At 65.9% G+C, this 57,671-nt stretch carries 39 protein-coding genes and 1 tRNA gene (1 of these 40 only partly in view); 14 read left to right on the plus strand and 26 right to left on the minus strand.

Translation table 11 applies throughout. From position 1 onward, the window contains the following. The 3 genes from Pla123a_RS03665 to Pla123a_RS03675 all read right to left on the minus strand — a co-directional run. On the minus strand, window positions 1–1,947 hold the 5' portion of the coding sequence (locus Pla123a_RS03665) for a cadherin-like domain-containing protein (RefSeq protein WP_197527644.1). 6,066 nt of this gene lie to the left of the window's left edge; 1,947 of the gene's 8,013 nt are visible here — the first part of the coding sequence; it begins with the start codon at window positions 1,945–1,947; its stop codon lies off the left edge, out of view. 531 nt (window positions 1,948–2,478) lie between these two features. Further along, window positions 2,479–2,778: a helix-turn-helix domain-containing protein gene (locus Pla123a_RS03670; protein ID WP_146584159.1), complete on the minus strand. Its 300-nt coding sequence runs from the start codon at window positions 2,776–2,778 to the stop codon at window positions 2,479–2,481. Window positions 2,779–3,413: 635 nt separating this feature from the next. Beyond that, window positions 3,414–5,792, minus strand: a complete 2,379-nt coding sequence (locus tag Pla123a_RS03675; RefSeq protein WP_197527645.1) for a glycoside hydrolase family 2 TIM barrel-domain containing protein — start codon at window positions 5,790–5,792, stop codon at window positions 3,414–3,416. Between the two features lie 1,078 nt (window positions 5,793–6,870). Between Pla123a_RS03675 and Pla123a_RS03680 the strand changes: the two genes are divergently transcribed. Next, window positions 6,871–7,137, plus strand: coding sequence for a hypothetical protein (locus tag Pla123a_RS03680; RefSeq protein WP_146584161.1), 267 nt, complete (start codon window positions 6,871–6,873; stop codon window positions 7,135–7,137). A gap of 287 nt (window positions 7,138–7,424) precedes the next feature. On the opposite strand, the gene Pla123a_RS03685 is transcribed toward Pla123a_RS03680, so the two are convergent. The 6 genes from Pla123a_RS03685 to Pla123a_RS03710 all read right to left on the minus strand — a co-directional run bounded on the left by Pla123a_RS03685 (window position 7,425) and on the right by Pla123a_RS03710 (window position 20,443). Next, entirely contained in the window at window positions 7,425–8,159 is a 735-nt protein-coding gene (locus Pla123a_RS03685; RefSeq protein WP_146584162.1) for a PEP-CTERM sorting domain-containing protein, read from the minus strand. A 109-nt stretch (window positions 8,160–8,268) separates the two neighbouring features. Further along, on the minus strand, window positions 8,269–8,856 hold the full coding sequence (locus Pla123a_RS03690) for a hypothetical protein (protein WP_146584163.1): 588 nt from the start codon (window positions 8,854–8,856) through the stop codon (window positions 8,269–8,271). A 240-nt stretch (window positions 8,857–9,096) separates the two neighbouring features. Continuing rightward, window positions 9,097–15,366, minus strand: coding sequence for a cohesin domain-containing protein (locus Pla123a_RS03695; protein WP_146584164.1), 6,270 nt, complete (start codon window positions 15,364–15,366; stop codon window positions 9,097–9,099). A gap of 984 nt (window positions 15,367–16,350) precedes the next feature. After that, window positions 16,351–18,075: an FAD-dependent oxidoreductase gene (locus Pla123a_RS03700; RefSeq protein WP_146584165.1), complete on the minus strand. Its 1,725-nt coding sequence runs from the start codon at window positions 18,073–18,075 to the stop codon at window positions 16,351–16,353. Between the two features lie 146 nt (window positions 18,076–18,221). After that, window positions 18,222–19,847, minus strand: a complete 1,626-nt coding sequence (locus Pla123a_RS03705) for a CBM96 family carbohydrate-binding protein (protein WP_146584166.1) — start codon at window positions 19,845–19,847, stop codon at window positions 18,222–18,224. Continuing rightward, on the minus strand, window positions 19,847–20,443 hold the full coding sequence (locus tag Pla123a_RS03710; protein WP_146584167.1) for a sigma-70 family RNA polymerase sigma factor: 597 nt from the start codon (window positions 20,441–20,443) through the stop codon (window positions 19,847–19,849). Before Pla123a_RS03710 ends, Pla123a_RS03705 begins: the two co-directional genes overlap by 1 nt. A 392-nt stretch (window positions 20,444–20,835) precedes the next feature. Here Pla123a_RS03710 and Pla123a_RS03715 point away from each other — a divergent pair, with 392 nt between their 5' ends. From Pla123a_RS03715 to Pla123a_RS03750, 8 genes are all read left to right on the plus strand, one after another. Further along, window positions 20,836–21,801: a DUF1559 family PulG-like putative transporter gene (locus tag Pla123a_RS03715; RefSeq protein ID WP_146584168.1), complete on the plus strand. Its 966-nt coding sequence runs from the start codon at window positions 20,836–20,838 to the stop codon at window positions 21,799–21,801. Window positions 21,802–21,813: 12 nt separating this feature from the next. Continuing rightward, window positions 21,814–22,245: a hypothetical protein gene (locus Pla123a_RS03720; RefSeq protein WP_146584169.1), complete on the plus strand. Its 432-nt coding sequence runs from the start codon at window positions 21,814–21,816 to the stop codon at window positions 22,243–22,245. A gap of 78 nt (window positions 22,246–22,323) precedes the next feature. Next, window positions 22,324–22,596, plus strand: a complete 273-nt coding sequence (locus Pla123a_RS03725; protein WP_146584170.1) for a hypothetical protein — start codon at window positions 22,324–22,326, stop codon at window positions 22,594–22,596. A 102-nt stretch (window positions 22,597–22,698) separates the two neighbouring features. Beyond that, a complete protein-coding gene (locus Pla123a_RS03730; RefSeq protein WP_146584171.1) occupies window positions 22,699–23,745 on the plus strand; it encodes a hypothetical protein in 1,047 nt (348 codons plus the stop codon). Between the two features lie 57 nt (window positions 23,746–23,802). Further along, window positions 23,803–24,798 carry a hypothetical protein gene (locus Pla123a_RS03735; protein ID WP_146584172.1) on the plus strand — a complete coding sequence of 332 codons (996 nt, stop codon included), beginning with the start codon at window positions 23,803–23,805 and terminating at the stop codon, window positions 24,796–24,798. Window positions 24,799–24,859: 61 nt separating this feature from the next. Next, window positions 24,860–26,680, plus strand: a complete 1,821-nt coding sequence (locus Pla123a_RS03740) for a hypothetical protein (protein ID WP_146584173.1) — start codon at window positions 24,860–24,862, stop codon at window positions 26,678–26,680. Window positions 26,681–26,772: 92 nt separating this feature from the next. Beyond that, window positions 26,773–29,472, plus strand: a complete 2,700-nt coding sequence (locus tag Pla123a_RS24455) for an FAD-dependent oxidoreductase (RefSeq protein WP_197527647.1) — start codon at window positions 26,773–26,775, stop codon at window positions 29,470–29,472. Further along, a complete protein-coding gene (locus tag Pla123a_RS03750) occupies window positions 29,465–30,826 on the plus strand; it encodes a GDSL-type esterase/lipase family protein (protein ID WP_197527648.1) in 1,362 nt (453 codons plus the stop codon). The genes Pla123a_RS24455 and Pla123a_RS03750 overlap by 8 nt, the downstream gene beginning before the upstream one ends. Window positions 30,827–31,203: 377 nt before the next feature. On the opposite strand, the gene Pla123a_RS03755 is transcribed toward Pla123a_RS03750, so the two are convergent. Together Pla123a_RS03755 and Pla123a_RS03760 are read right to left on the minus strand one after the other, a co-directional pair. Further along, window positions 31,204–31,277 (minus strand) — tRNA-His (locus tag Pla123a_RS03755). 319 nt (window positions 31,278–31,596) lie between these two features. Continuing rightward, window positions 31,597–32,916, minus strand: coding sequence for a hypothetical protein (locus tag Pla123a_RS03760; RefSeq protein ID WP_146584175.1), 1,320 nt, complete (start codon window positions 32,914–32,916; stop codon window positions 31,597–31,599). Between the two features lie 83 nt (window positions 32,917–32,999). On the opposite strand from Pla123a_RS03760, the gene Pla123a_RS03765 reads away from it, so the two are divergent. Beyond that, window positions 33,000–33,239 carry a hypothetical protein gene (locus Pla123a_RS03765; protein ID WP_146584176.1) on the plus strand — a complete coding sequence of 80 codons (240 nt, stop codon included), beginning with the start codon at window positions 33,000–33,002 and terminating at the stop codon, window positions 33,237–33,239. A 273-nt stretch (window positions 33,240–33,512) separates the two neighbouring features. On the opposite strand, the gene Pla123a_RS03770 is transcribed toward Pla123a_RS03765, so the two are convergent. Next, window positions 33,513–34,514 (minus strand): sugar phosphate isomerase/epimerase family protein, encoded by a 1,002-nt coding sequence (locus Pla123a_RS03770; protein WP_146584177.1) that lies wholly within the window; start codon window positions 34,512–34,514, stop codon window positions 33,513–33,515. 560 nt (window positions 34,515–35,074) lie between these two features. Then, window positions 35,075–36,568 carry a sulfatase family protein gene (locus Pla123a_RS03775; RefSeq protein ID WP_231956313.1) on the minus strand — a complete coding sequence of 498 codons (1,494 nt, stop codon included), beginning with the start codon at window positions 36,566–36,568 and terminating at the stop codon, window positions 35,075–35,077. A gap of 316 nt (window positions 36,569–36,884) precedes the next feature. On the opposite strand from Pla123a_RS03775, the gene Pla123a_RS03780 reads away from it, so the two are divergent. Together Pla123a_RS03780 and Pla123a_RS03785 are read left to right on the plus strand one after the other, a co-directional pair. After that, window positions 36,885–38,396 carry a glycoside hydrolase family 76 protein gene (locus Pla123a_RS03780; RefSeq protein ID WP_146584178.1) on the plus strand — a complete coding sequence of 504 codons (1,512 nt, stop codon included), beginning with the start codon at window positions 36,885–36,887 and terminating at the stop codon, window positions 38,394–38,396. A 216-nt stretch (window positions 38,397–38,612) separates the two neighbouring features. Beyond that, window positions 38,613–39,098: a PA2169 family four-helix-bundle protein gene (locus Pla123a_RS03785; RefSeq protein ID WP_146584179.1), complete on the plus strand. Its 486-nt coding sequence runs from the start codon at window positions 38,613–38,615 to the stop codon at window positions 39,096–39,098. Between the two features lie 75 nt (window positions 39,099–39,173). On the opposite strand, the gene Pla123a_RS03790 is transcribed toward Pla123a_RS03785, so the two are convergent. The 9 genes from Pla123a_RS03790 to Pla123a_RS03830 form a co-directional block, all read right to left on the minus strand. Then, complete coding sequence (locus tag Pla123a_RS03790) at window positions 39,174–39,662, minus strand: TspO/MBR family protein (RefSeq protein ID WP_197527649.1); 489 nt, start codon at window positions 39,660–39,662, stop codon at window positions 39,174–39,176. Between the two features lie 30 nt (window positions 39,663–39,692). Then, entirely contained in the window at window positions 39,693–41,087 is a 1,395-nt protein-coding gene (locus Pla123a_RS03795) for a sulfatase (RefSeq protein ID WP_146584181.1), read from the minus strand. Window positions 41,088–41,206: 119 nt separating this feature from the next. After that, window positions 41,207–42,418, minus strand: coding sequence for a hypothetical protein (locus Pla123a_RS03800; protein ID WP_146584182.1), 1,212 nt, complete (start codon window positions 42,416–42,418; stop codon window positions 41,207–41,209). Then, entirely contained in the window at window positions 42,409–43,821 is a 1,413-nt protein-coding gene (locus Pla123a_RS03805; RefSeq protein ID WP_146584183.1) for a hypothetical protein, read from the minus strand. Before Pla123a_RS03805 ends, Pla123a_RS03800 begins: the two co-directional genes overlap by 10 nt. A gap of 147 nt (window positions 43,822–43,968) precedes the next feature. Then, window positions 43,969–45,771, minus strand: a complete 1,803-nt coding sequence (gene pepF, locus Pla123a_RS03810; protein WP_146584184.1) for an oligoendopeptidase F — start codon at window positions 45,769–45,771, stop codon at window positions 43,969–43,971. Window positions 45,772–45,930: 159 nt separating this feature from the next. Continuing rightward, on the minus strand, window positions 45,931–46,947 hold the full coding sequence (locus Pla123a_RS03815; RefSeq protein WP_197527650.1) for a beta-ketoacyl-ACP synthase III: 1,017 nt from the start codon (window positions 46,945–46,947) through the stop codon (window positions 45,931–45,933). A 140-nt stretch (window positions 46,948–47,087) separates the two neighbouring features. Continuing rightward, complete coding sequence (locus Pla123a_RS03820) at window positions 47,088–47,771, minus strand: hypothetical protein (protein ID WP_146584185.1); 684 nt, start codon at window positions 47,769–47,771, stop codon at window positions 47,088–47,090. A gap of 108 nt (window positions 47,772–47,879) precedes the next feature. Next, a complete protein-coding gene (gene pyrE, locus Pla123a_RS03825) occupies window positions 47,880–48,434 on the minus strand; it encodes an orotate phosphoribosyltransferase (RefSeq protein WP_146584186.1) in 555 nt (184 codons plus the stop codon). Window positions 48,435–48,617: 183 nt separating this feature from the next. Further along, window positions 48,618–49,982 (minus strand): LysM peptidoglycan-binding domain-containing protein, encoded by a 1,365-nt coding sequence (locus Pla123a_RS03830; RefSeq protein ID WP_146584187.1) that lies wholly within the window; start codon window positions 49,980–49,982, stop codon window positions 48,618–48,620. Window positions 49,983–50,142: 160 nt separating this feature from the next. On the opposite strand from Pla123a_RS03830, the gene Pla123a_RS03835 reads away from it, so the two are divergent. Then, complete coding sequence (locus tag Pla123a_RS03835; RefSeq protein ID WP_146584188.1) at window positions 50,143–50,367, plus strand: hypothetical protein; 225 nt, start codon at window positions 50,143–50,145, stop codon at window positions 50,365–50,367. Window positions 50,368–51,099: 732 nt separating this feature from the next. On the opposite strand, the gene Pla123a_RS03840 is transcribed toward Pla123a_RS03835, so the two are convergent. From Pla123a_RS03840 to Pla123a_RS03855, 4 genes are all read right to left on the minus strand, one after another. Beyond that, a complete protein-coding gene (locus Pla123a_RS03840) occupies window positions 51,100–52,452 on the minus strand; it encodes a replication-associated recombination protein A (RefSeq protein WP_146584189.1) in 1,353 nt (450 codons plus the stop codon). A gap of 172 nt (window positions 52,453–52,624) precedes the next feature. Continuing rightward, on the minus strand, window positions 52,625–53,674 hold the full coding sequence (locus Pla123a_RS03845; RefSeq protein ID WP_146584190.1) for a hypothetical protein: 1,050 nt from the start codon (window positions 53,672–53,674) through the stop codon (window positions 52,625–52,627). Window positions 53,675–53,858: 184 nt separating this feature from the next. Then, window positions 53,859–55,004 (minus strand): alpha-L-fucosidase, encoded by a 1,146-nt coding sequence (locus Pla123a_RS03850; RefSeq protein WP_146584191.1) that lies wholly within the window; start codon window positions 55,002–55,004, stop codon window positions 53,859–53,861. A gap of 274 nt (window positions 55,005–55,278) precedes the next feature. Further along, on the minus strand, window positions 55,279–57,183 hold the full coding sequence (locus Pla123a_RS03855; RefSeq protein WP_146584192.1) for a mucoidy inhibitor MuiA family protein: 1,905 nt from the start codon (window positions 57,181–57,183) through the stop codon (window positions 55,279–55,281). Between the two features lie 223 nt (window positions 57,184–57,406). Between Pla123a_RS03855 and Pla123a_RS03860 the strand changes: the two genes are divergently transcribed. Then, window positions 57,407–57,661, plus strand: coding sequence for a hypothetical protein (locus Pla123a_RS03860; protein ID WP_146584193.1), 255 nt, complete (start codon window positions 57,407–57,409; stop codon window positions 57,659–57,661). Window positions 57,662–57,671: the final 10 nt, after the last annotated feature.

Genomic DNA, 57,671 nt, shown 5'->3' on the forward strand with positions numbered 1-57,671 from the left:
GGCCAGGGTGCCGGCCAGCGAGACGTCGGCGTCTGCTTCGGTGACGGTGAGCTCGTCGTTGGTGGCGACCGTCGGGGCGTCGTTGTCCGGGTTGACGTTCAGCAAGAACTCGCCCGGAGTCGCCGTGCTAGCGGTGGCGCTTTCGGCGCCGGCGTCGTCACGAACCTTGAAGGTAAAGCCCGCGGTGGTCGTTTCGGAGCCGTCGTGATCGAAGCGCACGCGGGTCGAGTTGTCGCCGGTGGCGAGGTTCAGGTCGTCCTGGGTGAAGGTGTCATTGACGCCAAGGATTTGGCCATCGCCGTAGCTGTTGCCCCCGATGCGGAGGTAGCCGTTGGTTAGGCTGACAATCTCGTAGATGATCGCGGTGTCGGCATCGTCGGGGTCGGAGAACACGAGGTCGGAAGAGCCTACGACGTTGCCGTCGTTGTTGCGACCGTGAATCAGGGTTGAGGCGCCTTCAAGCACGCTATCCGTGCCGATCTTCTCCTCGACAGGACCATCGTTAACGGCTGCGACGTTCACCGTGGCCAATGCAACCGCTGAATCCTCATCGCCGTCGTTTACCTTGAATTCGATGGCGCGGGCCGGGGCGACCGAGGTCGGGTTGTCGCCGATGTTCTCGAATTCGACCGACTGCAGCAGGGTCTGGTACTCACCAACGGTGGCCGCGCCCGAGAGGGTCAGTACGCCGGCGGCGTAGCTGGCCGTCACACCGGCCGGCAAGGAAGCGGTCACAGACAGCAGGTCGTTGGCGTCGTAACCACTCGCAATCGTCACAGTGGCCGACTCGATCAGGGTGTCGTCTACGTCAGCGACGGTTACGCCACTGTCGACGACAACAGCGGAGCCACCCTCGGAGAAGGTCGGGGCGCCGCCCCCACCGGCAGTGACGACCGGGGCGTCGTTCACTGGGTTGATGGTGACATTGACGGTGCCGGCGAGGCCGTCGGCGGTCGTGAAGTTGAAGGTTGCGGTGGTCGGCCCCTCGGTCGTGTTGACTGGCGTGTAGGTGATTTCGGCGCCAGCGGCAGAAACGCTGCCCTTGGTGTCGCCAGCGAGGAGGCTGGTGATCGCTGAGCCGTCGATGGTGATGTCGAACGATGTGGGTGCGCCCACGTTGCTCTCGTCGACGACGATCTGGTAGTCCGTGGCGGTCACGGCGAGCGGCGTGGCGGTGCTTCCGTCGGCGAAGAAAGTTGAGCCGGTAGCGGTCGCCTTCAGGTTGAAACCGCTGATCGAAACGCCCTCGGCGTCCGTGTCAACCAGCGTGCCACTTGCCGAAAGGGTCGTGCTCGAGGCGCCGTCGCCGATTAGCTCCAAGCCGTCCAGCTCGCCAGCGCCCGCGGGCACCGAGAGATTCTCGGCGAACTCGCCGCCGGCAACAAAGATCCGGTCGTTCGAAAGTGCGTTGTTGTTTACGGTGTCCGCGGCCGCTGTGCTGATGGCGGCGCCGATAGTCGTAAACGCCTCGACGTTAAATTCGGCGGTCGCCGGCGCGTTTGAGTCCGTGTGAGTGAAGTTGACGATGTCGCCGGTGGTGAGGTCGCCCGACATGTCGGTATCGGTTGCGACATCAGCGAAAGTGAAGCTGCCAACGACAAGGTCGGCTGCGAGCAGGGCTCGCTCTTCCAGCGGCTGGAAGAAACGTTGCCGATTCCCCCGCGCCCTCACACCGGCGGACGCCCGACGCCGGTGCGTTGGCGGGGTGAAAAGCTCGCTGATCATCCCCAGCATTGCTGCCCACAGCGCCGAGAAGCGAGAGAGGTTCATCGGCACGAAACGCTGCGGGAACGCCTTGCGCCAACGCTCAAGCCGCGACTCACGCCGACGCTGCATCGCGTAGAAGCGTTGCTGCGAACGCTGGCTCGAACGCTCGGCCTTCAGGCGGGCGTGGGCGGCGCGACGGGTGGGACGGCTGGCGGACGGAGTGTGGTGGCGACGATTCATGGCGATAACGATCCCTGGTGTGGGCTTAAATGAATGCAACGGCTGGTTGTCTAGGCGTCGTTCACTTGCTGGGTCGACGTCCGCTGCGGGCGGCGTCGGCGAAGTGAAGGGAGACGGAGGTCGTGGGTTCGACGCCGGTTGGCGGCGCCGCGTCGGTGCGGCCCACGCCGAGGCTCGCTCGTGCGATACAGAAGGCTTTGCTCGATGGGAAGGGTGGTAGCTCGTTCCTTGCGGTGGCTGATCGGGTTGCTGGGACGAGGGGGTTCCGCCGGAAACTACCCGAATGCAGAGCCGCAGTTCGAGGTTAAACCGCATCCATCGGGTAAGCAATTATCATTTTGTTTACCGCGAGTACCTGGCGAGCAGTGCGGGATCGGGAGAGCCTTGAGCGGTAATCGGTCGGCGTCGGAGACCGAGAGAAGTGTCGATTGCATCGTCGGTAGAAGAGAGCGTTAGACGCTATTGTCTGCGCAGCGCTGACGACGGCGACCAAACGCGACCGTTAGGGAAGCTCCGACGAAGCGCAAGTTGCTAGCGGTCGAATGACCGCAGAACGCGGAACACGAGTACCAATAGCGATACACGGTCGTTCACCTCGAGCGTCTCGAAGACCCGGTGCAGGTGAGCACGCACCGTCGCGCAGGAGATTCCCAGCGAATTGGCGATCGCTCGATCGCCCTGCCCGCAAATCACACGGACCACGACCTCGGCCTGGCGGCTGCTCAGTTCAAGCCGGTCACAGATGGCGCGCCATTCTCGGTCGTTGAAGAGGTCGCAATCTTCCGGCACCAATCGCTCGGCGGTCCCGCTCGCTGCTCCGAAGTTCGCCATCGTGTTTTGCCCCGTGTCATGCGTCAGACGATCAACCGCCCGGCCGGTCCGGCGTGTCGAAACCGAGATTGTCAGGCTTCGGTCGGGGCTCCGTGTTTCGCTGGAACGCGCCGGCAAGCTACGAGCGCAAAGACGCTCTTGCTGGGCGCTGCAGGCAATCGCTGCGACCCGCTGCCGGTCCGCGTGATCACGCGGGGTCCCAGCAAAGGTGCTAGCGGTGTAAAAACTGGAGGAGCCTCGGAAACGTTCCGTCTGCGCTTCAGTGGTGTCGTGGTTGGGTAGGTATCGGCGAACGGCGCGAGTGCGTGCGGCCTGCCGCCTGGGGCGATCCTACTCCCTTGTGCGGCGTTACGCAATCTTCGGCATTCGGATTTTGTCGAGATATTTAGCTTTGAGAGCCCACCCCTTGGGGGGATGGACTTCCGCCGACTGCACTCTGCAAATAGCCCGGGCTGCGACCAAACCGCAAGCCGTCCTCTAACGAATGGTGATTGGCCTGGGTCGCTGCTCTGATGGGGTCGGATTGCTGAGAGCGGTCAAGTCTTGTCCGTTTAAGGCGGGGACATCCGGCGCTGAATGCGCCTTAGGAGTCGACAGGTGTCGATTGCGTCCTGACGGCACATGCGTTGGAGTTGCTAGCGGACGGTGATCGTGAGGTCTGCCGGCGCCAGGCCGGGGCCGGAGGCGCGCACCCGGATCGACCCCGATTCTTCGGCGCTCTTTACATGCACGAGCAGCCGGCCGTCGACCGCTCGCTTTGTCGGCGACTGCAGCGGCGTCGGGTCGTCTTGGTCGCCGTTGTCGACGCCCAACAGCCGGCCCGCGCCGGTTACTTCGACAGAGATCGGACCGCGCCAATCGGGGACCAGCGTCCCGTCTGCGTCGACGACGCGGACCTCGATCGCTGCTGTGCCAGTGCGGCTGGTTGACAGGCCGGGCCGGTCGGCGGCCAGGGTGAATGTGGACGCAGGGCCCGGCGTTCGGATCGCATCGTGGGCGACTTCGCGGCCGCCGTTTAGTCCTGTGACGGCCAGCTTACCCGGTTCGTACGCCAGCTGGGCGACGCGTTCCGCGCCCCCGCGTGACACGCGAGTTGCGATGTCGGCGTCGTTAAGTCGCAGTCGGACCTCTTCGCAGTTCGTGACAAGCAGCACGCGTCGATCGGAGCCAGCCTCCCCTTGCCAGAGTCGGGGGTAGCGGGCCAGTCGCTGCCACCGTCGGCCGCCGCCCGACTCTTCCTCGCTCTCGGTCACCAGGAGTCGGACGAACGGCTCTTCGTTCCACTCGGCTCGTCGCCACCAGTGGTAGGGTTTCACGAAACCGCGGGTGTCGAACACCCCAGAGCGGCTGCCGTGGTTCGGCCACCGGCCTGCCTCGCCGAGGAAGTCGAACCCCGACCATAGGAACTGGCCAGAGATGAACGGCTTGCCGACCACCGCCCGCCAGCTGCGGGGTCCTTGACCGGTCTCGCTGCCGTAGATGACACGACCGGGGAACTCGGCGTGGTCGCGGTCGTAGAACTGCTCCTGGTAGTTGTAGCCGCACACGTCGAGCATCGCGGCGAGGCCGACGTTGTTCGCGGCCGGCGTGTTGGAGAGGGCCATCGTGACCGGTCGTGTTGGGTCCTCGCGCTTGACCGCGGCGATGAGTTTGGGAGCGACGACCGCCAGCCGCGTGGCGCTCGGCGATCCCTCGTCGACGGGGGGCGCCGCGGGGTCGAAGAACTCGGGGTGGTCGTAGGGGTCGCCTGGGTAGTCGATCTCGTTGCCGATGCTCCACAAGATGATCGACGGGTGGTTGCGGGACCGACGGACCATGTCCGCGGCGTCCCGTTCCCCCCACTCCTCGAAGTCCTCGTTGTAGCCGGCGCGTTTTGCCCGGCCGACGTTGCGCCCTTTAACCCACTTGCGTTTGCCTAGCTCCCACTCGTCGAAGGCCTCGTCCATAACCAGCAGCCCGAGGCGGTCGCACATAGCGTATAGTTCGGCGGCCATCGGGTTGTGGCTGCAACGCACGGCGTTCGCCCCAAAATCTTTAACAATCTTCAGCCGTCGGTAGAGCACGTCGTCTGGCACGGCGGCGCCCACCACGCCGGCGTCGTGGTGCAGGCAGAGGCCCTTGATAAGCGTCGGCTCGCCGTTGAGGAAGAATCCTTCGTCCGGGTCGAACCGGAACGAGCGGACGCCGAAGTCGGTGCTTGTCTCGTCGAAAAGTTGGTCGCCAAGGTAGACGCGGGTCACAACAGAGTAGAGGCTTGGGCTCTGGAGCGACCACCGCGATGGCGACTTGATAACGTGCCAGTTGGCGGCGGTCTCAGTCGACTGGGCGGCGATCTGGATCTCGCTCGATTGACGCGAGAGCTCTTGGCCGCCGGGGGTGACGACCGTGGTCTCGACACGCACCGCCGCCGTTTCGGACGTCAGGTTGCGGATGGTGTTGGCGACCGTCACGTCACTGCGCTCGTCGGTCACGCGGGGCGTCGTGACGAATGTCCCCCAGCGGGCGACTGAGATAGGCCCCGTCACGTCGAGCCACACGTGGCGGTAAATGCCCGAGCCGGTGTACCAGCGCGAGTCGGCCACTGCTTCGTGTTCCACCCGCACCGCGACCACGTTGCGGTCGCCGTGTTTCAGATGAGGAGTCAGCCGAACGCTGAATGGGATGTACCCGTAAGGCCGGCCGCCGACCGGCTCGCCGTTGACCCAGACCTCGCTGTTGCGGTAGACGCCGTCGAAGTGCAGCTCGACCTCGCGACCCAGCCACGACTCGGGGGCGTCGAAGGCCTTGCGGTACCAGCCAACTCCCCCGGGCAGGTAGCCAGTTCCGCTCGCGGCGTCGGGGTCGAACGGTTGCTCAACCGACCAGTCGTGCGGCAGGTCGACCGTCCTCCACTCGGCGTCGTCGAGGTCGACAGCCTCGCCGCCTTCGACGTCACCGAGTCGAAACTTCCAATGCGAGTCGAACGAGTCACGCGACCTCACGCCCTCGGCCATGGTGGGGACGGAGATGAGCAAACAGAGCGTCGCTGCCCACGAGCAGATCGCCGCATCAACGCAGCGAGGTTGGCGTGCGGTTCGGTGCGTTGTCTCTACCAGGGGGCTATTCATGGGAACCGTTCGGTCTCAAGTCATGAAGGATCGAGGACTGCGATGAATTGTCGCAAATCGGCGACTGATTCGCCACCAGTGCGGGCCTAGCCTTTCACGTGCTGCGGCTCTGCCTGCTTAGTGTGTCGCTCGATGTCCTTGAGCCGCCGCGTAGTGGGAGGTTCATCCCGAGACTGCGAAGAAGCGTCGCAATTGCACCGAAATGATCGAGCACCAATGTGTCCGGAATTGGGTTATGGCAGTAAGCATGGTTTCATGCCGACGACGGGCCAACCTCAACCGGCGAACACTAGGTGAGCTGTGCGGTGTCGTCGTTGTTGGTTCGGTCGATTGTTTTTGCTGCGCCGATGAATCGCGTCCGAATCTCGCAAGGCGACAAACTGGTGAGCTACCTCGTAATTTCTTAGACCGACTTCATGGGGCATCGAGTCGCCGACAAGGTGCTGAGATTGATGTTGGCGAGTAGAACGATGATCGCTGCAGCCCGAAGCGTTGTGTGCCGGCGCCGCAGCCGGGAGCGGACGGCCTCGCGGGACGCAGCCGGTGCTAGCCTCTCGGATCCGTCAGCTGACTACGGCCGTCCCGATGCGGTGCTCTTCCGACTTGTAGGGCGAGTGCTCGACGAGCGCTACGTCCGGCCATTGAACACCCGGGACGACACACCCTGGCCTGCGCTGCACTGGTCCATCGCCTATGTCGTCGACGCGCAAGTGGCGGTGGACAGCCCGTCGGGGAATCAGGTGGCTGCCATCGGCTGGCTCTGCTGCAACTACCCGACCGCTGGCAAGCGGTTGATCGAGGTTGTCGCCGAGGCCTATGACCTGGCGGTGGCCCCGGGCCGACACGGGCACGGTGGCCAGTTCCCCCCGATAATCGCCCAGTCTCGGGTGAACCGAAACTACGTCCCTGAGTTGGCGGCGAGTCTCAGACGGTCGGAAGCCCTATCGAGCGCGAGAAGCGCTTCTGCCAGCGGGGACAGGAGTCTATGTTCCGCCTGGTCGCGCTTGCCCACTACGAAGGAACAGTCGCCCAGTGGCAGAATGTCAACGGGGAGAATTCGTCGGTCACCCGCGTTTTGAGAGACGAGCTCTCCGCCCCGATTGGCCGGTATGAGGCAGCTCGCGGCGGCGGCGGCGCGATCAGCTACGCCTTCAGGAAGCGTGAAGCCGAAGGACGGTCGTTTGTCGGTACCTATCTTCGGGTCGCCTTTTGCGGCGCGGGGCTGTTAGCGCGAGCGAGCACAAACAATTGATACGCGGGCACCCTGGGGCATACGCTGCACGCCCTAGCGCTCTAGGAACGATGCACCGCCGGAGTCGCATTGCACACGGCTCGCCCAGACTACTGCGCTGAGTTCGCCGGACGACCTCCGCAGTCGCTAGCTGGAACGAGGTGTGCCTGATCAGGTGAGTTTAGGCTGTGGATTGCACCTGCCGTTCGCACGGGGCAACCTTTCAGCATAGCGAACAATAATCGCTGCCAGAACAGCAAAACCTGAGCAACCACGCCGCCATATCCGGGGGAAGCAGCGGAAGCTTCTTACCGTTTACACCTCAGGGAAACACCGCACAGTGCGACGCTCATCAGCAAGCCAATTGATACTGGCTCGGGCACCTCACGGAACGGCTCGAGGCTGTCCGTGGGGCTCGGCACAAGTGGGCTTGGGTTGGGACCGGCGATCCCGGAGGTCAGCTGGAGGGTGTCGTAGGCCGGCACGGTGGGGCTGGTGATCACCAAAATAGAGCTGAGGCCTCCAACGCCGACAGGGTTGCCGAAGCTCCAGAACGCCGACGTGCCGCCCTGGTTGGAGTCGGCCGTGGGGGAGACCTCTCCCGCGACGCCGGTAGCGACCGAAGTAATCAGGGAAACGATGTCTGAGGCGTCGATACCGACGGACAGCGAACCGATACCCGGCACCGCAGCCGACACTGAGCTGATCTGGTAGGCGTAAACGGCATCGCCATTGGACGGATCGACGCCCGCGTAGCCGTTGTCGTCCAGGTACTGCTGAAACCGGGGGCCCGGTGGGAAGACGGCGAAGTCGACAACGGCGTCAACTTCGTCATTGGTGAACGAGGTGGCGGACACGGTGACGCTGCCGCGCCATATGCCGCCATCGGGACCCGCCCCGTCATTGTAAGCCAGGGAAGTCGTAGCCAGGGTTCCGGCGAAGGCGGATCCAGCCGCAGTCACGAGGAGGGCTGCCGCTACTACAAGCTGCTTACGCAGCAATTGAGCCAGCAGAAGGGAAGAAATCCTGTTGCAAGTCGTCATTAGCTCAGCTCCCTCTTTTCAACTAATTGCGAACTGCTGCTTGTGGTGATCAGTCCGTAATTCGGCCTGGTGCTGCAGTTCGATTGGGTAGGTTAAACAGAACAGACCGCTACGACTGCTTAGCGACGCGGCTACGCCGAGTGCTGACCGCAACGCCGCCGGCGAGGGCCAGCAGGCAAGCGGCCGCCGGCTCGGGGACCGTGCCTGGCGAGGGTAGGGCGATCTGAATGGCTCCACCACCATCCGAGATGATGCCGCCCAGCTGAATCGGGAGCGTCGGCGCCGAGAAGGCCAACCCGTAGCTGGACTGGCCAGTCGCGACCGCCGGGCTCAAGAACTGGAACTCGGCGTTACCGGAACCATCAAACAGCGAGGACGAGGTGTCGACGTCGCCGATGTTGAAGGTGCCGATCGTGTTCGCCGGATTGGTGATGCCGACGGTCAGTTGCGAGAAGTTATCGGAGCCGGCATTGTTGGTCTGGTAGGTGTAGACATACGCGTCGCCCGGCACATAACCCATTCCGCCGAAGTTGGCGTTGAAATCGGCGGCCGTGAAGACGGCGAAATCAATCGAGCCCGAAAGGTTGTTGCCGTTGTCGTAAGGCACGGTTCCGGTCCAGCCAGGAAGCGCGGCGCCGTTGCCGCTCAGCACGCCGGCCTGTCCCGTCTGCACTACCATCAGACCAGCGATCAGCATCGCAGCTACAGCGAAAGAATGGCGCTTCATCATTGGGTGTTTCCTCAAGTCGCCCGTGTTGCGTCGAGCTGGGGGCGAACAGAATTGGGTGCGGAAGGTGCGGATAAGAGCAGTGAGTGTATTCAAGCAGACGCGTCATGGCAAAGCAAGCGATCTACTCACCAAATTCAAAGAATGTTTCGTGGCTTCGGTTCCAGCCGGGCGGCGACGCTGCAAACTGGCAGTTGGGCGATCAGCGTATCAGACCTGAGGGGCAAACCAGCTCCCGAGCTCTTCAAAATACGCGTCGGCCAGATGGCCGTCGTTGACTGGGTTGTGGAGCCTGTCTCGGTCGGCGTAAGTGCTTTGGTGCCAGAAGCTTTCGATGAGTGTTCTCTTCGTGTGGAGCATCAATGCGTTGTTTACATTGATCTGGGGGGCGTCTTGGGCCGTCGCAGGATTGGGTTTTAACCGCGATGCTGAAGCTGGCTGCGGCGGCGCCAGCAAGTTAAACGGAGGATCCACTAGGGCGGCTTCCAGACTTTGCGAGCTCGACGAGGTTTCGGACGCGGCGGCGGAAGGGGGCTCTAGCTCCGCCGAGTCGGAGTCGATTGGCGCGCTCGCGGCAATGGGGGCTTCCAACGCAGGGGCAAGCGCAGGGATGGGTGCCGGCAATGTGGCGCCGTAGTTCTGCCGCCACACCGCCCGGTCGGCGTTGTCCACCATGCCGTCGCCGTTCCCGTCGGCCGAAGTAAAGGCCGGTACTGCGGCGCCTTGGGAACCACGCCAAAGGCTGTAGTCGGCCGCGTCGACGCGGCCGTCGCTGTTGTAGTCGCCGGCCAGTCTCGAGAGGTCGATCGATCCGTCGACTGCCGTCCACAGCAGCGCCGCGTCGGCGGCATCGGCCGGCTCGAGGTCCAGCGGCGTGGTCGCTTCCGCGCTCCCCAGCACTTCGAACGCCAGGCGGCTGATCTCACCGGCGCCGGTCGGAAGCGGCGCGGCGGTACCGTACAGCGAAACCACTAACACACCGGGGGCCGACTCGTAGTAGTCGATGTTCCAGCCATCGGCGCTGGCGGTCGCGGCGCCAAGCTGGGCCTCCTCAAAGCTGAGTGCGGTCGCATCGTACTGCAGCGTGTAGGTCGCCGCGATCACCCCGCCTTCTTCTATCGGCATGACATCGATGCCCACGGGGACGACGACACCATCGCCGTTGATCAGGACGCCGGCTGGCACGCTCAGCTGCGGGTCGATGAGGCCCGGTGCGTGCGTGACGCCGCCTGCCGGGACTGGTGGGATCTCTGGCACCTGCAGCGGGTCGCCATTCCGATTGAGGGCCTCGCGGTTCACCAGTGACGAGTCGAGCCCCGAGATGGTGCCGTCCTGCGTGACGTCCGCGATGATCAGCGGGTCGGTGTCGTCGTAGGCCTCGAAGCCGGAGTCGATTCCAACCAGCACCCGCGAGATCAGCGACGCGTCGTAGCCGGTGTAGTTGCCGCTGCCGCTGGCGTCGCCGACAAAGACGACTTTGTGCAGCGCCTCGTCGGCGACGGAATCGATCAATCCCTCGTTGATGCTGAGGTTCTCGATACGGATTCGGTGCATGGCGCCGTACGCGGCGGTCGGCAGCACGGACGCCGCCAGGTCAACGATTGGCAGGTTCGCCCCCGTGAGCGAATGGGTGCCGGTGACCGACACCCGCAGCCTGCCCGGCGCGATGAAGTTGCCCACCGCGTTCCAGCCGGACGGAACGGTTGGACCGAGCGGGACGTTGTTGTTGGGCACGCTGACCGACAGCACGGCCGGGTCGTACACGAGGTCGAAGTCGACCGCGTAGATGCCGTTGGCGTCGCTGAGCGTGATTGGCAGCTCGAGCGTGCCGGGGCCCGTGGTCGTCGGGCTCAGATCAATCGCCTGTCCGGGCCCGCGTGCAAAGTCGGGGAGGCCCAGCGTCCGTGGCGATGGCTCCACGACGAAAGTGGTTGTAAAGTCGTCTCCAGCGATCGTATCGCCGTTGCCGTCTAGATCGGCGCCAGCAGTATCCTGGAAGGCGATGCTACCCCCAACGGCTGGCGTGTGGGCCCCGCTGAACAGGGTCAGCGTGTAGGTGTCCGCCTCAAAGACGCCACCGGTCTTGAGGAAGCTCAGCGTCTTGCTCGACGCGTCCCACAGCAGGGACCCACGGACGGGCCCCACGTTCTGACCCACGAGCAGCAGGTCGGCCGCGTCGGGTGTGGAGTCGGCAAACCCGTCGTAGAGGTTCAGCACCGAGAGGTCGATCGCGCGATTGAAACGCACGTCGACGCCGCTAGGGTTGACGGCCACGTTGACCACCTGCAGCGTGTCCTCGACGATCGTGAGGTCAAACGTGTCAGCGTCGACTCCGCCGTCGTTGTCGTCGATCTGCACTGTTACCGTGAACGTCTGGCCGAGCTTGCCAGCGCCGTAGGTGTAGCCGCTGAGGTCCTTGAGGTTAAACACCCGGGACGAGACGGTGAACACTTCGTCGAAACCCGCCACCCCGTCCCAGTCGACGCTTACCGTCCAGTCCTGGTCGGCTCCGGGGTCGGTGAACGAGACCACGTGATCGACCGGGGCGCCGACGAACGCCGCGTCGTTGGCGCCGGCTTCGACTACCGGCTCAACGTTCACGATGCCGATCGTTAGCTGGTACTCGGTGAAGCCGCCGTCCTTGTCGATGACGCGTCCCCGGATGGCCCGCGGGCCGTCATCGTCGTCGGCCAGGAACTGTGCAGGGACTACTGCGTAAGGGGTGGCGGTAGACCCGGCGTACGCGCCGTCGCCGAGCTCGCCTGCTTCGCCGAACACACCATTTCCGTTAAAGTCGTACGCGAAGTGTAGCGGGGCGTCCTGAGCGCCCGGGTCGGCGTAAGGCTCCGCGAAAAAAACCGTCGTGGTGGACCCTTCGTTGACCACGCTGTCGAAGGGCAGGAAGCTTGTCGCCGTGGGCGCGACGTTGTTGACCGAGATCGCGAGCGTGCCGGCGGCGTGCCACGTGCCGTCTTCGTCGAGGACGTCGACCGTGATCATCCGCTCCGGCGAGGCCAGCCCGTCCGTGTAGAGGTGCGTCTGGGCAGCGGTAGCAAGCAGGGCGTCCCCGGTGACAAACTGCAGCGGCGTGCCGTCGCCCCAGTCGATCTGGTAGGCGCTGATCGCGTCGTCGCCCGGGTCGATCACCGGCCCCAGCAGCAGGTTGAACTGCTGCCCTTCGTCGATCTGGTTGTCCCCGTCCGCGTCCGCCAGCGGGACCGAGGGCGCCACGTTGCCGACGTCCACGCTCAGGCTGGCGTCCGCTGTCGACTCGAGTCCCAAGACTTCTTCAACCAGCACTGTGATTGCGAACGAGGCCAGCTGGTTGGGTCCGTCGGGGTCGTCGGAGTAGGCCCCCGCGGGCGACTCGGCCGTGAACGAAAATTCTCCCTCGGCCAGAGCAATCACTGTGTCGAGGCCGCCACTGCCCCAACTGATCGTGACGACGTGGGCCTGCGGCGTGTTGGCAAACTCGCCGCGCACCGCGATGGCGCCCCCCTCGTCTATCGCCAAGCTGGTCGTGATCGTTGGCAGATCGTCCAGGCTCACTACCAAGTCTTGCGGGCCCGTGAAGTCGACGAACCCAAGCGTTGGGTCATCGACGTCGTGGTAGATGACCGTGTCGGCGTCGGCCTGGGAGGAAAACGTCGTGCTGAATAGGTTGCCGTGGGCCGTGACGTCGAAGAAGCTCGGGCCGCCGATTCCCTGCGGTCCACCGGACAAGTAGTCGCCGCCCGTGTTGAGGTTCACCACCGCGCCCACTAGCTCCGACGCCGGGGCCGTGTAGAGCGAGAAGTCGTTCCCTCCGCTGCTGACCCCCAGGCCGGTGAAGTCGACGCCAGACGGCGACTGGCCGAGGTCCGCGCGTCCGTCACTGCGTACCCGGACACCGATTGTGTTGCCATTCAGGTCGTAGCCCTGGACTAACGCGGCGCCGCCGTCCAAGTCGACGCCAATCTCCCCACCTGTGATTGCCGCGCTGGAGCCGGTCAGGCTGGCCGCGGCGCCGGCGCCGATCAGCACCCCGGTGGTGTTCCCGGAGAACTGGGCGCCGTCCACAGTGATCAACCCGCCAGTGGCGACCAGGCCTGTTGTGTTGCCCGACAGGGTTCCGCCGACGAGGTTGATATCACCCGTATTGATGCGGACGCCGGCGTCGTGCCCCGCCAGGTTGTTGGACGCGTCGATGGCTACCTGCAGGGGCTCGGCTCCGTAGCCGAGCAGGACGCCATTGGCGAAACCCTGGCCGGCCGCCCCGTCAGCGCCTGTGATGATGTTGCCTGTCAGGGTGACGTCGACGATTGGGTCGCCCGTAAAGTTGCGGACCGAGATCCCTGAGCCGCCCCAGGCGTGCAGGGTCTCGACGCTCGGTGTGATGGTGTTGCCGCTAATGGACGCGTTGCTCCGCTCGACCTCGATTGCCCGCCAGATGTTCCCGACGAAGGTGTTGTCGGCGATCGAGATCGCGTCCACGACCGGGTCCGCCTGCGGGTTGACGAACAGACCATAGTAGCCCTTGCCGCCGCCGTCGAAGGCGTTGTCGTGGATCGACAGACCGTCGACGTTGCTCGCCTTTCCGGAGTTCGATCCTGACCAGGTCTGGATGGCGACGTTGGTCAGGCTGTCGTTCGTGCCCACTGGGGCGGCGTCGTTCTGACGGGAGACAAACTCGTTGTTGTAGATCTCCACGTTGGGGCTGTCGACCAAGAGCCCGCTGGCGTATTCCCCCCCCGGGACATCGGGCGAGCGGATGGTGAAGTCGTGAATCGAAACGCCGCCCGCCAAGACATTGATGTTGGGCGAGGCGAGCGGGAAGCTCGCCTGCGGGGTGGTGGCGACCCCCTCAAGGATGCTCACCCCAGCGCCGGCGCCCGCCAGCTCGACGCCGGCGGTCGTGATCGAGAGGTCGCCTACGTAGAGACCAGCCTCGACGCGGATGGCGTCGCCAGGGTCGGCCGCGTCGATTGCTGCCTGGATAGACTCGTCAGAGGCGCCCGTACCCGGTGTGGTGACGAATAACTGACCGGCCGCGACACGCACCAAGCCGCTGGCCCCGTCGTCGGGGGCGTGGAACAGCCGGTCCTCGATGCGGAAGTTGTCGGTCTGGTCGAACAGCGTCGCCGGCGCGCCGCTTAGGTCGAGTGCCAGCCCGGCGAGGTTCTCGATATAGTAGTCGGCCGCGCTGAGGGTATTGCTGCCAGCAACGCCGAGGCTGCTGGCGGTTGGGTCGATACGGATATCTACCGAATTGACAAGGGTTCCGCCGAAGGTGTTGGCAGTGAGGATGGCCCCACCGGCCACCGCAACCCCGGTGTTCAGGCCGTCCAGGGCGACACGCTCGATCGTCGCCACCGACCCAGCGATGATCTCGACCCCCACCCCCCCGGATCCCGCAACACTGCTGTCCTCAAGCAGTAGGTTCCCCGCGACCTCGAAGCCCGTGTCAACGAACCCCGAGAGGTGGAATCCGGCCACGCTCGCCACGACACCGCTCGCCACTGCCACCCCGGTCGCCGCGCCGCCCGCATCAAGGGACGCACCCCCGAGCGTGTCGGCCAGCAGCGTGACCTCGCGATCGAGGTTGAGGGCCTCGGTGTACGTGCCGTCGAAGACGTAAACCGTGCCGCCGACGGCGACCGCGGCGAGCGCGTCGGTGATGTTGTCGAACGCGTCGACGCCGAACTTTGTGGCAGGGCCTGAGCCGTCGGGGTCGATGCCCGTGGTTGATCCGGCCCAGTCGTCGTCGACGTAGACGTCGGTGATGGCCGGAACCGCCAGAACCACGTCGTTGCCGTCGCCGCCGTCATAGAAGACTAGAAAGTCCTGGCCGTTGACGCTCACCGTTGCGCCGTTGGCGAGCCCGGCGAATGTGCCGACGACCGCATCCGAGGCGTCGTTGTCGATTAAGACGACCGAGTCGCCCGGCGCTGCGGCGATGGAACCGAAGGCGTCGAGCGTGGCGCCACCCAGGTCGACCTCGCCGGTCACGACAAACTGGTTGTGGCCCACGCCCGGCGTCAGGCCGTTGATCTTGGCGGTGAGGAACGTCCCGCTCGTGAGCGCGAGGTCGCCGCTGGCAATGGTGGCGGTTCCCGCTCCGTCGCCTAGCACCGCGCCGCCTGCGGAAAGCGTCAGCGTGCCATCGAGGCTAAATCCGCCTCCGACTGTGATCGCCCGGTTGACGTCGACATTCTCGACATACGCTCCGTCGTTGATTCGAAGAAACCCACTAGGGTCCGTCGCATTGACGCCCTCCTGCACCGTTGCAAACGCATCGACGCCAAACTCGGTGGCGGGCCCTGCGCCGTCGGGATCGGCGCCCGGGGTCGTGCCAATCCAGTCGTCTTCGACGTAAACGTCGCTGGCCAGCAGCAGGCGGCCTTCCAGCCGCTCAAGGCCGAGCTTCCTATCTCTGGCAGCGTTAGCCGCCGCCCCTCGGACTGGGGTGGCGCGGCGATTGGGTGTGCGGTGGCGGGTCATAAAAGCGGTGGGGCGTGAAGGGACCGGCGGCGCCAGGTCGGGCGATCAGCAAGGGCTAGCAGAAGGGCTTCGTCCGACACGACGCCCCCCCGAAACGCCTGCGCCGCCCCCGGGGATGGTCGCCACACGGGGTCTTAGCTGTTCCGGCGGGCGCGTCCCGTTCCAACAGGACACAGTCTTCCAGATTAGCCGCCGATGAGGCTTCCCGCAAACGTTTGGTGCGAGAGTGAATGCTGGTCATTGAGCGACCACATCGCCCCTTCGAGCCTCCTGGCCAGCGTTCGCAGCGAGTCACGCGTTCAGCAAGCATCGATGTCTGCCAAACCAAAACAACAAGCGCAGCCTCGCAAGCATCGTTTAGGCTTGTCGGCCGAACGGGGATCGAGCTTGCAGCTGCCGAATTATACGCGATCGCGCAGCGGCGATTGAGCGTCGGCGACCGTTCTGCCACGCTGCTTCGGCTACTCACTTCTACTTAATGGTCGGGCGGGAATCAGCTAACGAAACTGGATCCCTCCGAACTGGCGGATTGCCCGGATGCTAATCGTGGGGCAGTCGCTCGCCACAAAGACGCGTGAGAAGAGGTGGGGCAGCCGCACAGAACACGGACATCAAAGACGGCGCTGGTGGGGTTCAAGCCCGGCCGCGAAGTTGGCCCAAGGATGCGAGGCAGAACTAGACCGCTCCAATCCGCGCCGCCGGGGGTCGCGACCACTAGAATGAACCCAACGCGACCAGCGGGGCCGCCGCATTGGGTTCTCAGTCGTTGCCAGAGCAGCAACTTAGGGAACTCGCCGCGAGCGCTTGCTTGCGGTGGAGAAATGGGACCCGCAGTGACCCTAGTTTTTTTCCACACCACCCGGTCATCGCTCGGCTCTGGCAGGCTGAGTCTCGTCTGGGAAGCGGCCTCACAGCGAGGTCACTAGCGGTTTGTCCCAACCGAAAACCGAACGCGCAGCAGATGGGAAACACTTTAGACCGCCGCTACAGCCTCTCGGTCGCCTTGCGCACGGCTCCGCGCGGTGGCTTGGCGCCGGTCGCGTCGGAGTTGTCGGCGGCGACGTTCACCGGCAGGCTGAGAAACTGGCCGTCGCGTTCGAGTCGCTCGCGCAAACGCTGATAGGGCACCTGCTGCACGGCGATATTGTCACTGACGGCGATGGCGGCGGCGGTCGCCGCTGATTGCCCGAGGACCATGAACACCGGCTCCATGCGGATGGACCCGAACGCGATGTGCGACGCAGAGAGCGCCCAGGGGACCAGCAGGTTGTCGCACTCCGGCTCTCGGGGGATGATTGCCTGATACGGGATGGAGTAGGGCCGCTGGATGCGCTTCTGTATGTCGCCCTCGTTCTTCACCATTCCGTCATGGACATAGCGCTGAACGTTGTGCGAATCGAGCGTGTAGGCGCCCATTCCGATCGAGTGGGCCACGGGCTCCAGCCCGCAGCAGTGTCGCTCGGTCATCACAAAGTCAGAGACCATCCGCCTTGCCTCGCGGATGTAGATTACGTAGGGCCAATTCTGGTTGTCGACGAACTCGTCCTTGGCCAGGCCCCACTTTGAGCACCGCTCGCGGACGCTGCTCGGAACCCGAGGGTGGTGCTGCAGCGTCCACAGCATCCCGAGCTGCCAGTCGCGGTGGCGGCTGGCGAGCTCCTCACGCTGGGCGTAGTTGAGGGTGGCCCAGTTCCAGTCGTCGCCGTAGTTGGCGCCGATGTAGTCGGTTGAGATGCCACTCGCGTTGTTCGAGTCGGTCTTGCGGTTGGGCATCCAGTCGTTCTTGAAGAACCGGCTGGTCTGGCCTGCTTCAATGCAGCGGAACAGGAGTTCGTAGTCAGCCGCGTCGTAGCCAGCGGGCTTGGCGATCGGCGCGCGATTGCCCGGCGCATCAGTCAGCACCATCCGGTAGCAGTAGGCCTGGATCCGGTGGTCGCCGCTGCCGATCGGCCCGCCGCGCGACGGGTTGACGCCGGGCAGCAAGCCGCTGGTGGGGTCGCCCGGCGCCAGGTAGGGGTCGACTCCCTCGACCAGCTGATTGCCGTACTCGAGCCCTGTAATACCGTTGCTCGTTTCACCGTAGGCAGAGTTTGGTTCTCTGCCGGTGGCGAATGACACGCCGGCGGCTTCGAGCAGGTCGCCCTCGTACGAGGCGTCGATGTAGACCCGGCCCCTAACAGTGCGGCCGTCCTCAAGGTGGAGAGCCGTGATACGGGCGCCCCGTTTATCGACGCCCCGCCGCAGGTCGAGCCGCCCAAACACCAGCCGCACGCCTGCATCGGCAACGAGCTTGTCGAACACCGCCTCGGCGACCTTCGGCTCGAAGACCGACGCCAGCTCGGTCCGGTCGTTGAGTGCGGGAACGCCCTGGCCGCGGTTCGCGAACCTCGCCCGGGGCTGGATATTCCAAGCTTCGTCTTGCTGATAGTGCAGGTAGACCTGGTGGTAGAACTCGCGGCAGACGCCGCCCAGGATCGACTCGTTTCCGATGTCCGACCAGCCGAGTCCGCTGCTGGTCATCCCGCCTAGGTGGTCGTACTCCGAGACGAGCACCACCTGGCGCCCCATCCGCGCGGCCTGCACAGCGGCAGAGACGCCGCCCGACGCGCCGCCGTAGACGACGATTTCTGCCTGGATCGATTGCTCCTGGCTCTTGGAGGTAGCGGCGTTCGCCTGGTGGCCTAATCCTAGGCAGAAGATCGATGCCATTGCCACGGCGCGGGCTGCTGATCGAGGTAGTCGCTTCGCGAGGTGTTTTGGCATTCGATTGATTGGCGTTCGTCAGCGCTAGGTCGTGGATCGAGGTTGGCGAGGATTGCCCAGTCCGGGGGGCAGCCGTTTGAACGAAGGGGGCGCTAGGGCGACGCGGCCGTCTTCCCCCACAGCTCGAGGGTTGGCGGAGCCAAGTCGGGGTGCTCTCGGCTAGCAAAGCCGTGAACGATAACGTCTTGGCCTGCGCCCAGGAAGCTGGGCGTGCGACGCGAGACGACCAGGGTCACCTTGCCGTCGCTGTCGTTGCGGAGGAACTCTAGGAGCCTGGCTCCGACGACCACGATCTCGTCACCCCGTTGGCCGCTCCCCCTGATCGAAAAGGTCCCCAGCGACACCGGCGCATGGGGACCCGTCAGTCGGCCCGAGGCTTCGTTCGGGGCGTTACCAGGCGCGTTCATCCAGGTAATTTGATCTTCCTGCCAGTCGTCGTAGAACTCGTCCCACAGGCCGGCGACCTCAAACTGCCAGGCGGTGTCCGACTCGGTGTACGGTTGATTCTTCGACTGTCGGTACTCCTCCGCCAGGTGGTTCGGCAGCACCGACAAGCGGAGGCGCGCCCCGATCAGGTCCTCGCAGGCGATGCCGCTGAGGTCAAACCCCAGCCAGACGCGACGCGTCGCCGGGAACTCCGCCACCTCGTACTTGATCAGCAGCTCGGAGTCGGAGCCGAAGTTCCGCAGCTCGTTGTGCTCGCGCAGCTCACGGTTGCGGACGTACGAGTCCTTGTAGGCCGGCAGGCGGACGCACGGCCGCTTGAGCGACATGTCCTTCAGGCCCGCCAGATGGGGCACGTCGGTGAGTGCTTCGGGGCCGTTGGCAGGGCCGAACCGCACCGCCTCGCCCGCGACAAGTTTCGTCGGCGGCTCCTTGCTCTTCTCGGACTGGTACTCAACCTCGCCCTCGAATACCGACACCTGCGACTGCTGCCCGTCCGACACGCTCACGCCGAACGCGGTGCCCAAGTCGGTCACCTGGCCATCCGGGGTGACGACCTGAAACCCGTCGACGCCCTCGTCCATCCGGACCGTGAGCCGCCCGAAGCCGAGCTTCACCTTCAAGGGCCCCTCGATTGTCATGCGGGCCGGGCCGGCGAGCAGGGCGTTGGCGCCGCTGTGAAAGCGGAGTTCCGTCAATCCCGACTCGAGCTCCAGGACTTCACCCGCGGCGATCTCGCGGCCGCGGAACTCCGGCACGAGCTCCGCCATCTCGGAGCTGACGGCGTCAACCACCCTCGCCACCAGCATGCGTTCTGCCTCGGCGGGAGGCGCCGCCCCCCCGGCCGTGCGACCGGTCTGCCAGGCCTGGCCAATCCAAACGCCAACGGCGACCGCCGCCGCAGCGGCCGACAGGCCCGCCAGCCAGTGGGTTGGGCGGTACCGGCGGCGCGGCGGCTGAGCGGCAGGACCGGCGGTGGGATCGCCGGCTAGGGAAGCCAGTGAGCTTCTCTTGGCGCCGATCGCCGGTGTGCCGACCACCGGTGAATAGTCCAGCGCCGCGACGTCCCACCGCTTGCAGAGGTCGACCAGCGTTTCCTGAGAGAGCTTGGCCTCGAGGTACTCCTGACGCAGCCCTGGGTGGCTCTGCAGCAGTTCCCCCAGCTCGACAGCGTCCTGAGCGGTGAGCTCGTTGTCCCACATCTTCGCCAACAGTGTGTGGAGCTGCCGACGCGGTTCATCACCAGCAGGGTTTCTCGACTCGTTCGATTCCATCAGGAATACTCCTCGCGATTCAGCGTGAGCCTGACGCAGTTTGATAGCTTAACGCGTATCCGCGCGACGGTCTGGTAGGCGGTCACCTGCTTGCGTCCCAGGTAATCAGCGATCGCCGGAATGGACTGGCCGAGGCCGAACCGCAGACGCACAATCTCCCGCTCCTGAGGTGAGAGCTTCTTGACGCACTCGCCAAGGGCCTGCCGCCGCTCCTCAAAGTAACTCGCCTGTTCGAGCTGCAGCGTCGCGAGCTCTTCTACGAGAGAATCGTCGAACGGGACCACGACGTTCTTCGACGCACGCTTCTTCCGCTCGCACAACACCTGGAACTTTGCGATGGTGCAGAGCCAACTCACGAAGGGCTCGTCGGGCGACTGACCCTTGTAGGTAAAGCTTCGAAACTTCTGCCAGGCGACGACGCTCACCTCCTGAAGCAGGTCGTCCACTTCGGCGTCGAGCGGGAGGAGCGTCTTGATGAACGCGCTGACGCGCCGCTCGTACCGGACGATCAGCGAGATGAATAGCTCTTCATCGAGCCCCCGCGTCTGAAGAGCGGACCCCTCACCATCCGCCCCGCCTGATTGGTCTTCCTTCATTGGTCTGCATGCATAGCCGCGGTACGATTCACAGAAGTACTGTCACGACAGTACATCGCTTGTTGGGCAATAGCCTCGGGGCGGGCGTTTTATGGGTTAATTTCTCGATCCTCGGCGGTTTGTCAGTCTACCCGCCCTGGGCGAACGGAAAAGGCCGCCGCGTTCCGATTTCGTGTGAGCAATTCTTCATCGAATTTTTCATAACTCTGCCCTGAACGACTATTGCCTGTCAGAAGGCGATTACTTCTCAACTGAAATCTATCTTCGCATCCGGGCGGTGTGAGGCGTAGCGGTCGCTATGCCGCGATCTTGTTTCGCGCACTCCTGGGCGGTCATTCGCGTGCCGCCGTCTGCCCGCAGCGAGGCAAGCGATCGAATTCGAAAGGGCGGGTATGTCAGCCGCACTGCTCCCAGGTTGGAAGCGGCGTTATTGTTGTGTAAGCTCGCGCGGCGTCGTCGAGTGGCGGCGTAGGGGCTTCACGCTCGTGGAGTTGCTGGTCGTCATCGCGATTATTGGCGTGCTTGTGGCGCTGCTGCTGCCGGCCGTGCAGGCGGCCCGTGAAGCAGCGCGCCGCTCGACGTGCACCAACAAGCTGAAACAGCTGGCGCTGGCGACTCAGAACTACGCCACTACCCGTTCCGGCGAGTTGCCGCCCGGCACGCCAGGGCAGGGCAAGCACGGCGTCTTTACCTACCTGCTTCCGTACATCGAGCAGGAGAGTCTCTTCGACCAGATCGACCTCGAAACCACGACCTACAGCGCCCGCAACGACCCGATGCGGTTCGAGGTCGTCGACGACTACGTCTGCCCCAGCTACCCCGAGTCGCCGCTCATCCGCGACGACCCGTCAGCCAGCAAGAACGGCGCGCTCACGACCTACCAGGGCAACGGCGGGGCGTTCGTCGAAGTCCGCCAGGAACGAGACCCATCGCCAAACTACGGCGCGCTGGCCCGGAACGGGGTGTTTCGTTGGGGCGAGAAAAACCGCAAGCTGCGCGAAGTAACCGACGGCCTGAGCAACACCTACCTGTTTGGCGAGTTCGTGCACACGGACCGCCTGCCGGGGCTCTACTCGGAGCTGCCAGGGAACATCCGCCCCTGGATGGGCTCGCCACTCCTGTCTGGCGACAACCGGGTTTCGTACGAATCGAAGGTTGCCGCCCTCACGCCGAACACGCCCATCGACCGCGAGGCCGATCAGTGGCCGTTCAACCACCTGCCGTTTGGCAGCTTCCACCCGGGCGGAACCCTGTTTTCTCGACTCGACGGGAGCGTCGACTTCCTGGTGGACGGGATCAGCCTCGACCTGTTCAAGGCGGGCTGCTCCGTCAGCGGCGGCGAGGTTTTGGATCAGTAGCGAAATGCATCGATGATCAAGAATAGTCATTCCTATTGCCGGGTGTTCCCGCTGCTGCTGATCGCGGCGGCCGGGTGCAGCGAGTCGGGCGAGTACACGCCGGTCAGCGGCACGGTGTACTTCGACGACCAACCGCTCAGCTCTGGCGTCGTGATGTTTCAACCGCCGACCGGCCCGATGGCGAGGTCGAACATCGCGGCGGATGGCGGCTACTCGCTGCAAACTCTCGGCGAGGCAGACGGCGTGCGGACAGGCGTTAGCAAAGTGCGCGTGTCGGCGCGTGCCGCGTCCGATGGCGGGTCGGGCGAGGTGGGGCTCGGCCGGCTGCTCGTCCCAGAGCGTTACACCGACTTTGACCAGAGCGGTCTGACGGTCGACGTTTCTCTGGACAACCCAGGCCCCTACGACTTGCGTCTGACTAGCAATCGAGACCCTTCCCGGTAGCGGCCGCCGCTCGGCCGCTCTCTCTTGACTCCTGCTTCTGCTGTACCGCACCTTTGTCTCGTCACGTGATCCCAGCAAATGGACGACACCAAGCAAAACCTTGTTATCCTGCTGGCGCTCGCCGCAGTGGCGACCTTTAGTCAGGCCAACGCAGCGCTCTTCGCTTACGACGTCTTCCGTTACGCCGCGTGTCCGCTGGCGGGCGACTCGGCTGCCGACCCGGACTTTGAGATCGTCGACCGTAACGAGGCGGGGCTGGAGTACGGGTTCACCGATCTGGACACCGGCTCCGACCACGTCGAGTCCGGCGCGGCGGTTCCCACCAACGTTCCAGAGCCCGCGGGCTCGTAGCTGCTCGCGACGCTGCTGTCGCTCACACGGCGACGCCGCAGCAGCTAACCAGACGCGGCTTGCGTCCCGCTCAGCCTAACTTCCGCCTTTTGGAATCTACCAATGCGAAGAACCCTAGCTCTTGCAACGCTCTTCCTGTCGGCCCTTTCTGCTCCGGCGCACGCCGTGCTGATTGGCTACGACGGCTTTGATTACCCGGCCGGCTCCCTGGCGGGCCGCGGGTCTGCCTCCGACCCGGGTTTTAGCACCGCGTGGACGCAGAGCGGCAGCAACGGCGGAACCGTGTCGGGCGCCGGCCTGACCTACGCCAACCTGCAGACCTCCGGCGGCGCGGTCGACATGTCCGCCGGCGGCACCACGCTCAACTTTCGTGGCCTGGACGCCGCGTACAACAACCCGTCGAGCACCGCCACCGGTGAGTTCTGGTTCAGCTACCTAGTCCGACCAGGGGCCTACACGGGCACGCCTTTCGTGGGCCTATCGTTCTACACCGACCCGCTCGCCGGCGACGCCGCGGCCGATCCGGATTTCGGCCTCGTGGCCCGCAACCAAGGGGGCGAGATCTACGGCTTCACCGACCTCGACGTGGCAAATCACGTTGAGTCGAATGTCACGCCGACCGACGGCGAAACCGCGCTGCTGGTCGGCCGCGTGGTCTTCGGCGGCGGCTCGAACACGAGCGCGAACAACGAGGATCAAATCCAGATCTTCGTCAATCCGGTGCTCGGTGGCGTGGAGCCCCCTTCTGACGCCGACGGCAACGTCACTGCGGACTTCCAGTCGTTCCGCATCGCCTCGCAGAATGGCGCCCCGTTTGTGCTTGACGAGCTCCGCTTCGGCGACTCGTTTGCCGACGTTACGCCGGTCACGCCGCCCAACCCCGACCTCGACGGATCGGGTGTCGGGATCAGTGATTTCGAGATCATCCGCGACAACTTCTTGACCGAGCAGGCCCACGGGCAGGGCGACGTCGACTTTAGCGGCTTCGTGGACCACCAAGACTACTTCCTGTGGCGGACGGCCTATCTCACGGCCGGCGGGTCCGAAGCGTTGATCAATTGGTCGCCCGCACCAGAGCCCGGCGCGGCGTTGTTGCTGCTGGCGGGCATATTCGTGGCGCCCGCCGCCCGGCGACCTCGGCAGCGCTAGGTCCCCGGATCAGATCCCACGCCCTCGCAATACAGCTTCAACCCCAGCGGTGGAACCATGAGAAAGAGAATCGAATCGCGGCGACTGACGGCAGTCGCAGTCGTGGCGGCGTTTGCCGCCATCACGGTAGCCCCGGCGTACGCGGTGGTCGCCGCGGTCGACAGCGTTGCGCTCAACCTGGGCGCGAACGGCGGCACGGTGTCGGCGGTGACGGTGAACGACGTGATCCTGGCCGATCTGACCCTTCCGACCTCCGCCGCCGCCGACGCGATCCGCACTGGCTGGAACGCCAACGGCGGTACGGACCCAGTCGACGCCTCCACGGCACTGGGCAATAACGTGATCACCGACGGCCTGCTGAACACCAACGCGACGTTCCAGTTTGGGCAAGGCATCGCCCTCAACGACGTGCTGGTGTTCATGGAGATCGACACCCAGTTATCTGAAGGGGTCACGTTTTTCCCGGTCGACAGCGGCGGCGGGAAGATCGGCGACTACTCGCTGACGCTCGCCAACAACGGGGACCGCTCCTCCGCCTACGGCCCGCAGCTGGTGCCGGGCAACTACGACCTGAAGATTGTCGACGTCGCCGACCCGCTCGCAAACTTCAACGTGCGTGGGGTCTCGTTCTCGCTGAGTGACTTTTCCGGATCGGCAGGCAACCTGTCGCTGGCCCAGGGCTTCCGCGTAGAGGACGAGCTTGGCGGCGTGGGGGTCGACCCGTCGTTCGCCGCGATCGCCGCCTACCTGCCGCCCAACGCCGACTTTGTCGCCCCCGCCGGCGTGGGGATCGAGGACTTCGACGTGCTGCGGTCCAACTACCTCGAGTCGGGGCTGACCCAGGCCGAAGGCGACGCCAATTTTGACGGCGTAGTCGACCGCAAGGACTACTACGTGTGGCGAACCGAGTTCCTGGCGGCGGGAGGCAGCATGGAAGGCCTGAGTCTGTTTGGGGTCGCGGCCCCTGAGCCATCGGCGATGGGCGCCGCGGCGATCGCGTTGGCTCTGCTTGGCGTGCGGCGGCGTGTTGCCCGACGCGACTCCGCAAAATAGCCGCCAACTTAAGCGTCTCGAACACAACCAATCTGAGCGAACAACACCTGCGAGCAGTTTCATGTCACCAAGCCTACTCAAGACAGTGTGCGTTGCCGCGGCAGCCGCGCTGCTCACCGCGCACGCCGCAACCGCCCAGAACCCCCTCGGATCTCGTATCGACTGGATCGGCGACCCCGGAGTGGAAGAGGCCTGGGACCAGGGCGACTCTGGCGCCGGCGAAGGATCGAACTGGGCCGACGTCGGGTTCGGCAACCTTCAGCCCAGCGGTGAGTTTGACGAGTACGCGTCGATCTCGCTCCAGGGTGGGGCGGGGCGGGCGGTGATCGATCACACCATATCCACCGCGCCGACCGACATCCTGCTGGGCCAGGACGCCGGCTCCACCGGCACGCTCATCTTCCGCGACGGCGGCTCGATCAGCCTGCAGCCCAACGGCTCGGTCGGCAACGGCGAGCTGGTGGTCGGCGCCGGGGGGACAGGCAACCTGGGGCTGGAAGACGACATGGGCGCCGTTAACCTCCGCAAGTACACCCAAGGCAACGGCGGAGTGCTCGTCGCCCGCCTGGGCACCGCCAGCGGCTTCGCTAACCACGTGGTCGCGACCAACGGCATCGCCCTGGACGGACGCCTGATTGTCGAGGAGCTCGCCGGCAGTGGCTTCCAGCTTTCTGCGGGCGACTCCTGGACGCTGATCAGCGGGTCCGCGGTGACGGGCGGGTTCGATCAGATCACGGTCGAGCCAGAACTGCTCGGCAACCCAGGGCAGACGATCGACATCTCGACGAGCGGCAACCAGGTCGACCTTGCCGTCGGCCAGCGGCTGGTCCTGGAGGTCGACCGCTACACGGGGGGCGCCGTGATAAAGAACTGGGAGGGACACTCGACCGATATCGAGATCATCGACTACACACTCTCCTCAACGGCCGGCAACCTCGACAGCTCCGACGGGAGGTGGAACTCGCTGGCCGACGACGCCGGCAAGCCCGGGTGGGCCGAGGCCAACCCGTCGACGACCGCGTTGTCGGAGCTCAACGACACCTCGGTGAGCCTGGTGTTCGCATCGGGCGACAGCCACGACTTCGGCACACCGTTTAACGTCAACACCGCCGCGCCGTTCGGCACGCAGCGGCTCGACACCGGCGGCGTTACCTTCGAGTACCTCGACCCCGATACGGGCGCCGTGCAGACCGCCGCCATCCGCACCGTGGGACGCTACAACGACCTCGTGCTGGCGGTCGACCCGGTGACCGGCAACGCCACGATCCAGAACCAGTCGGGCGAGTCGCTGGACTTCATCAGCTACACGATCTCCTCGGCGTCGGGATCGTTGCTGCCGACGTTCGCCGGCATCGAAGGGGGGGCCGGCCCCGATTGGTACGACGCCAACTCGACAACCGAGAACCTCTCGGAGCTGACCGACGGCACCGCCGCCACGATGGCGCCACTGGCGATGTTCGACCTGGGCGCCGCGTGGGACGCGGTCACCGGCGAGCAGGACCTGACCTTTGTGTACCAGAACCCAATCACCGGGCTGCTCACACGGGGCACGGTCTACTACGGCGACGCGATCACGGTCTCGGCCCTGCCCGGCGACTACAACGGCGACGGCGCCGTGAACGCGGCCGACTACGCCCTGTGGCGCGAGAACGACGGCGGCGACGGCTCGGCCTTCGCCCCTAACACCCGCGGAGCCGGACTGACGGGACCGATCGGGGCCGCCGACTACGATTTCTGGAAGGCCAACTACGGCCGCACCTTCGCGTCCTCGTCGGGCGTGGCCTCGGCGGCTCAGACGCCGGAGCCGGCCGCGTGGCTGCTGATTATGCTCGGCGGCCTGGCAGTAGGGGCAGCGCGGTCCGGCGTGGCTGGGCGGCGGTAGGTTATTTCCCGGTGGTCTCGGCCGGGGCAGAGCCGAGCCCACCGCGAATCGCTGAGGCGGATTGCGATCGGAACCAAGTGAAGAGGAACAAGATGCTGCGAATGCTAGTAAGGCGGCTCGCCGCCCTGCTGTTGTGCGGCGTGCTAGGCGCGTCCTGGGCGCGGGCGCAGCACGACTACGATGTCGTTGTGTATGGCGGCACATCCGCCGCGGTGATGGCGGCCGTCGAGGTCGCCCGGGAGGGCAAGTCGGTCGCCATTGTGTCGCCAGACGCCCGGCTGGGCGGGCTCAGCTCCAACGGACTCGGGTGGACCGACATCGGCAGCCGCGACTCGATCGGTGGCCTGAGCAAAGAGTTCTACGGCCGCGTGTACGACCACTACCTCGAGCCCGGCGCCTGGGTATCCGAGACCCGGCAGCAGTACATCGGGCGGTCGTCCCTCGACCCCGACGCCGGGCGCCAGATGATGTTCACGTTCGAGCCGAAGGTCGCCGAGCAGATCTTCAACGACTTTGTCAGCGAGAACAACATCACGATGTTCAGCGGGCGGCTCAACCGCGAGTCGGGCGTCGGCATGAACGGCAGCCGCATCACTTCCATCAGCACCCTCGGCGGCGACACCATCTCCGGCGGCGCGTTCATAGACGCCACCTACGAGGGCGACCTGATGGCCGCGTCGGGCGTCTCGTACACGATTGGCCGCGAGGCCAACTCCCAGTACGACGAGTCCCTCAACGGCATCCAAGCGGGGCTCAACAAGAACCAGTTGCCACGCGGGATCGACCCCTACGTGCAGCCCGGCAATCCCGCCAGCGGGCGGCTGCCCGGCGTCAACCCCGACGCGGGGGGCGCCAACGGCCAGGGCGATCAGCGGCTGCAGTCCTACAACTTCCGCATGGCGATGACCAACGACCCGGCCAACCGGGCCCCGATCGCCAAGCCCGACAGCTACGACGCAGCCGACTACGAGCTGCTGCTGCGGGCGGTTGAAGCCGGCCAGACCAGCCGGTTCTGGAAGACCAGCCCGATGCCCAATCTGAAGACCGACTCCAACAACGACACCGGCTTCTCAACCGACTTTATCGGCGGCAATTACGATCTGGACACCGGCTGGAACTACGCCGAGGGTGACTACGCCTCACGCGACGCGATGATCCAGGCGCACCGCGATTACCAGCTCGGGCTGGTATGGACCGTGCAGAACGATCCGCGCGTGCCCCAGGCAATCCGCGACGCCTGGGGCCAATGGGGGCTGCCGCTCGACGAGTTCACCGAGAACGAGAACTGGCCGGAGCAGATCTACGTGCGTGAGGCGCGTCGCATGCTTGGCGAGGTGGTGGTCGATCAGAACCACGTCAATCAAGAGCCCGGGTACCTGTTCGGCGACTCGATTGCCATGGGCGGCTACGCGATGGACTCGCACCACACCCAACGGTACGTGACGGCCGCGGGCGATGTGCAGAACGAGGGCGATGTGCAGTCCGCACCGGCCCGCGGCCCGTACGGCATCAGCTACCGGTCAATCACTCCGCAGGCGGGTGAGGTCGAGAACCTGCTGGTGCCGGTGGCGCTTAGCGCGAGCCACATCGCCTACGGCTCGATCCGCATGGAGCCGGTGTTCATGTCGACCGGCCAGGCCGCCGGCGCGGCCGCCGTGCTGGCGCTCAACGGCGCCACTAGCGTGCAGGATGTGGACTACGGCTTGCTCCGCCAGAGCCTGCTTGCCGCCGGCGCTGTGCTAGCGCCACTGCTCCCCGACCCGGTGGCGTCGAATGTCGGCATCGATTTCAACGACGCGGCCGGCCTCCCAATCAACCTCCGCAACCGCACCGACGGCGACGGCTGGACAGGCGTTTGGGACGGCACCGGCACCGAGCAGATCGTGCCCGGCAGCCTAGACTACTCCGGCGGAGGCTACCTGATCGACCAAGCCGCGGGCCGGGCGCCGGGCAAGCTGCAGGGCAACTACAACGAGCCGCGTCAGAACACACGCGACTTCGAGCTCGCCATGCAGGGTGATATCTGGTTCTCCATGCTGGTGGAGAACCCCGACCCATCGGCCGTGGTTGGTCTGTCGTTCAACCCGAGCGGAAACGGCGACCCAGAGGACGGACCGATCGAATCGCTGCTGGTCCTCGACGGCGAGACACTCTCTTTTGAGCAGCAAGGCGTCGCCTCAGCCAGCGCGTCGGGCCTGCCCACCGGGCAGACGCACCTGATCGTTGGTCGGCTGTCGCTCGGCGCGGAGGAGCAAACGCTGCGTGTCTGGGCCGACCCCATGTCGGTCAGTCACCTGGGCGTCCCGGACCTTCTCGTCGCCGACCAGTCGCTGCCGACGGTGCTCGGCGGCTTGGGGCTGCTCAGCTACAACCCGGCCGGCCCGGCGTTTTCTGCCGCGGGAGGCTACCTCGACGCGCTGCGGATCAGCAACGCGGCCGACGCGTTCTTCGCAGTTACCGGCGCGGTCCAGACCGCCGACGTCAACGGCGATGGGCTGATCGACATCGACGACCTGTCGGTGATCCGATCGAACTACCTGGTCGCGGGCGCCGCCCTGGCCGAAGGCGACGCCAACCGCGACGGCGTGGTCAACTCCCGGGACTACTTCCTATGGCGCACGGCGTACCTCAACGCGGGCGGCGACCCCGCGGCGATCGCCGGGATCGTCCCCGAGCCCGCGGGACTGGGGTTGAGTTTGGCGATTGGCGCCGCTTTGGCGATGCCGAGCCGACTCGCCCGGGGGCACTCCTCAGGAAATGCAAGCGGCGCGAAAGGGAGCGACATTGATTGAATCCTGCCGAAGCCTAACGCTGCTCGTGCTCTTCGGGGCCGGCGTGCAAGCCGCACAGCCGGCTCAATTCGTCGAGCGGTTGCGGGACGGCGATCCTCAAACGGTGGTGACCTACGGGACCAGCCTCACCGCCGGCGGCGCCTGGAGCCCGCAGCTCTCGTCGCGACTCAGTGCCGCCTACCCGGGCGAGCTGACCTGGGTGAACTCAGGGCTGAGTGGCAAGGCCTCGAACTCCGGGGTGGCCAACCTCAGCTCCCGCGTGCTGAGCCACAGCCCCGACGCGGTGTTTATCGAGTTCGCGATGAACGACGCGTTCACCGCCTACGAAGACGGCAATATCGACCAAGGGATCAGCGTCGCCCATGCCCGCACCAATCTTGAGTCGATGATCGATTCGATCCAATCCCAAAACCCCGCCGCCGAAGTGTTCCTGCAGACGACGAACCCGGCGTGGGACGCGCCCAACGGCAACCTCTCGGGCACGAAGCGGCCCGATCTGCCGGACTACTACCAGATGTACCGCGACGTTGGCGCCGAACGCGGACTGACGTTGATCGACAACCACATGGTCTGGAGCACGTTGCAGCAGAACGATCCGAAAGAGTTCCAGTCACGCGTGGCCGACGGCACGCACCCGGATGCGCTGGGGTACCAGCGGTACGCGACTCCCGCACTGCTTTACGCGCTCGGGGCCGAGATGGGCCCGTGCCTGCTGGTAGAGCTAGGGACTGGCAGATCAGTGCTGCACAACCAGTCGGCCGACTCGGTGGAGCTGATTGGCTACACCATCTCCTCTGCTAGTGGGACGCTGCTTCCCGATTGGGACGGCCTGTCGTCCACCGCCCCCGACACCTGGGAGAAGGCGAACCCGACGCCAGAGAACCTCTCGGAGCTGTCCCGCACCACAAGCGAAGTCGTTGCCGCCAACGCCGTCCGGCCCCTAGGACAGGTGTGGGACCCGGCAAAGAGCCTCGACCTGACCCTGCGGTACCAGACGCCCAACGGCGCGCTGCACAGCGGAAGCGTGGTCTACCTGCAGGACCTCGGGGAGCTAGCGACCGTCGCCGGCGACTACAACCGTGACGGCATCGTGGACTTCGCCGACTATCAGACCTGGCGAGACGCCTATGGCAGCCCAGGGCCGCCGTCCGGCGGCGTCAACGCCGACGGCAACGGCGATGGCCGGGTCGACGCCGCCGATTACTCCATTTGGCGTGACCACGCTGCGGCAGTCGCGAAGACCGCCCTCGACTACGCGTTGCCCGTCCCGGAGCCAACCGCTGGTCTGGCGGGCGCCACTGCCTCGCTACTGCTGCTATCTCGGAGTACGAATACGAGAGCGATCCGGCCGTAGCCACAAGTCTCCGCAGGAGCGGCTGGGAAGCCTGCTCGAACTACGAACGAGCGAACCGTCGGAACGCGGACGACCTTAGCCGCGGACACCGCTTCTTGTGGACTCGGGTCAGACCGAGTTCCAATTCCCCCAGTTTTCCCTCGACCTGGCCGATGGCGGCCTGAGCTACTCTGGTACGCTTAGCGTCGAGAGGACGCTTGGAGTCCCGGCCTTCGAAGTAGAACCTCACCCGATAACGAGCGGTGGCGGCGGGGCCACCAATATGAACACCATGCGTACGCCACGGTGCGGCAGAATTGCGGCAGACGACTCTTCAGGCCCAAGAGGCGGGCCGCAGAGATCGACGTAAGTCGTTTCCTGCCAAGCGACTATGGGAGGGTGGCTGAGGGGTCTCGAACCCCCGACCTTCGGAATCACAATCCGACGCTCTAACCAACTGAGCTACAGCCACCGCGGGAACCCAGAATCGTATCGCACTGGGCTCTTATCGGTCAATCCGCCTGGGCTTCGACTAGGGGAAACCCGGGCGTTCGTGCCCGCTGGCTACCGCTGACGCAGTGCCTGGATGGCGGCCATTGCGGCGGCGCCGATCGTCAGGCCGGCGGCAAACGCGGCGCACAGCGAGGGCAGGTCAAAGTTCGTCAAGTGGGCGAGCAGCATGGCTTGGCTTTCTCTCTTGGTCGGGCGGCGGTTTCAGGACCCGCGGGCGCCGCAAGGGTTCGCCCCGCCCCGATCGTGGGGCGGGCAACAAGGGTCCTAAGCTACACGATTTAGGGCTGCTGCGGCAAGCTGGCTGCCGGCTCCAACCCGGTCGCCAGCCAGCGGCGGTAGCCCGCGTCGAGCTCGCCCGGCGTGCGTTCGAGCCGCTCGAACAGGTCGTCGGGGGTCGCGTCCCCCTCGTACAGGGCCCGCAGGTGACCGACCAGCGGCTCACGCATGGCCCCCTTCTCGCCCTCCATCAGGTAGGCCGCCAGCCCGGCCGATTGGCTGTACAGCGCCGCCAGGTCGGGCCGCCGCTGCAGGTCGAGCTTGCCGAGCGCCGCCAGCTCTGCCAACGGCACGTAAAACTTGTCCACGATCAGCCGGTGCCGGGCCGCCGGCAGCCGCCCGCCGTTCGGGCCGCCGATGGTCCACTCGGCCTCTTCGTCCGCCGGCGGCGTCAGCGACTCGAAGTAGCAAGCAATCCCCTCGACCAGCCAGAAGCCGTGCTGCATGCCCACCTCCCGCCGTGAGCGGACCGACTCCTTAAACAGCTGGTGCACCCCCTCGTGGTACAGGGTCGCCCGGTCGATCGTTTCGCCCGCGAAGAAGTGCGCTTCGCGGAGGTCGTCGAAGTAGATGCCGAGCGTCTTGTCGATCTGGGGCTGCTTGTGCCGCAGGGCCGCGACGTACTCCTGCTTGCTGCGGTGGTAGATCACGTTGTAGGGCCGCGACCGCTGCCGCGCGGACCGCGTGCCGTCGAACCGGGCCTGCACCTCGGCGTCGCCCAGGTAGTAGCCGGCGAACAACTGCCGCCACACCTGGAACAACTTCTCCAGCTCGGCCGCGATCATGGCGCCGGCCTCGAGCGAGTGGTTCGTAGTCACCAGGAAGTGGTCGGTGCGGACCTGCCAACCGTCGTCGATGGTGGCGTGCCGCGCGGCGTCCTCCTCGGCGGTCAGCAAGCGGCGGCCGTGGCGGCGCTCGTCGGCCTCGTAGCGGTCGACATCGTCTTGCTTGATCCAGCCGTACTTGGCGTGCCACACGTACCCGCGGCCGACCTGCTTCGCTTGGTACGGCGTCAGCCACTGGCCGTTAGGTTGATCATCTTTTTGCTCGTAACCAAGCACCCGCCGCGCGACCTCGTTGTCGGGGTCGACGGTGAGGGCCTGGGTCGCCAGCTGCAGCGCCGCGGTCGGCTGGCGCATCCGGGCGAGCTCGGTCGCTCGTGCGACCAGCTCCTCGCCACGGGCTTGGTCGGTCACCTTGGATTCGTCATCTCCTGAATACACGTCCGCCACCACCGCCACTGGTTCGGCGGTCGCACACGGCGCCAAGGCCCAGGGCAGGGCCGTGGCGAGGGTCAGGAGGGTGAGCCAAAGTCGGGTCATTCCTCCATTATAGCTCACGCTGAAAACGCCACCTCACCCTTATCTCAGTCTTGTATAGCACTAGCAAGCTTGAGAACGGTCCTATGTCCCCAAACAAGGTGGTGAGTGCCTACACCGCGTTTTCCGGCGGCGCTTGCAACTCTCTCGAGATCGGCCTCAGGTATCCGGTCTTTGAGATTGCCAGCAATTGGAGTCTCGTTCTCTCGGAACACCTTGATGTGAAGAAGGGCGTGGTCACCGATTGTGACCTCGTTTGGGAGCAGCTCGATTCGCTGATCGTCGAGGATAAAATTGCCAAGAGCGCCATAGAAGTAGCTCCGTGACTTGCCTTGCGGTTGCAGCCATACGAACACTGCGAAGCGGCTGTCGTCGCGGGGGACGAAACAGAAGTCCCCGGGGCTCATTCTGGCGTTCGACTTTGGAATCAAACTGGGTAGTCCATCAATTCTTCGTGGGTGCCCGGGGGCGCTCCCGGTAGGGAATCCCCCGACGATGTACTGCCCCCGGCATGCTGGCAGTCGGGGGCTTCCGCTGTCGCGGAGCGCCCCCGGCACCCCGTTGGAACCGCGTATCCGTAGCAGCAACCTCTACCTCAACTACCCCTGATCGGCCATCGCGGCGTCGAACGCGACGTTGCTCGGGGCGAAGTCGATCTTCTTGACGAACTCGGCCGACTCCGCAGCGCCGTGGTCGCGGTCCATGCCGGAGTCTTCCCATTCGACGCTCAGCGGGCTGTCGTAGCCGATGACGTTCAGCGCCCGGATGATCTCCTCGAAGTTCACCGCGCCGTGGCCGGGCGAGCGGAAGTCCCAGCCGCGGCGGGGGTCGCCGAAGTTGAGGTGGCTCGCCAGGATGCCGGTGCGGCCGTCGAGCGTGACGATGGCGTCCTTGATGTGGCAGTGGTAGATGCGGTCGGGGAACGCGCGGATGAACTCCACCGGGTCGACCCCCTGCCACAGCAGGTGGCTCGGGTCGAAGTTGAAGCCGAACGCCTCGCGGTGGCCGATCGCCTCGAGGGCCCGCTTGGCGGTGTAGATATCGAACGCGATCTCGGTCGGGTGCACCTCGAGGGCGAACCGCACGCCGCACTCGTCGAACACGTCGAGGATCGGGTTCCAGAGGTCGGCGAACTGCTGGAAGCCGGCCTCGAGCATCGACTCGGGAACCGGCGGGAACGAGTACAACAGGTGCCAGATGCCGGAGCCGGTGAAGCCGTTCACCACCGACACGCCGAACTTCTGCGCCGCCCGGGCGGTGTTCTTCATCTCCTCGATGGCCCGCTCGCGGACCTTCTCAGGGTCGCCTTCTCCCCAGACATGCGGCGGCAGGATAGTCTGGTGCCGCTCGTCGATCGGGTCGCAGATCGCCTGGCCGACCAGGTGGTTGCTGATCGCGTGGCACTCGAGGTCGTAGCGGTCGAGACGGTCGCGGACGTCGTTGACGTAGTTGGGGTCCTCCATCGCGCGGCGGACCTCGAAGTGGTCGCCCCAGCAGGCCAGCTCGAGGCCCTGGTAGCCAAAGTCGGCCGCCTTGCGGCACATGTCTTCGATCGGCAGGTCGGCCCACTGGCCGGTGAACAGCGTAACGGGACGGGGCATGTCTGGTGGCTCGGGTTCCGGGACTCGATGGCTAAGAAGAGTAACGACCCCAAAATAATAACGGATCGGCCGGCGGTGTCGCCAGCGGCTCGAACTGTTGAATGATCTGCTGCACAGGTTCGGTCCCACCCCTGGCGGGGCGGGCTGCATGTGCATGCGGCGTGTACCTCAAGGCAGCCCGCCCCGTCAGGGGTGGGACGACGCCACGCAGCCGGCGACTTTTGTCCCTTATACCGACAACGATTTATAGGGACAAAAGTCGGGCCCCGCGGCGGCGGCCCGTTTCGTTTCACCCTGCTATAGCAGCGTGGCCGTTTGGGGCCGCCGTTTTTAACGTTCGACTTTTGTCCGCTCTTGCTCGCGGGCGGGACAAAAGTCCAATCCCGTTCGCCGGGGAGCATTCGCTATCGCCGCCCTGCCTGAACGAGTGAGCCAGCGCGCAGCATCTCCTCGTGCCTTGCGGTGGTATTGTTAGCAGCCCTCCATTGGACCGCGCTGGGTGGCGCTTTTCCACCCATAAAGGACAAACCAAGCCGAGTCCGCAGCGGCCTCAGCGGCGGCTAGTAGTCGGCCTCGGTCAGGCTCGCCAGCACCGACGTTTGCCAATCGAGGAGCCGCTGCTTCAGCTCGGCGGCGCGGTTGGGCTGCTCGTCTGCCAGATTGTGCTGCTCGGCCGGGTCGTTGTCGAGGTTGAAGAGCTGCACGTCGGCCCCGCCCAGGCCGCCGTGCACCACGAGCTTGTAGGGCTGGTCGAGGATGGCGCGGGCGCCCTCGAAGAACCGCTTGTCGGTCTGCGGGATGCGGAGGCTGCGGAAGTTGCGGGTGAAGCGCCCGCCGAGCTTCTTCACCAGTGGGGTCGTGCCGGCCTGTACCTCGGCGGTGTAGTAGGGCTCGAGGCCGCTGAGCTTGCCGCCGCCGGTGCTGAAGTTCCAGAAGCAGATTGGGTTGTCGCGGCCGGTCATCTCGCCGTCGAACGCCGCGGCGATGCTCTGGCCGTCGAGCGGGCGGTCGGGCAGCGGCAGGTCGAGCAGGTCGCACAGGGTCGGCAGGACGTCGCTGGTGACGGCGTTCGCTTCGCACACGGCCGGCTGCGTGACGCGGGCGGGCCACTCGATGACGCCCGGCACGAGCACGCCGCCCTGGTAGACGGTTCCCTTGTAGCCGCGGAGCGATGCAGTGACGATGCCGTCCTGCCAGCTGCCGTTGTCGCCGCAGTACCACACTAGCGTGTTGTCGCGGAGGTCGTTCTCTTTGAGCCACCCACGCAGGCGGCCGATCGAGCGGTCCATGGCGGTGATCTCGGCGTAGCGCTCGCGGAGCACGTCGCCGATCGGCCGCTTGACCTGCTCGCCGGTCTCGTTGGAGGTGACCCGGACGGTGCGGTCGTTGTACTGGGCGGGCACGTCGTCGTAGAGGGCGAGGTCCGCGGGCAGCCCGCTGTACGGTTCGTGGGGCGAGCCGTACCAGATCACCAGGCAGAACGGCCGCGACGTACGTCCCTCCGCAGACAGGTAGGAGATCGCCTCGTCGATGAGCACCTCGGAGCCGTCGCCCCGGTACGGTTCGGGCGGTCCGCCGTCACGCGACAGCTCGGGGTTTAGCTCGAAGAAATTGTCGTGCGACAGCCAGTGATCGAATCCCATCTTCCCGGGGTTGGTAGGCGACGACGCCTTGACCGGGCCGAGGTGCCACTTGCCGAAGTGGGCGCAGTCGTAGCCCGCGCGGATGAGCAGGTGGGCGATCGTGACCTCTTGAGAGCGGATCGACCAGCCGGGGGCGAACACACCGTAGCGGTTCGGGTGCCGGCCGGTGAGCACGCTGCCGCGGGTCGGCGAGCACGACGGGTGCGCCGAGTAGAAGTGGTCGAGCCGCAGGCCGTGGGCGGCCATCGCGTCGAGCGCGGGCGTCTGGAGGTGGGGGTGCCCGTTGTAGTGGGTCTCATCCCAGCCGTGGTCGTCGCCCATCAGGAGGATGATGTTGGGGCGCTCGGCGGCCGACACTTTCAGGCCGGCCGACAGCACGAGCAGCGCGATTAAGCAGAGGACCTGACACACGCGTCACCTCGTTTGTTTGCTGGAGTAGATCGCGAGCTTGTCGGGAGCAGGCGTAGCGAGGATCGGGTGCCGGCGCGACGCATGCGGGTAGCGTCATCGGGCAACCCGACTCACGATTGGTCGCCGATCATTGTTCGCATGTGGCGGCATGGCCAGCGGCCGGCAGGCGTTCCTTTCTCTAGAGGTCCGCTCGCTGGCCTTATTCACGTGAAAAGTCGCCGGATTCTTGAGCCCTGGCCGCCAGTGGCTTTCCTCGGACGCCGCGCTCAATCACACTGGAGTCTAGGAACTTGGAACTTAGAGCAGGCATTTATCATTGGCTACCACAGACGAGGCGGGGCAGGACGCATCGGGCAACCGGTTGCCGAGCGGGGCAGGTAAAAGCTGCGCGATCACCCTGGCGGCGTGCGTGCTGGCGCTCACCCTGGCGGGCGACGCCCTCGCGCTCGACTCGCAGGACCTGGCCAGCTACCGCGACTGGGGCCTGGCGGTCGGCACGCAGTCGATCGGTGAGTTCCGCCGGCCCGGCACGTCGATCTACGCCGAGGGGACCAACCTCGATGGCGACCAGTTCGGCGGCATCAACGGCAACGCGTTTATCTGGGCCGCCTCGGTCCAGTTCCGCGCGCTCAACAGCCGCTACGCCCTCGACCCCACCAGCCCCAACCGGCGGCTGCTGCTCGGCTTCTCGCAGGAACTCCACCAGCGGTACTGGGTCGACAGCGCCGACGGCGAGAACGGCTACGTCGTCGCGCCCGGCTCCACCGAACGCTACTACGACGACAACGCCCACATGACGGTCGCGTTGATGGAGGGCTTCGAGCTGACCGGCGACTCGCGGTTGTTGGAGCGGGCGATCGCCACCCACGAGTTTGTCCTGGAGGGTGAGGACAGCTACCAGGACGGCGGCATCTACTTCCGCGAGGGCTCGCTGGGCAACAAGAACACCATCTCCACGCTGCAGGAGGCCCGTGGGGCCGCCATGATCTACCAGGCCACCGGCGAGCAGCAGTACCTGGACGACGCTGTCCGCCTGCTCGAGTGGTCTAACAGCCACGTGCAGCGGTCGGACAAGCTGTACTACCAGGAGTACCGCGACACGAACATCGGCGACATCGGCAACGTGCCGCTGACCAACGGCGCCGGCATGGGCGTGCTGACCAACCTCGAGCTGTACGACATCACCGGCGACGCCGCTTACCTGGCCGAGGCGCAGCGCGTCGGCCTGGCCGCGGCCCGGCAGTTCACCAACTCTTCGACCGGCAGCGTCTGGGGCGGCGCCTACTGGGCCTTCGAGCTGGTCGACGCGTGGGTCGACCTGTACCAGCACAGCGGTTCCACCCGCTGGCTCGGCTACGCGGCGGACGCGGTGGAGTTCATCAAGAACGACCTCGAGGACAACAACGGCCACTACGGCCGCGACTGGCACACCGTCAACGACGACTCTTGGCCCGAGCTCGACGACTGGCTGCTCATCGACCAGGCGTCGGTCGTGCGGGCGTACCTGTCGACCGGCCTGGCCGAGGCGCCCGCGCCCGACGGCGACTACAACGACGACGGCGTCGTAGACGCGGCCGACTACACGGTGTGGCGGGCGAGCGTCGGCTCGCCGGCCGGCACGCTGCCCAACGATGCGGACGGCGGCGTCATTGGTTCGGCGCAGTACCAGACCTGGCGGGCCAATTTCGGCGCCGTCCGGTTCACGCTGCCGGACGGGCCGTTCGCCGCGGGCGCCGTGCCGTCTCCCGGTGGGCTGAGCCTGCTTTGCACTCTGACGTTGCTTGCAGCGCACACACGCCGTCGCGCGAGCGTGCATTCCGAACGCTAGCCGCTACTGCATTCGGGGTTCCGAAGCGGTGACTCGCTCCTCAGGGCGGCAGCTTCTCGCGCGATGTGGTGAGGATCCCTCCAACTCCACCGCCCAATTCGCCGGTTTGCGGCGTTGGCATGGACGTTGCATCCCTACTCTACCACAACGACGCCTGCGATCGGCGGCAACGCCGGCAGGCTGGATTCAATTAAAGAGAACCGAAAGGAAGTCACCATGGCTACGATTACGAATACGAACAGCACTACTGCTGACCTAACTGATGAGACGGTAGAGAAGCTCCGCGAGCTCCGCCGCTTGAATATCGATTCGGCGAAGGGCTTCGAAGAGTGCGCCGAGCTGGTCAAGGACCACGGCGTGAAGGAGGCGTTTTCGGAGATCGCGAAGACGCGGCGCGAGCAGGCCGAGACGCTTGCCACGCATGTCGAGTTTAGCGAGGGCGCTGAGGAGGAACGCGGCAGCTATGCGGCAGCGGCGCACCGCAGCTGGATCAAGGTCCGCGACGCGTTCAGCTCGGACTCGGTGCTTACCGCGCTCGAGGAAGCCGAGAAGGGTGAGGACCAGATAAAAGACGCCTATGAGGACGCCCTGAAGGGCCTCAGCGGCACGCCGGTCTACTCCGTGATTACCGAGCAGTACGGGAGTGTGAAGAAGACTCACGACCGGGTCCGCGACCTGCGTGACCTGAAACGCAGCAGCTAGAAGCGGCTACCCCGCGACAGCCGGCGTCCCTACGGGGGCGTCGGCTTTTTTCTGCGCTTACGGATTCAAGGCGTGCTAGAGCGCTCCGGGGTTCATCCGCCAGATGGCGAGGTTCAGCGCAGCCGCGAACGTGACCCACAGCAAGTAGGGGGCCAGGAGCAGCGCGGCCGCCTTCTGCACCCGCCAGAACGCCGCCATGGTCGCCGCAATCAAGACCCACAGCAGCACGATATCCAAGACCGACCACAGCCCGTGCCGCCAGGCGAAGAACAACCAGCTCCAAACCGCGTTGGCTGATAGCTGCGTCAAGAACAGCAGCAGCGGACCGCGGTGGGCGGCGAACCCTCCCCGCCGCCACACCAACCAGGCCGCGACGCCCATCGTGGCGTACAGTACGGTCCACACCGGCCCGAACACCCAGCCGGGCGGCGCCCAGGTGGGCTGGGTGATCTCGCTGTAGAAGGACCGCGCCTGTGTCGACGCCGCCGCGCCGATGGCGGCGACCGCGAAGCAGAGGGCAAGCCAGCCAGCGAGTCCGAAGGCCTGAGTCGGTTTGGTGAGCATGGACATTGCTGAGAGCGGCGCGCGGTTCGGTTAACTCTGCGGGGTTTGCCTGGTCGGCATCGGCGCACCGATCTCCTCCCGCCACTGCTTCAGCCGCCCAAGCAACTCCGCCGCTTTGTCGGGCTTGGCGGACGCCAGGTTGTTGGTTTCGCCGATGTCGTCGACCAGATTGTAGAGCTCGAGCCGGCCGTCTTCGAGGAACTCCATCAGCTTCCAGTCGCCCTGCTGGATAAGGCTGACCGGCGTGGTCCGCCAGCGGTTCTTGCCGGCGCCGAGGTAGCCCGGGAAGTGCTGGAAAACGGCGTCGCGTTCCAGTCTGGCGGCTGGGTCGCGCAGCAGCGGGGCAAGGCTCTCGCCGTCGAGCGGCTGGTCGGGCGCCAACGCCATCCCGACCTCGAGCAGCGTCGGGTAGAAGTCGACGTGGATGGTCGGCGTGTTGCAGCTCGTCCCTGGCGCCGTGACTCCGGGCCAGCGGACCACCATCGGGACCCGCGTGCCCCCTTCGTACAGGCTCCCCTTGCCGCTCCGCAGTGGAGCGTTGTCGGTGATGTCGCCCCGCGGCTTGATCCCCTCGCGGACGTAGCCGCCGACGCCGCCGTTGTCGCTGACGAAGATCACGAGCGTGTCGCCGGCCAGGCCGAGCCGGTCGAGCGTCTGCATCACGCGGCCGACGCTCTCGTCGACCGAGGCGATCATCGCCGCGTAGGTCGGGTTGTTGTGACCGTCGACCGGCGGCTTCTCTTGGAACTTGCTGATCAGGTCCTGCTTCGCCTGGTACGGGCTGTGGACGCCGAAGTGCGGCAGGTAGAGGAAGAAGTCTTGCTGCTGGTGACGCTCGATGAAGTCGACCGCCTTGTCGGTCAGGAAGTCGGCCAGGTACTCGCCCTCGGGGTGGTCGACCTGGGGCGCGGTTTTGAAGTCTAAGTGCCGGCCGGCGCTGACGATCGCCTCGTCGAAGCCGCGGCTCGCCGGGTGGTGCTGCTCGCCGGCGCCGAGGTGCCACTTGCCGAACATGCCGGTGGCGTAACCGGCCGCCTTGAGCCGGTCGGCGATCGTCTCGAGGTCGAGCGGCAACCGGGTCACGTTGTCGACCGGGCGGAGCGGCCGCATGCTCCAGTCGAACCTGCGGATGCCGCCCACCGTGTAGACGCCGGTCCGCGGGCCGTACTGGCCGCTCATCAGCGCCGCGCGGGTTGGGGCGCAGTTCTGGCACATGTGGTGGTTGGTGAGCCGCATCCCCTCGCCCGCCAGGCGGTCGATGTTGGGGGTCTCGTAATAGCGGCTGCCGAAGCACCCCAGGTCGGTGTAGCCGAGGTCGTCGGCCATGATCAGCACGATGTTGGGGCACCGGATCGATACGCCGTGGGCGGCGGGCGCCAGGAGCGACCCCAGCAGCAGTGGCAAGCAGCACAAGAGACGCGGCATGGATGGTTCTCGCCTGAGCAGGAATGGAGGGGAGAGCAGGGGGCGGCCAGCAGTGCCGTTGCCCCTGATTGTGGGGGCAAACGGGGGCCAGAGTCAAACACGCGGCCCAACGGCCGACGCTACTCCGCGGGCAGGCCGAGGGCGAACACCGCCAGGCAGACCAAAGCCAACGCGGCGTAGCCCGCAATCCGCAGCCCGCGGTGCGACGTGTCCTGTTTCTGCCAGGCGACGATGCACGCCACGCCGCACTGCGGCGTGTAGAACAACGCGAACGCCCGCGAGGCGTAGGCGATGATGCTGTTGACGTTGGTCTCCCAGGTGAGGGCGATGGTGGCGACCAGGATCAGCAGGTACGCGTACTTGGCGGGCAGCTTCTGGCCGGACAGGTCCTCGACCAGGCCGCCGGCGCCCTCGTAGTCGGCCACGGCCGCGCTGAACTGGCTGCCGATCGCCGCGACCGACAGCAAGAGCGGCAGCACCGCGGCGACCGGCTGCGTCATCTTGATAATCGCCGTGACGTCGGCGCCGAGGTCGTCCCTGAACAGCACGGTCGCCAGGCCGATGAACACCAGGTAGATGGCGCTCGCCAGCAGCTGGGCGTAACGCATGGTCTTGATCCGCTGGTCGGCGGGGTGCTTCTCGCCCAGATAGCGGGAGGTTTCAAACCCCTGCACGACGATCAGCAGGCCTAGCAGCACCCGCGCGTCGTGCAGGTTGATATCGGACGAAACATCGGGCAGGGCCCATTTTCCCCCAGTGAGCAGGCCCACGTTGTAGACGATCAGCCCGACCAGCAGCGCCCCGATGGCCCCCAGGTTGAACGCCACGGCGTACTTCTCGATCCCCTCCAGCAGGCTCAGTCCCCGCCACATGCCGACGCCGCCGATGACCAACAGCAGCGCGGTGGTGATCGCGTGCGCGGCGGTGTCGTTGTCGACGCCGATGCCGTTCAGCAGGAAGGCCGCCAACAGTTGCAGGTAGTAGGTCACCGAGATGAAGTAGGCGACCGACAGCACCAGCCGCGACAGGAACGCCACCCCCTGCACCAAGCCGAGCTCGTCGTTCTCGATCGGCTCGAAATTGCGGATGTTAAAGCGGATCGCGCCGCCGACCGCGTACGCCAGCGCCAGCAGCCCCGCCATGCATAAGATCGCCAGGTTGCCGACAACGCCCGCCAACAGCGGAGCGCTGACCAGGAAGCCGCTCCCCATGATGGACGCCAGCGGCGTGACGGTCGCCTTCCAGGTCGCCGAGCCCGCGAGTCGCTTGGAGAACGCCAGGTAACCCGCCAGCACTATGGCGGCGACGACGATCGCGGTGTTCAGGAGCATCGATTCAGCAGGTTGTCCTCACGCGGACGCCGCGTCATGGTCAACATGCCGGCGCCGAGGGCGGCGAGCGTGAGCAGGTGCGGTTCGGGCGTCGGGTGAACGCCGGCGACTCCGAATCCAGCAAATACGGCGCCGAGGTTGTTGCGCCAGACCTCGTAGTCGAGCTCCGAGATACTGCCCGGTGTGACGTCGCCCGGCAGGGTGACCGCGGCGCCGAGGTTGTCCCGCCATACCGAGTAGTCGGCCGCGTCGACTTGGCCGTCGGCATTGAAGTCGCCGGCCAGGATCGTCGTGACCGTGACCGCCGCTCCGGGGCTGAACCACAGCCCGGTCTGATCGTCAAAGATCGAGTTCAGCTGGTAGGAGAAGGCCGAGCCGTCGGCGAGCTCGCCGGCCAGAGCGACGTCGCGCTGGCTGATGGTCGTGGTCTGCCCGTAGGCGAGACCCTCGATCGCCACGCCGTCGAGGGCGAAGCCGGTTCCGAAGAAGGCGATCGCCGCGTTGTCGTGGACCGCCACGTTCTGTTCGGGCAGGTCGCCGCCGAACAGACGCAGGGTGTTGGCGGCCCCCGAAGTCGACTGGCCGAAGACGTTGAGGTAGTCGACGCCGCCGCCGCTCAGGTTGACGATTCCTCCCTGCACGATGTCGATTACCTGGGTGTGGCCACCGGTGATGTCGACCGTGCCGCCCCACGCCTGGATGCGGTCTTGGACCACGCCGCCTTGCAGGGCGATTTTACTGCCGCTGACGACGAACAGCTGGTTAATGTCGCCGTCGTGGATGGTGATCGAGCTCTCCTGGTACACGTCGAGCCGGCCGAGCACGGTCCCGCCGTAGATGTTCATCTCGCTGTGCGAGCGGGCCTCGGCGCCGCCGCCGATCTGGCCGCCGTGCAGGTCGAACCGAGAGCCGAGCAGCTGCATGCTGCTGTCGATGCTGCCGGAGTGCATGGTCACCGCAGCGCCGTCGTTGAAGCTGGCGTCGAAGCCGACCGCGGCGCCGTCGATCAGGACCTCGGCCCCCGACGCGGTGAAGCGTTCGCCGACCTGGCCACCGTGCAGGTTGACCTGGCTGCCGGCCTCGGCGAGCAGGTCGTCGCCGACAACGCCGCTATGGGCATTGAGGGTTGCATTGCCGTAGAGCTTGGTGAAGGCGCCGACGGCTCCGCCGAGCACGTTGAGTTCGGATGCGGCTCCGCCCATCGCCGAGCCGACTTCCAGCCGGTCGCCGCTCGTGCCGGCGGCGGTCTGACCGCCTGCGTGCACGTTGACCTGCGTTCCCGGGCCGATGTCGGCGGTCAGCTCCACCAGGTCGGCTGGCAGGTCGATGACGGTCGTGAAGTTGGACTGGGCGCCCGCGACCGACGCCACGGCGGCCAGCAGGAGGGTAAACAGGCAGCGCATGGAGGGATCGCCTGGAAGGGGAGACTCGAGGGGGATCCCTTCCACCCTAGTTGGGGCCCGTCCCAGCGGCAAGAAGAACGGCGCCGAGGGGGCCCAGAAACGGCGTTCCGGACGCGGTTCTAGTGTGCGGCCGGGGCTCGTGGCCCCCTACAGCAGCGCGTCGAGCTCGTCGACCAGGCCCTCGAAGTACGACAGCGCGGTCTGCACCGGCTCGGGCTTCTCCATGTCGACGCCGGCGTCGCGCAGGAGGTCGAGCGGGTACTTGCTGCAGCCCCCCTTGAGGAAGGCGAGGTAGTCGTTGAGCTCGGCCTCGCCGCCGCCCAGCACGCGCTGGCTCAACGCGATCGCGGCAGAAAGCCCGGTGGCGTACTTGTAGACGTAGAACGCGCGGTAGAAGTGCGGGATCCGCAGGCACTCCAGCTCGAGCTCCTTGTCGATCACGAAGCCCGGCCCGAAGTAGGCGTCCAGCAGGCCGCGGTACACCTCACGGAACTTCTCGAGCGTGAGCGGCTCGCCCGCCTCGGCCAGTTCGTGCGTGATTTTTTCGAACTCGGCGAACATCGTCTGGCGGATGATGGTTCCGCGGATGGCGTCGATCTCGCGGTTCAGCAGGTACGCCTTCTCCTTGTCGCTCTTCGCGCTCTGCATCAGGTGGCGGCTCAGCAGCTGCTCGTTGAACGTGCTGGCGACCTCGGCGACGAAGATCGTGTAGTTGTAGTACTCGTAGGGCTGGTTGCTCGACGAGTAGTGGCTGTGCATCGAATGGCCCGCCTCGTGGGTGAGCGTGAACACGTGGTCCAGCACGTCGGGCTGGTAGTTCATCATGATGTACGGGTCGCCATCGAAGCTGCCGGCGCTAAACGCGCCCGACTGCTTGCCCTTGTTCGGGTAGCGGTCGCACCACCGCCCGGTCAGGCCGGAGTGGAGGGTTGCGCAGTACTCCTCGCCGAGGGGCCGCAGCGACTCGATTACCACCTTCACGGCCTGGTCCCAGCTGTGGCTCTTGTCGAGCTCGGAGAGGATCGGCACGTAGGTGTCGTAGTGGTGGATCGCCTTGAGCTTCATCTTCCGCTTGCGGACGTCCAGGTACTTGTAGACGGCCGGCAGCTTGCTGCGGACCGCCTTGATCAGGCTGTCGTACACGGCGGCCGGCACGTTGTCGCTGAACAGCGAGGCCTCGCGGGCGCTCGGGTAGTTGCGGGCCTTGGCGTAGTAGACGTCCTTCTGGATGGAGCCCTTGAGGGCCGCCGCCAGGCAGTTCTCGTGGTCGGAAAACTCGGCGTAGAACTTGGTGAACGCCTCCTTGCGGACCGAACGCTTGGCGGAGTGCAGGAACACCGAGAAGGACGACTGGCCGAGCTCGACCTCGTCGCCGTTGGCGTCCTTGACCGTGCCGAATTTCATGTCGGCGTCGGTGAGCTGGGTGAAGATCTGGTCGGCGGCGCCGGACATCTCGCCCTGCATGGCGAGCAGCCGCTCCTCGCCGTCGGTCAGCGTGTGCGGCTTGTAGCGGACCAGCCGCTCGAGGCTCAGCTTGAACGGCGCCAGCGGCTTGGCGTCGAGGTACTTCTTGAGCTTGGCGGCGGACAGGCCGAGGATCTCCGGGCGGATGTAGCTGGCGGCCTCGCCCGCCTTGGTCGCCACGTTCTGGTAGCGGCCGATCATCGCCTGGTAGGCGCTGTTGCCCTGGTCTTCGGTGGTCTTGAGCATCGCGTAGTACGCCAGCCGCTCGCCCGCGCGGTCGAACTTGCTGTCGAACTTCAGCAGCTTGGCGAGCTGCTCCGGGCCGTCTCCCAGCGTGCCGCGGAAGGCGGCGTACTTCTTGACCTCTTTCTCCCACTTGGCGAAGGCGGCGTCCCACTCGGCGTCGGACTCAAACAGGCTCGACAGGTCCCAGGTGTCGGCGGCCTTCACCTTGTCGCGGGTGGGGAGGGTCTTCTTCTTGGCCATCGGGTGGGCTTCCGTTCTATAAGGTAAAAACTCCCTCCCCCTCTGGGGGAGGGTCGGCGTGGGGGGTGAACCTGGTGCTCGGGGCGCCCCCACCCTAGCCCTCCCCCAAGGGGGGAGGGGATTGTTATTGGCCTCCCTCAGAGAGGGAGGAAGAATACTTTACCACTTCCACAACGCCGCGCCCCAGCTCAGGCCGGCGCCGAAGCCGCACAGCATCAGCTCGTCGCCGCGGTCGATCTGACCGGCGCGGACCGCCTCGTCCAGCGCGATCGGGATGCTGGCGGCCGAGGTGTTGCCGTAGCGGTCGAGGTGCTTCAGGACCCGTTCGCGGGGGATGCCCATCGAGTCCGAAGCGGCGTTCAGGATCCGCTCGTTCGCCTGGTGCATGATCCAGCAGGCGATGTCGTCTTGGCCGCGGCCGGTCTCCTCGAGCATCTGCCTGAACGAGTCCTCGACCAGCCGCACGGCCCACTTGAACACCGGCCGGCCCTCCATCACCAGCCATGTCAGCCGCGGCTCGTCCGAGCTCCGCAGCGGGAACCGCATCCCGCCGTCGCGGCGGTACAAGAGCTCGATGCCCGAGCCGTCGGCGCCGAGGGTCGCGGCGAGCAGGCCCTGCTCGGGCGACCCGGGGCCCAGCACTACCGCGCCGGCGCCGTCGCCGAACAGCGGGAAGGTCTTCTTGTCGTCCGGGTCCACAACGCGGCTGTTGACGTCGGCGCCGATGACCAGCACCCGCTGGCAGCTGCCGCTGGCGACAAACTGTGCGCCGGTGATCAGGGCGTACATGAAGCCGGCGCACGCGGCCGCGACGTCCATCGCGCCGCAGTTCAGCCCGAGCCGGTCCTGAACGAAGGTCGCGGTCTGCGGGGCCAGGTGGTCGGGCGTGAACGTGCCGAGCACGACCAGGTCGATCTCGTCAGGCCGCACGTCGGCAGACTGCATGGCCCGCTGCGCCGCCTCGACGGCCAGGTCGCCGGTCGAGACCTCCGGCGGGGCGTGGCGGCGCTCGCGGATGCCGGTCCGTTGGATGATCCACTCGGCGTCGCAGCCGAGCCGGGCGAGGTCGTCGTTCGTCACGACGTTTTCCGGCAGGTAGCTGCCTGTGCCGAGCGCCTGGACCCCCATCAAGCGGAAGGCCGGCGGCCGGCGGTGGGTATGCGACGAGTCGTCCATGTGGGCGGGCAGCGGTGTATCATGCGGGCCGCCGGCGGCCGCGGAAAAGCTGCCGCGGAGGGGGCGCCCCAGCAGGGGAGTTGTAAACCAGCAAACTAAGGCTTCCAGGCAAACCGGGCAACCCCGGGCGGCGCCGGTCGCTAGCCCGCCCGACGGGCGCGGGAGGCGGTCTTGTACAGAATGGCGTTGCCCTGTTTTCCGACTGCTTTGGCTGCGCCCATCTCGCGCAGGCAGTAGGCCACCCGCTGGGCAATCCACCGCGGCTTGCCGAGGCCGTCGGCCAATTGAGCGGTGCAGAACGGCTGCGGCAGGTTGGCGGGCAGCAGCCCGAGCAGGTCGCCGTGGGTCTGCAGCCGGTAGACGTGGGTTACCTCGACCAGCTTTTGGTCCTCGACGATAAAGTCGTTCTTCCGCCACCGCCGACGCCGGCCGTGGCCGGGGTAGCGCCACTCTTCGACTTCGACCAGCGGGACCTCGAGCGTCAGGTTGCGGTGGGGGAACGCGCGGGTGAAGTGCACCAGCTCGTCGAACAGGTCCAGCAGCTCGCCGCGTTTGGGGCTGCGGCGGCGCGACAGCACGCGGCCCCCCTTCTGCTTGCACTTGATAAGCGTCTTCTTCGCGACGATCGGCTTGACCACTAGCACGCGGTGCTGCTTGCAGAGCGCCCGGATCTTGTCACGGATAGCGGCCAGGCCGCCGTGCTGGATCTCGATCAACAGGTCGTCCCGCACGACATCGATGCGGTAGCGGCCGAGCTTCACCTCCAGCTCGCCGTCGGGGCCGGCGTAGTGCGCCTTGAGCTGCTGGTGGAGCGAGGTTTCCATGGACGAGTCGCTAGGGGCTTGGGGTGCGCTTACTCCCTCCCCCTTTGGGGGAGGGTTGGGGCGGGGGCGCCCCGTGTACCCGCTTCACCCCCTCCCTAGCCCTCCCCCCTAGGGGGAGGGAACGGATATCCCAAAATCGCGGACGGTGAACAGGGTGGTGAGCTCGTAGCCCTTCGACTCGAAGGCCTCGCGGCCCCCTTCCAGGCGGTCGATGATCGCCAGCACGCGCTTGACCTTCAGGCCCTCGGCCTCGCAGAGCTCGATCGCCTTGAGGCTCGAGCCGCCGGTCGTCACGACATCCTCGACGATCACAATCTCTTCGCCCTCTTGGTACGGTCCCTCGACCTGCTTGCCCTTGCCGTGGCCCTTGGGCTCCTTGCGGACCATCACGCCGCGGAGCGGCTTGTCCCGCATGCCGGCGATCGTGAGGATCGCCGCGGTGATCGGGTCGGCCCCAATCGCCATCCCGCCAACCAGCGGCGGGAAGTCGTCGCCGATGATGTCGAGCATCCCCTCGCCGATCAGCCGTGCGCCCTGCGCGTCGAGCGTCACCTGCCGGCAGTCCAGGTAGAAGCTGGCCTGCTTGCCGCTGGCGAGGGTGAACTGCCCAAACTGGAGGGCCTTCTTGTTGATCAGTTCGGCGAGTGCGGCGCGGTCGTACATGGCGGAAATGGAGCGTCGAGGGGGAAGGGGAATGGGGTCCTTGATTCCACCCGATGCTAAAGCGTCGCTTGCGGCAGCGGAAGTGGCCGTGGGTGCGCGGCGGAGCCGCGGCGCTCCGTAGTCCTGGATGCGTCAGCCGCCATTGGCCAACAGCCAAGAGCTAACGGCCAATGGCCCGTTGCGCTAGCGGCGGATAATCACCTCCGAGCCGACCGACAGGATGTCGTGCAGCTCTTCCAGGTCGGCGGCGGCCACGGTCACGCGGCCGCGCTCGAGCGGCGAGCCGCCAGAGCCGCCGATCACCAGGGTCGCCATCCCGCTCGGGTCCTTCAGCACCAGCTGCTTGCCGGTCGGAGCCGTGTAGGCGCCGGCCGATCCGTCGGTCTTCTGCTGGACCTTCCACTGGCCCTCGCTGGCGGCCGCGCCGCTCAGCTGCACCGCGAACTTGCCCGCGTACTTGCCGTCGACCATCAGCACCAGCTCGCCGGTCGTGGCGTTGACCACCGCGTTGAAAGGGCCGCGGACGATCTTCAGCGTGTCGCCCGCCTGGACGGAGTTCGGCGTCGGGACGCCGTTGATCTTCGCCAAGAGCTGCCAGGGCACGTTGTGTGCTTTGGCGATGGTTTCGAGGGTGTCGCCCGCCTTGACGGTGTAGGGGGGCTCCAGGTGGTGGTCGGTCGAGTAGACCACCGTGCCGGCGAGTTGGCTCAGCAGCGACTCGACCATCGCGCTCTCGTCGGGCGTCAGGCCCGGATCGCCGTACCAGGCCGACAGCATCGTGTGGGCGCGGGTCAGCTCGCCACGGGCGAGCGCCTCGTCGATCGCGTTGATCGACTGCTGGAAGCTCGGCTCGCCGCCGCCAATCTGGCCCAGCGATTCGTAGCCCGGCTCCATGCCGGGCGCGTCGGGGCCCGGCATCTCGGGGGTGACGTCGGCAATCGGCGCGTCGGGCTCGATGGGCGTCTGGGTGTACGGCTCGTAGCTCTGGTAGGGGTCCGCCACGGGCGGGGCGGTTGGGGGCTGGGTAGTCGGGGGCGCCGTGGGGAGCCCGGCGTAGTTCGCCTCGGGGATGTCGTCCGGCAGCGGGATGTCGTCCATCGGTCCCGTGACCGGGCCGGCGGGCGGCCCAGCGACCGGCGACCCAGCGACCGGCAGCCCGGCCGCGGGCGGGGTCATCGCGACGATCGGCGGCGCCGGCTGTGCAGCGGGCGAGCTGGCCGCAAACCCCGGCGCTGCGCCCACCGGCGCTGCGCCCACCGGCGCGGCCGGCATGTCCGGCAGTGGCGGCATGGCGGGGTCGGCGGGCAGGGTGGGCGTCGAGGCCTGCTCGGCAGCGGGCGCCGTGCCAAGCGTCGCGCCAATCTGCGGGGCGGGCGGCGCGAGCGCCGGCGGCGGCTCGACGGCCGACGGGTTGTATTCCGGGGCGTCTCCCCAGTTGGCGGTTAGCTCGTCGCCCTCATCGGTTGGCGACTGGTTGATCTGGTGGGCCAGGAAGATTCCCAGGCCGGCCAGGATGGCGATCGTTGCGAGTGGTCGAATCGTGCTCATGATCCGTCCTCCATGACGAATGATTGAGGCCTGTCGTGCGGTACGGGAGTCGGCACAGTGCCACCGAGCCGTGATTGAGGTAGAACCAGTGGTTAGCTGGGCTACTCGTTTGGGCTATAGCGCTCTGTGATCCTGTGGTGAATCCCCTACCGGCAGTTAGATGTCTGATTTCGACCCCGACGACGACTATTACGATGACGACGAAGCCGAGCTGGTCGACTGTCCCGCGTGCGGCGCGGCCATCTACGAGGAGGCCGAACAGTGCCCCGTGTGCGGCGAGTACATCACCCACAGCACAAGCCCTTGGGCCGGAAAGCCCGGCTGGTGGGTCGCGCTCGGGATGCTGGGCATCATCGCCATGATCGTGGCGATGGCGCTCAGCTAGACGCTCGTCGAACTGGTCGCACAGCAAACAGTCGGGGCAAAGAATAGGAGATACCCCGCCCGCAGGCTACGCCAGTTTTCCACCAGTGCTAGCACCCAAAATCTCGCTCCTCCGTCGATTCTCCCTCCCCCTCCGGGGGAGGCCCGGGGTGGGGGTGAAGCAGGTACCAGCTCTACCCGACAAGAACTCCTATTCAGCCACCGAGCTCGTTAAGTCCGAAAATTCGAGCGGAGGGGACAAAACCCCCGCGCGTGTTTTCCCCGCGAATCGTACTTCTGCTTGTATGGCAGCCTCTCCTGTATCACCCCGGCCCGCGGGTCGAGGGGTTTTGTCCACCAAGCATCCCGGCCACCAACCCAAGCCGCCCGCGTGCCGGCCGCTGCATGGAGAAACCCAACCGCGCAGCAGCTACCGCCAGCCCACAACGCCAGCCGCGGGACCGCCCTGGAGAATAGCCTGTTGGAACACTCCCATTAGACCGCGCTGACTGGCAGGTCTCTACAAGAATCACGCGACAATACTCCCTCCCCCTCTGGGGGAGGGCCGGGGTGGGGGTGAAGCAGATACCAGCTCCCCCCAGCAACACCCCAAGTTCGGGTGCCGGGGGCGCTCCGCGACGGCGGAAGCCCCCGATGCCAGTGTGACGCGGTTAGTACATCTCCGGGGCTTCCCTATCGGGAGCGCCCCGGGCACCCGTTGTAGCCACATTCAGTCCCCAGAGGGGGTATGGAATTAGGACGATCGCCCTAACTTCTGGCGGATCACTTCCAGCCGCTCCGCCAGCTCCTTCTCGAACCCGCGGTCCACCGGCCGGTAGTACTCCCGCTCGACGCCCAGGTAGTCCTGCTTGGCGATGCCGTCTTCGGCGTTGTGGGCGTACTCGTAGCCCTGGCCGTGGCCCAGCCGCTTCGAGCCGGCGTAGTGCCCGTCGCGCAAGTGACGCGGCACCGGAACCGCCTCGCCCTCGCGGACGTCTTGGCGGGCCTCAGAAATGGCGACGGTCGCCGCGTTCGACTTCGGCGCGCACGCCAGGTACGTCACGCACTGCGACAGCGTGAGTTGGCACTCCGGCAGGCCGATGAACTCGCACGCCTGCATGGTCGCCACCGCCAGTGGCAGCGCCTGCGGGTCGGCGTTGCCGATGTCCTCGCTCGCCAGGATTACCAGCCGTCGGGTTAGGAACCGCACGTCCTCGCCCCCCTCGAGCATCCGCGCGAGCCAGTACAGCCCGGCGTCCGGGTCGCTGCCACGGATGCTCTTGATCAGCGCGCTCGCGCAGTCGTAGTGCTCGTCGCCGGTCGGGTCGTACACCACGCCGCGGGCGCCGTTGACTTCGATGATGGTCGCGCCGTCGATGGTGGTCGCGTCGCCGGTCGCCGAGTTGCTGGCCGCGTTACTTGTAAGGGGCGCCTCGGACTTCACCGCCACTTCCAACAGGTTGAGCGCGCGGCGGGCGTCGCCGTCCGAGAGCGTGGCGAGCTGCCGCCGAGCGTCGTCGGTCAGCTCGACCCGGTAGCGGCCCAGCCCGCGGTCGGGGTCGGCCAACGCGCGGTCGACCAGCGTCAGGATCTCCTCGGGCGAGTGCGGCTCGAGCTGCAGCACGCGGCTGCGGCTGGTCAGCGCGCTGTTGACCGCGAAGAACGGGTTGGACGTCGTGGCGCCGATCAGCGCGACGAAGCCCTGCTCGACACTCGGCAGCAGGGCGTCCTGCTGCGACTTGTTGAAGCGGTGGATCTCGTCGACGAACAGCACGGTGCTCGACCCGCCGGTGGCGACCGAGTCGCGGGCCGCGTCGATCGCCTCGCGGAGGTCTTTTACGCCGGAGGTCACCGCGCTGAGCTGCTGGAACCGCGCGCCGATCTCCTTGGCCAGCAGCCGCGCAAGCGTCGTCTTCCCCACGCCGGGCGGGCCGTACAGGATGATCGACCCCAGCCGCCCGACCTTCAGCAGCCGCTGCAGCGGACCCCCCTCGCCGAGCAGCTTGGTCTGCCCCACGACCTCGCCCAACGTCCGCGGCCGCATCCGCTCGGCCAGCGGCGCGACGCGGTCAAGGTTGGCTTGCTCACTGGCGGCGAAGAGATCCATGCGGGTGTAGCGGCTGGTGGCTAAGTGAGTGGAGGGTGGGGTCGTATTGTATCCCACCCGCCAACCACGGCCAGCCGATCAGCTAGTTCACCAAGAGCCACCCGCGTCAGCGGGTGGAGCCGCACACCGTCGCGGGGCAGGCTGCGGCAGTCACGATCCGACGAGGCGAAGCCTACTCAAGGATCCCTTCACACTTCACTTTGACCTTCGGGAAATGCTGGCGGATGTGCTCACAGTCGGCCAACGAGAGCCCGGTCCAGCTCACGTCGAGATCGATGAGGCTGGGCAGCCGGCTGAGCAGGTCATCGCTGACGCGACTGAGCCACTCGTTGCCGGAGAGATGGAGGGCTTCCAGGGTCGGCAGTTCCGGAAGGGTTTCCAACGCTGCCGAATCGACAGTGGATCGTTCAATCGACAGTCGTTCGATGCCAGATAGGACCTGGAGGAGGTGAAAATCGGCTTTTGTTAAGTCGCAATCTTGAAACTTGAGAATAGTAGAAGCCGCGATGGTCGGCACACCGGCCAGCAACTCGCTGGGTGACCTGCTTGTGTCCACGTGAAGGCTGTTCAGCCGGGGCGCTCGTGCAAGAACTGAGAGACCTCTGCTGGTCAGGCTGGCGTCGCAGAGGCGGACGGCCCATAACGCGGTAGGTTCACCTAGAGCAAGCATGTGGTCATCCGTGAACTCACGGCCGGATGCGTGCAGGATAGTGACGCTAGTCCCTTTCAGCACGGAAAGAGCCTCAGGCGTGCACTCGATCTTCCCGTCGTCGAAGGAAAGACGCACTTCCGAATCGCGATCCAGGGCCGGGCATCTTCCGAGTGCGTCGAGTAGTTCGCCGTCCGGATTCTCCAGGTGGAGCGTTAGCGAGTCGGGGTCACGGAGCCTCGCCAGGTTCCGCGAGATTCTGGCGACCCGATCCGGCGTCAATGTCGAGGTAGCACCCCAGCTGAGGTATGGCCTCGGGCGTTTGGCAGAGATTGTTACGCCGAGAACGCGTTGTGGGCTATCGAACCCTATCAGCGACTTCGCCCATGAGAAGTTGGACTCGATCGTTTCGTCAGCGAGGGCGACGCGGCTCGTGTCGTCACGTAGCTCGGCAATCGCTCGTTCATGAAGTCGATCCCGCCGGAGGTCATGGGCGAACATCGCCAGCCACACCGACGCAGCGGCGAAGCCAATCAGCACCCACTTCAGTGAAAATCGCCAACGCAACGCCATCGTGTTCCTCCGTGTCGACTCGCGTCTCCGATTTTACGGAGGTATTGTAGCGTGCGTGGCTCTGCACCCAGCGAGCAAGAACACCAAGCCACAAAGACACCAAGGAGTCGGGCAGGCCGCCCTCAACTTCTTTGTGCCTTCGTGCCTTGGTGGTTCCAAGGCACTCAAATGTCACGCGTGCCGCCTAGCCCGAGCCAAGCTGCCTGAACGTCTCAACATCCTGCGGATGGATCGACCCGTCGGGCAGGGGTCCGGTGTTCAACAGCAGGTTGCAGTTGCTGGCGTTGGCCGCGGCCAGCAGCTCGCGGACCTCGGTCGGCGACTTGTGCGCTTGGTCGTCGGCCTTGGTGTAGCCCCACGCACCGGGCTGCATAGTGTCGCAGATCTCGTTGTGCTTGGACTTGTTCTGCCGCCAGGCGTGCGCCGCGATCTTTGCCGCCTCGTCGCCGTACCGCTTGGCGATCTCCTTCTCGAGCGAGTGGCCCGAACGCTCCGGGGCCGCGAAGTCCTCGGTCCCGGTGGCGCCCTGCTTCGCGCTGATCAGGCAGTGCGGCTGCAGGCGGCGGATCTCCTGGTAGATCGACTCCATCGGGAACAGGTCCGGCCGGCCGTAGTAGCCCATCAGCGGGTCGAACCAGATGCCCGCGACCGGCCCGTAGTTGGTGAGCAGCCGGCGGATCTGCCCGGTGGCGTCTTCCAGGTAGTGCTGGAAGTCCTCGTCTTGCTGGAATTTGTATTGGGGTGGTTGCTCGGCGTAGTCGGGCCGGGCGATCGGGTTGAACTCTCGCGGGTAGAAATACGGGTGATGCCAGTCCGCGAACAGCGAGTAGTAGAAGAAGCAGCCCAGCCCCTTGCGGTGGCACTGCTCGGCCAGCTCGCCGCACAGGTCGCGGCCGCAGGCGTCGGCGGAGTTCCAGCCGTCGTTCTCCGCATCGAACATGCAGAAGCCGTCGTGGTGCTTGCTGGTCAGGTTGACGTACTTCATGCCGGCCTCGAGCGCCAGGTCGGTGATGAAGTCGGCGTCGAACCGGTCGGGGCGGAACTGCTGGGCAAGCTTCTCGTACTCGGCGACCGGGATCTGCTCGCGGTACATCACCCACTCGTGCCGCCCGAGCAGCGAATACAGCCCGTAGTGCATGAACAGGCCGAACTTGGCGTCGGCGAACCACGCGAGCGACGCCGCCCGCGGGTCGGCGTCGTAGGCGTTCTTGTACGCCCGCAGATGCGGCGGCGCCAGCGAGGACTCAGTCGCCCGGCAGATGCTCGCCGCGTTCAGTGAGACGAACGTTCCCAAGGACGCGGAGAGGAATTCGCGGCGCGCAACGCTCATGAATTTGCCGGGGTGATGAGGAGAGGGGGAGCAGCGGCTGCCACACCGAAGCCGTGTCGAAGCCGATCAGCAGCCAGCGGAGTGAGAATCGCCAACGCAGCCTCATGCCGACCGATTGGTTGGGGCCAAGGTAACCATTTCAGGGCATTGTACCCATTCGCTGGCGTTCGCAAGAATAAAACCACCAAGCCACAAAGACACAAAGCAGCGGAGCAGAGATTGCCCCGCGTGCTTTGTGCCTTCGTGGTTCAAGTAGTGCTCGCGGAGGCCGACGCTACTTCGCCGGCATGCCGACGATCTGCAGCTGCTTGTCGTACTCGAGCTGGATCGTGTAGGCGATGGTCTGCTGGTCCAGGCCGGCGGCGCCGGCGGGGACCTTGAGGTCCCACCGCAAGAGGCCGTCCTTCCGCTGCTTCTTCAGGTACTCCTGGTCCTCCGAGAGCGGCTTTCCCGGCTCGACCAGTGTGACCTTGATCTCGTCGCTGTTGGGCTTGGGGAGCCGGTCCATCAGCCGCACGTCGACCTCCTCGCCGCTGAAGTTCTCGAGCGACAACTGGTAGTCGAATGTCACCAGCCGGTTGCCGCCCTGCGTGCGGCTCTTCTTCTCGACCAGCTCGCGCGACACCCGCAGGGCGGTGTCGATGCCGAGGCCGACCTGCAGACTCTCGCCGGCGGCGACCGTGGGGACCTCGCCGCGACCGACGAACTCGCCCGCCAGGAAGGTCGCCGACGGGCCGGCCAGCAAGACCATGTCGGTGCTGTTGACGAGCATCGCCTCCTTGTAGACGAACTCGGTCAGCACGGGCGTCGCCAGGCGGTAGAACCGACCCTCCAGCGGCAGCGACGCGATCTGGATCAGCTGGCGGTCCGAGCGGCTCGGCAGCGAGGCCGACGACTCCAGTTGGTAGCTGACGCTGATGCCCTGGCTGTTGGCGGGCTGCTGCTCGGCGACGCGGCCGCGGCCCAAGTCGCCGTTGAAGTCGAGCAGCTGCATCTCATCACTGATGCGGTTGAGCCCGGCGTCGGCCGTGACCGAGCTGCCGGCGAACATCCCGCCGAAGCCTCCCCCCCTGCCGCCTGCAAAGCCCGGCGTAGCCGGGGCGTTCGGGGCAGACTCGCTCTGGATGTGGTCGGCGAACATGTCGTTGAGCCGCTCGCCGGCCATCGGTCCGTCGAACACCGGGCTGTCGGCCGCGTACGAGTTGCGGAGCGTGGCCAGCTTGCGCTGCTGCTGCATCAGCTCGCTCTTCGCCTTGGCGAAGTCGCGGCTGGCGGCCTGCTGCTCGGGCGTCGGCGCGGCCAGGCGGATGGCCAACGGGTCGAGCCGCGGCGCGGTGGCCACCAGCGACGGCGTGGCGGTCGACAGCGTCATGTCGACATCGGTCCAGTCCTCGCCGCTCATCTGCTGGATCGAGGCGTTGTACTCGACCGTCACGCGGCCCGCCTCGGCGTCGGCCCGCAGGTTGTACGACGGGGACCACGTGGCGTCGGTCACGATGTAGGTCAGGCTGAGCTGCTTGGCTCCCGGCTGGCCGAGGTCGGCGAACACCACCGCCTCGCGGACCGTCTTGGCCGAGCCCTGGGTAAGCTGGTTGCGTTTGCGCTGCCGCAGCTCAAGCTCCTGCCGCAGCTCCCGCTCCTCGACCTGCGAGGTAAGTTCTTGCTCGGCGATCTCGGTCCGCTCCTGGAACACAAACTGGGTGAGGCTCTTGAGCGTCTCGGCGTTGAGGACGCCCGACTTCAGCTCGGCGTTCGCGGTGCCGGTGGTGAAGCCCTCCATCTGCTTGAGGTACTCGGTCCGCTCTCCCAAGAGCGCCCGGCGGCGGGCGTTGGCGGCCAGCTTGTCCTGCAGGTCCTGCAGCTGCTGGTCGAGCTCCCGCACCTCGGCCCGCACGTCTTGCTCGACCGGCCGGGTGCGGTACCGCACGCTGCGGACCACGACTCCATCTCCTGGTTCGGCGTAGAGGCTGCCGGGCTGCACCTTGGCGGGCAGACCAGTGACGACGATCTCGGTCAGCCCGCCGGCGTTCTCGAGCTCGATCTGGCGGGTCACCAGGGCCTGGCCTTGGTACACCGTGACCGCCGACACGCGGCCCTCGGTCGTGGTCGACTCGGCGGCAAGGCAGGGCAGGGCAGCGGACAGCAGGACCAGTAGAGCTGGCAGACAGCGGGCGGGCATGGGAAGTTGCTCCGAGGAAGGGAAAAGCGGGCTCTTTCCCCTGGGACGCAGTATAGAGGGAAAGAGTTCCCAACAATTCTGGCCGGCCTCAGAGTGCAAGGTGACGGCGCCAGTCTGGTATATTCTCGCGTGGTGCCCGGAACCAGGCCGGGCCGCTTCGTTAAGCCGGGCGAGCGACAGGATGACCGATCGGGAATCGCGTGATCGAGGGAAGCATCGGGCGATGCCAGTGCTGCTCGTAGCGGTGCTTCTGTTCTATCTTGGCTCCTATCTGGTACTTACCCTGCAGGGCGAGTATCAACCAACAGCGGTCGGTCTCAATGGCCCCAAGGTCGTGAACTGGACCCCGAGAGGGTTCTTCTCAGCGAATGACATGGAGTGGAACCTGCCGCTGCTGACGGTGTACGCACCCCTGTTCTACGCTGATAACCGCTGGTGGCATTCGGAAGATTGGGCGCCGGAGTTACACGCCTACTAACGCGAGAAGA

Source organism: Posidoniimonas polymericola (genome assembly GCF_007859935.1).
Lineage (GTDB): Bacteria > Planctomycetota > Planctomycetia > Pirellulales > Lacipirellulaceae > Posidoniimonas > Posidoniimonas polymericola.

Bases quoted from the DNA above. Each gene is read 5' to 3' on its own strand.
- Pla123a_RS03820 (WP_146584185.1), bottom strand. From the start codon at position 47,771: ATGGAAACCTCGCTCCACCAGCAGCTCAAGGCGCACTACGCCGGCCCC.
- Pla123a_RS03830 (WP_146584187.1), bottom strand. From the start codon at position 49,982: ATGAGCACGATTCGACCACTCGCAACGATCGCCATCCTGGCCGGCCTG.
- Pla123a_RS03690 (WP_146584163.1), bottom strand. From the start codon at position 8,856: ATGCTGATCGCTGGTCTGATGGTAGTGCAGACGGGACAGGCCGGCGTG.
- Pla123a_RS03715 (WP_146584168.1), top strand. From the start codon at position 20,836: ATGTCAGCCGCACTGCTCCCAGGTTGGAAGCGGCGTTATTGTTGTGTA.
- Pla123a_RS03845 (WP_146584190.1), bottom strand. From the start codon at position 53,674: ATGGCGTTGCGTTGGCGATTTTCACTGAAGTGGGTGCTGATTGGCTTC.
- Pla123a_RS03680 (WP_146584161.1), top strand. From the start codon at position 6,871: ATGTTCCGCCTGGTCGCGCTTGCCCACTACGAAGGAACAGTCGCCCAG.
- Pla123a_RS03765 (WP_146584176.1), top strand. From the start codon at position 33,000: ATGTCCCCAAACAAGGTGGTGAGTGCCTACACCGCGTTTTCCGGCGGC.
- Pla123a_RS03855 (WP_146584192.1), bottom strand. From the start codon at position 57,183: ATGCCCGCCCGCTGTCTGCCAGCTCTACTGGTCCTGCTGTCCGCTGCC.
- Pla123a_RS03705 (WP_146584166.1), bottom strand. From the start codon at position 19,847: ATGGAATCGAACGAGTCGAGAAACCCTGCTGGTGATGAACCGCGTCGG.
- Pla123a_RS03770 (WP_146584177.1), bottom strand. From the start codon at position 34,514: ATGCCCCGTCCCGTTACGCTGTTCACCGGCCAGTGGGCCGACCTGCCG.
- Pla123a_RS03710 (WP_146584167.1), bottom strand. From the start codon at position 20,443: ATGAAGGAAGACCAATCAGGCGGGGCGGATGGTGAGGGGTCCGCTCTT.
- Pla123a_RS03760 (WP_146584175.1), bottom strand. From the start codon at position 32,916: ATGACCCGACTTTGGCTCACCCTCCTGACCCTCGCCACGGCCCTGCCC.
- Pla123a_RS03725 (WP_146584170.1), top strand. From the start codon at position 22,324: ATGGACGACACCAAGCAAAACCTTGTTATCCTGCTGGCGCTCGCCGCA.
- Pla123a_RS03670 (WP_146584159.1), bottom strand. From the start codon at position 2,778: ATGGCGAACTTCGGAGCAGCGAGCGGGACCGCCGAGCGATTGGTGCCG.
- pepF (WP_146584184.1), bottom strand. From the start codon at position 45,771: ATGGCCAAGAAGAAGACCCTCCCCACCCGCGACAAGGTGAAGGCCGCC.
- Pla123a_RS03790 (WP_197527649.1), bottom strand. From the start codon at position 39,662: ATGCTCACCAAACCGACTCAGGCCTTCGGACTCGCTGGCTGGCTTGCC.
- Pla123a_RS03795 (WP_146584181.1), bottom strand. From the start codon at position 41,087: ATGCCGCGTCTCTTGTGCTGCTTGCCACTGCTGCTGGGGTCGCTCCTG.
- Pla123a_RS03695 (WP_146584164.1), bottom strand. From the start codon at position 15,366: ATGACCCGCCACCGCACACCCAATCGCCGCGCCACCCCAGTCCGAGGG.
- Pla123a_RS03735 (WP_146584172.1), top strand. From the start codon at position 23,803: ATGAGAAAGAGAATCGAATCGCGGCGACTGACGGCAGTCGCAGTCGTG.
- Pla123a_RS03740 (WP_146584173.1), top strand. From the start codon at position 24,860: ATGTCACCAAGCCTACTCAAGACAGTGTGCGTTGCCGCGGCAGCCGCG.
- Pla123a_RS03800 (WP_146584182.1), bottom strand. From the start codon at position 42,418: ATGCTCCTGAACACCGCGATCGTCGTCGCCGCCATAGTGCTGGCGGGT.
- Pla123a_RS03835 (WP_146584188.1), top strand. From the start codon at position 50,143: ATGTCTGATTTCGACCCCGACGACGACTATTACGATGACGACGAAGCC.
- Pla123a_RS03850 (WP_146584191.1), bottom strand. From the start codon at position 55,004: ATGAGCGTTGCGCGCCGCGAATTCCTCTCCGCGTCCTTGGGAACGTTC.
- Pla123a_RS03720 (WP_146584169.1), top strand. From the start codon at position 21,814: ATGATCAAGAATAGTCATTCCTATTGCCGGGTGTTCCCGCTGCTGCTG.
- pyrE (WP_146584186.1), bottom strand. From the start codon at position 48,434: ATGTACGACCGCGCCGCACTCGCCGAACTGATCAACAAGAAGGCCCTC.
- Pla123a_RS03685 (WP_146584162.1), bottom strand. From the start codon at position 8,159: ATGACGACTTGCAACAGGATTTCTTCCCTTCTGCTGGCTCAATTGCTG.
- Pla123a_RS03700 (WP_146584165.1), bottom strand. From the start codon at position 18,075: ATGGCATCGATCTTCTGCCTAGGATTAGGCCACCAGGCGAACGCCGCT.
- Pla123a_RS03785 (WP_146584179.1), top strand. From the start codon at position 38,613: ATGGCTACGATTACGAATACGAACAGCACTACTGCTGACCTAACTGAT.
- Pla123a_RS03860 (WP_146584193.1), top strand. From the start codon at position 57,407: ATGCCAGTGCTGCTCGTAGCGGTGCTTCTGTTCTATCTTGGCTCCTAT.
- Pla123a_RS03815 (WP_197527650.1), bottom strand. From the start codon at position 46,947: ATGGACGACTCGTCGCATACCCACCGCCGGCCGCCGGCCTTCCGCTTG.
- Pla123a_RS24455 (WP_197527647.1), top strand. From the start codon at position 26,773: ATGCTGCGAATGCTAGTAAGGCGGCTCGCCGCCCTGCTGTTGTGCGGC.
- Pla123a_RS03805 (WP_146584183.1), bottom strand. From the start codon at position 43,821: ATGCGCTGCCTGTTTACCCTCCTGCTGGCCGCCGTGGCGTCGGTCGCG.
- Pla123a_RS03840 (WP_146584189.1), bottom strand. From the start codon at position 52,452: ATGGATCTCTTCGCCGCCAGTGAGCAAGCCAACCTTGACCGCGTCGCG.
- Pla123a_RS03730 (WP_146584171.1), top strand. From the start codon at position 22,699: ATGCGAAGAACCCTAGCTCTTGCAACGCTCTTCCTGTCGGCCCTTTCT.